39 protein-coding genes and 5 pseudogenes (1 of these 44 running past the window's edge) are annotated in these 57671 nt (G+C 65.2%); 27 read left to right on the top strand and 17 right to left on the bottom strand.

Features of this window, described 5'->3' with window-relative positions; all coding sequences use genetic code 11:
* The 5 genes and pseudogenes from ACLJWH_RS37645 to ACLJWH_RS37625 form a co-directional block, all read left to right on the top strand.
* Positions 1-41, top strand: a pseudogene (locus tag ACLJWH_RS37645) (transposase) (its annotated part extends 521 nt beyond the left edge of the window); the annotation flags it as partial.
* A 217-nt stretch (positions 42-258) separates the two neighbouring features.
* A pseudogene (locus ACLJWH_RS37640) lies at positions 259-840 on the top strand (ISAzo13 family transposase); the annotation flags it as partial.
* A gap of 669 nt (positions 841-1509) precedes the next feature.
* A complete protein-coding gene (ltrA, locus tag ACLJWH_RS37635; protein ID WP_411146302.1) occupies positions 1510-3312 on the top strand; it encodes a group II intron reverse transcriptase/maturase in 1803 nt (600 codons plus the stop codon).
* A gap of 71 nt (positions 3313-3383) precedes the next feature.
* Positions 3384-4436: pseudogene (locus ACLJWH_RS37630) on the top strand (ISAzo13 family transposase); the annotation flags it as partial.
* 71 nt (positions 4437-4507) lie between these two features.
* The gene (locus ACLJWH_RS37625) at positions 4508-6187 is read left to right on the top strand and encodes an ISAzo13 family transposase (RefSeq protein WP_411146301.1); all 1680 of its coding nucleotides are present in this window, start codon (positions 4508-4510) and stop codon (positions 6185-6187) included.
* Between the two features lie 180 nt (positions 6188-6367).
* Here ACLJWH_RS37625 and ACLJWH_RS37620 read toward each other — a convergent pair whose 3' ends face one another.
* Complete coding sequence (locus ACLJWH_RS37620; RefSeq protein WP_411146300.1) at positions 6368-7672, bottom strand: glycerophosphodiester phosphodiesterase family protein; 1305 nt, start codon at positions 7670-7672, stop codon at positions 6368-6370.
* Between the two features lie 74 nt (positions 7673-7746).
* On the opposite strand from ACLJWH_RS37620, the gene ACLJWH_RS37615 reads away from it, so the two are divergent.
* The gene (locus tag ACLJWH_RS37615) at positions 7747-8508 is read left to right on the top strand and encodes a response regulator transcription factor (RefSeq protein ID WP_411146299.1); all 762 of its coding nucleotides are present in this window, start codon (positions 7747-7749) and stop codon (positions 8506-8508) included.
* Positions 8509-8525: 17 nt separating this feature from the next.
* On the opposite strand, the gene ACLJWH_RS37610 is transcribed toward ACLJWH_RS37615, so the two are convergent.
* On the bottom strand, positions 8526-9761 hold the full coding sequence (locus ACLJWH_RS37610; RefSeq protein ID WP_411146298.1) for a histidine kinase: 1236 nt from the start codon (positions 9759-9761) through the stop codon (positions 8526-8528).
* Between the two features lie 307 nt (positions 9762-10068).
* Positions 10069-11196 (bottom strand): UDP-N-acetylglucosamine 2-epimerase, encoded by a 1128-nt coding sequence (locus ACLJWH_RS37605; RefSeq protein ID WP_411146297.1) that lies wholly within the window; start codon positions 11194-11196, stop codon positions 10069-10071.
* Between the two features lie 599 nt (positions 11197-11795).
* On the opposite strand from ACLJWH_RS37605, the gene ACLJWH_RS37600 reads away from it, so the two are divergent.
* From ACLJWH_RS37600 to ACLJWH_RS37590, 3 genes are all read left to right on the top strand, one after another.
* Complete coding sequence (locus tag ACLJWH_RS37600) at positions 11796-12212, top strand: SsgA family sporulation/cell division regulator (RefSeq protein ID WP_411146296.1); 417 nt, start codon at positions 11796-11798, stop codon at positions 12210-12212.
* A gap of 641 nt (positions 12213-12853) precedes the next feature.
* Positions 12854-13645 carry a transposase gene (locus tag ACLJWH_RS37595; RefSeq protein WP_411146295.1) on the top strand — a complete coding sequence of 264 codons (792 nt, stop codon included), beginning with the start codon at positions 12854-12856 and terminating at the stop codon, positions 13643-13645.
* A 24-nt stretch (positions 13646-13669) separates the two neighbouring features.
* Positions 13670-14962, top strand: coding sequence for an IS256 family transposase (locus ACLJWH_RS37590; protein WP_411146294.1), 1293 nt, complete (start codon positions 13670-13672; stop codon positions 14960-14962).
* 635 nt (positions 14963-15597) lie between these two features.
* Here the strand turns inward: ACLJWH_RS37590 and ACLJWH_RS37585 are convergent.
* A complete protein-coding gene (locus ACLJWH_RS37585; protein WP_411146293.1) occupies positions 15598-16653 on the bottom strand; it encodes a GDSL-type esterase/lipase family protein in 1056 nt (351 codons plus the stop codon).
* A gap of 189 nt (positions 16654-16842) precedes the next feature.
* Between ACLJWH_RS37585 and ACLJWH_RS37580 the strand changes: the two genes are divergently transcribed.
* From ACLJWH_RS37580 to ACLJWH_RS37565, 4 genes are all read left to right on the top strand, one after another.
* Complete coding sequence (locus tag ACLJWH_RS37580; protein ID WP_411146319.1) at positions 16843-17730, top strand: IS110 family transposase; 888 nt, start codon at positions 16843-16845, stop codon at positions 17728-17730.
* Positions 17731-18540: 810 nt separating this feature from the next.
* Positions 18541-20115 carry an alanine/glycine:cation symporter family protein gene (locus ACLJWH_RS37575; RefSeq protein WP_411146292.1) on the top strand — a complete coding sequence of 525 codons (1575 nt, stop codon included), beginning with the start codon at positions 18541-18543 and terminating at the stop codon, positions 20113-20115.
* Positions 20116-20560: 445 nt separating this feature from the next.
* Positions 20561-20983 carry a WhiB family transcriptional regulator gene (locus ACLJWH_RS37570; RefSeq protein WP_411146291.1) on the top strand — a complete coding sequence of 141 codons (423 nt, stop codon included), beginning with the start codon at positions 20561-20563 and terminating at the stop codon, positions 20981-20983.
* Positions 20984-21513: 530 nt separating this feature from the next.
* Positions 21514-22182, top strand: coding sequence for a response regulator (locus ACLJWH_RS37565; RefSeq protein ID WP_411146290.1), 669 nt, complete (start codon positions 21514-21516; stop codon positions 22180-22182).
* A 38-nt stretch (positions 22183-22220) separates the two neighbouring features.
* On the opposite strand, the gene ACLJWH_RS37560 is transcribed toward ACLJWH_RS37565, so the two are convergent.
* The 3 genes from ACLJWH_RS37560 to ACLJWH_RS37550 form a co-directional block, all read right to left on the bottom strand.
* Positions 22221-23432, bottom strand: coding sequence for a sensor histidine kinase (locus ACLJWH_RS37560; RefSeq protein WP_411146289.1), 1212 nt, complete (start codon positions 23430-23432; stop codon positions 22221-22223).
* Positions 23433-24493: 1061 nt separating this feature from the next.
* Positions 24494-24733, bottom strand: coding sequence for a hypothetical protein (locus ACLJWH_RS37555; RefSeq protein ID WP_411146288.1), 240 nt, complete (start codon positions 24731-24733; stop codon positions 24494-24496).
* A gap of 163 nt (positions 24734-24896) precedes the next feature.
* The gene (locus tag ACLJWH_RS37550; protein WP_411146287.1) at positions 24897-25121 is read right to left on the bottom strand and encodes a hypothetical protein; all 225 of its coding nucleotides are present in this window, start codon (positions 25119-25121) and stop codon (positions 24897-24899) included.
* 187 nt (positions 25122-25308) lie between these two features.
* Here ACLJWH_RS37550 and ACLJWH_RS37545 point away from each other — a divergent pair, with 187 nt between their 5' ends.
* Genes ACLJWH_RS37545 through ACLJWH_RS37535 form a run of 3 tightly spaced genes read left to right on the top strand, consistent with a single transcriptional unit; the run spans position 25309 to position 27991 of the window.
* Positions 25309-25950, top strand: coding sequence for a winged helix-turn-helix domain-containing protein (locus ACLJWH_RS37545; protein WP_411146318.1), 642 nt, complete (start codon positions 25309-25311; stop codon positions 25948-25950).
* A gap of 8 nt (positions 25951-25958) precedes the next feature.
* Entirely contained in the window at positions 25959-27488 is a 1530-nt protein-coding gene (locus ACLJWH_RS37540) for an ATP-binding protein (protein ID WP_411146286.1), read from the top strand.
* Complete coding sequence (locus tag ACLJWH_RS37535) at positions 27485-27991, top strand: hypothetical protein (protein WP_411146285.1); 507 nt, start codon at positions 27485-27487, stop codon at positions 27989-27991. Before ACLJWH_RS37540 ends, ACLJWH_RS37535 begins: the two co-directional genes overlap by 4 nt.
* Positions 27992-28104: 113 nt before the next feature.
* Here the strand turns inward: ACLJWH_RS37535 and galU are convergent, their stop codons facing one another.
* Both galU and ACLJWH_RS37525 read right to left on the bottom strand, forming a co-directional pair.
* Positions 28105-29007, bottom strand: coding sequence for a UTP--glucose-1-phosphate uridylyltransferase GalU (galU, locus tag ACLJWH_RS37530; RefSeq protein WP_411146284.1), 903 nt, complete (start codon positions 29005-29007; stop codon positions 28105-28107).
* Positions 29008-29525: 518 nt separating this feature from the next.
* Positions 29526-30545, bottom strand: coding sequence for a transglycosylase family protein (locus ACLJWH_RS37525; RefSeq protein ID WP_411146283.1), 1020 nt, complete (start codon positions 30543-30545; stop codon positions 29526-29528).
* 654 nt (positions 30546-31199) lie between these two features.
* Here ACLJWH_RS37525 and ACLJWH_RS37520 point away from each other — a divergent pair.
* Positions 31200-32513, top strand: coding sequence for a glycosyltransferase family 2 protein (locus ACLJWH_RS37520; protein ID WP_411146282.1), 1314 nt, complete (start codon positions 31200-31202; stop codon positions 32511-32513).
* Between the two features lie 71 nt (positions 32514-32584).
* Positions 32585-34591 carry a hypothetical protein gene (locus ACLJWH_RS37515; protein ID WP_411146281.1) on the top strand — a complete coding sequence of 669 codons (2007 nt, stop codon included), beginning with the start codon at positions 32585-32587 and terminating at the stop codon, positions 34589-34591.
* 229 nt (positions 34592-34820) lie between these two features.
* Here ACLJWH_RS37515 and ACLJWH_RS37510 read toward each other — a convergent pair whose 3' ends face one another.
* Positions 34821-35360 carry a GlcG/HbpS family heme-binding protein gene (locus tag ACLJWH_RS37510; protein WP_411146280.1) on the bottom strand — a complete coding sequence of 180 codons (540 nt, stop codon included), beginning with the start codon at positions 35358-35360 and terminating at the stop codon, positions 34821-34823.
* Between the two features lie 96 nt (positions 35361-35456).
* Here ACLJWH_RS37510 and ACLJWH_RS37505 point away from each other — a divergent pair.
* Both ACLJWH_RS37505 and ACLJWH_RS37500 read left to right on the top strand, forming a co-directional pair.
* Positions 35457-35864 (top strand): annotated as a pseudogene (locus ACLJWH_RS37505) (sensor histidine kinase); the annotation flags it as partial.
* 112 nt (positions 35865-35976) lie between these two features.
* A pseudogene (locus ACLJWH_RS37500) lies at positions 35977-37162 on the top strand (IS30 family transposase).
* A 57-nt stretch (positions 37163-37219) separates the two neighbouring features.
* On the opposite strand, the gene ACLJWH_RS37495 reads toward ACLJWH_RS37500, so the two are convergent.
* The 3 genes from ACLJWH_RS37495 to ACLJWH_RS37485 form a co-directional block, all read right to left on the bottom strand.
* Entirely contained in the window at positions 37220-38269 is a 1050-nt protein-coding gene (locus ACLJWH_RS37495) for an LCP family protein (RefSeq protein WP_411146279.1), read from the bottom strand.
* Positions 38270-38271: 2 nt separating this feature from the next.
* Positions 38272-39846 carry a D-ribitol-5-phosphate cytidylyltransferase gene (locus ACLJWH_RS37490; RefSeq protein ID WP_411146278.1) on the bottom strand — a complete coding sequence of 525 codons (1575 nt, stop codon included), beginning with the start codon at positions 39844-39846 and terminating at the stop codon, positions 38272-38274.
* 238 nt (positions 39847-40084) lie between these two features.
* Positions 40085-40486, bottom strand: coding sequence for a WhiB family transcriptional regulator (locus tag ACLJWH_RS37485; RefSeq protein ID WP_411146277.1), 402 nt, complete (start codon positions 40484-40486; stop codon positions 40085-40087).
* 973 nt (positions 40487-41459) lie between these two features.
* On the opposite strand from ACLJWH_RS37485, the gene ACLJWH_RS37480 reads away from it, so the two are divergent.
* Positions 41460-43781 (top strand): Ig-like domain-containing protein, encoded by a 2322-nt coding sequence (locus ACLJWH_RS37480; protein WP_411146276.1) that lies wholly within the window; start codon positions 41460-41462, stop codon positions 43779-43781.
* A 1256-nt stretch (positions 43782-45037) separates the two neighbouring features.
* Here the strand turns inward: ACLJWH_RS37480 and ACLJWH_RS37475 are convergent.
* On the bottom strand, positions 45038-46441 hold the full coding sequence (locus ACLJWH_RS37475) for a glycosyl hydrolase family 28-related protein (RefSeq protein ID WP_411146275.1): 1404 nt from the start codon (positions 46439-46441) through the stop codon (positions 45038-45040).
* A 924-nt stretch (positions 46442-47365) separates the two neighbouring features.
* Between ACLJWH_RS37475 and ACLJWH_RS37470 the strand changes: the two genes are divergently transcribed.
* Together ACLJWH_RS37470 and ACLJWH_RS37465 are read left to right on the top strand one after the other, a co-directional pair.
* A complete protein-coding gene (locus ACLJWH_RS37470; protein WP_411146274.1) occupies positions 47366-48289 on the top strand; it encodes an ABC transporter ATP-binding protein in 924 nt (307 codons plus the stop codon).
* Positions 48290-48294: 5 nt separating this feature from the next.
* Complete coding sequence (locus ACLJWH_RS37465) at positions 48295-49131, top strand: ABC transporter permease (protein ID WP_411146317.1); 837 nt, start codon at positions 48295-48297, stop codon at positions 49129-49131.
* A gap of 836 nt (positions 49132-49967) precedes the next feature.
* On the opposite strand, the gene ACLJWH_RS37460 is transcribed toward ACLJWH_RS37465, so the two are convergent.
* Both ACLJWH_RS37460 and ACLJWH_RS37455 read right to left on the bottom strand, forming a co-directional pair.
* Positions 49968-50324, bottom strand: coding sequence for a Type 1 glutamine amidotransferase-like domain-containing protein (locus tag ACLJWH_RS37460; protein WP_411146316.1), 357 nt, complete (start codon positions 50322-50324; stop codon positions 49968-49970).
* Positions 50325-50529: 205 nt separating this feature from the next.
* Positions 50530-51345 (bottom strand): IclR family transcriptional regulator, encoded by an 816-nt coding sequence (locus tag ACLJWH_RS37455; protein ID WP_411146273.1) that lies wholly within the window; start codon positions 51343-51345, stop codon positions 50530-50532.
* 191 nt (positions 51346-51536) lie between these two features.
* On the opposite strand from ACLJWH_RS37455, the gene ACLJWH_RS37450 reads away from it, so the two are divergent.
* Genes ACLJWH_RS37450 through ACLJWH_RS37440 form a run of 3 tightly spaced genes read left to right on the top strand, consistent with a single transcriptional unit; the run spans position 51537 to position 55170 of the window.
* Positions 51537-52490, top strand: coding sequence for a DUF1177 domain-containing protein (locus tag ACLJWH_RS37450; protein ID WP_411146272.1), 954 nt, complete (start codon positions 51537-51539; stop codon positions 52488-52490).
* The gene (locus tag ACLJWH_RS37445; RefSeq protein WP_411146271.1) at positions 52490-53851 is read left to right on the top strand and encodes a cytosine permease; all 1362 of its coding nucleotides are present in this window, start codon (positions 52490-52492) and stop codon (positions 53849-53851) included. Before ACLJWH_RS37450 ends, ACLJWH_RS37445 begins: the two co-directional genes overlap by 1 nt.
* The gene (locus tag ACLJWH_RS37440) at positions 53848-55170 is read left to right on the top strand and encodes a M20/M25/M40 family metallo-hydrolase (RefSeq protein ID WP_411146270.1); all 1323 of its coding nucleotides are present in this window, start codon (positions 53848-53850) and stop codon (positions 55168-55170) included. Before ACLJWH_RS37445 ends, ACLJWH_RS37440 begins: the two co-directional genes overlap by 4 nt.
* Positions 55171-55761: 591 nt before the next feature.
* On the opposite strand, the gene ACLJWH_RS37435 is transcribed toward ACLJWH_RS37440, so the two are convergent.
* Positions 55762-56274, bottom strand: coding sequence for a YbjN domain-containing protein (locus ACLJWH_RS37435; protein ID WP_411146269.1), 513 nt, complete (start codon positions 56272-56274; stop codon positions 55762-55764).
* Between the two features lie 535 nt (positions 56275-56809).
* On the opposite strand from ACLJWH_RS37435, the gene ACLJWH_RS37430 reads away from it, so the two are divergent.
* A partial coding sequence (locus ACLJWH_RS37430; protein WP_411146268.1) for a fibronectin type III domain-containing protein occupies positions 56810-57671 on the top strand: 862 nt, incomplete at its 3' end.

Below are 57671 nucleotides of genomic sequence, written 5' to 3'. Positions count from 1 at the left end.
ATGCCCTGGACCGGCTCCACGCTCTCCCGAACCCCGGCTGACCAGTACCTTCCCATCCCCACGAGCAGCACCAACCCACCGGAGCCGTGGAACCGGCGCCCACCCGACGCGACAGCCGGGCAGTTGACCTGCCCACCATCAGACACAGAACACGAAACGGTCTGCCAACTCCGTCCGCAGACCGTCACGAAAGATCGAGGTTAAGGGCTTGCAGGGGATCAAGGTGTTGCTTCCCGTTGTGTGGCTCGTTGGTGTGGTATGCGCATCCCGATTGAGGCTCGTACCCAACTCTCCGTGAAGTTCGAGGTGTTGTTCCCTCATCTGGACGAGCGGCAGCGTCGGCTGTTGATGGCCGCGGAGGCCCGTGTCCTGGGGCACGGTGGGGTCCGGGCCGTCGCGCTGGCGGCCGAGGTGAGCGAGACGACGGTCCGCAAGGGGGTGTTCGAGCTGGAGGCCGGCGAGGAGCCCCTGGGCCGAGTGCGGCGTCCGGGCGGGGGCCGCAAGCGGGTCGCGGAACTCGATCCGGGGCTGCGACCGGCCCTGCTGGCGCTGGTCGAGCCGGATGTGCGGGGTGATCCGATGTCGCCTCTGAGATGGACGGTGAAGTCGACCCGCGCCCTGGCGAGGGAGCTGACCCGGACCGGGCACCGGGTCAGCGCGGACACCGTCGCAGATCTGCTGCGGGAGGAAGGCTTCAGCCTGCAGGCCAACGCCAAGACCCTTGAGGGCAACCAGCACGTCGACCGGGACGCACAGTTCCGCTACCTCAACGAGCAAGCCCGCGACCACCGGGACGCCGGCCAGCCGGTGATCAGTGTGGACACCAAGAAGAAGGAGGTGCGACACGATGCTGCACGAGCTGAGTGAATGCGCTGGTCAGAGGCCCGACGACTGACGTCGGCAGCGTGTTCCTGGCCAGTGCTCAAGGCCAGTCCCCGCCCCGACGTGCGTTGCCGGTAACGGCTCGGTGCGGAGCTCGGGGGAGAAGCCCAAGGGCCTGCGTTCCATCCGCAGGCCACAGGCAAGGGGAAGACCGGACGGGTGAAGGCGACTGAACCCCTGATGATGCTTCGTGATCTTTGGCCCCGCAGATGGGATGTTCCAGCGGGGTGCAGGACTGGCCGTTGAGAAGCGGCAGGCGCCGGTTGGGGATTCTTTGTCAGCCGGGAGAGCATCGCCGTCCCGGAGTTAAGGGGGCACCCATCCCGGTCGTATCTCGCTCGCGTGGAACGTGGTAACCCCGATGGGGTCCGGAGGCAGTTTCTTCGGTAAGCCGACCGTAAGGAAGGCCCAACTCCCCAGTGGGCACAGGATGATCCAAATAGCCAAGGCCGGCAGCCGAAAGGCAGCAGGAAACCGGGACTGGTGGCCAGCGCCTCCGCTGGTCGTCTCGCATAACTGGCCGGATACGGGCACTGCCCGGACCCGAAAGGGTGCTGACGTGGATCAGGTGGGCCTGTGAGGACCCGATGACCATCAACGCTCGAACCGAAGGACAAGTTGGACACCATGGCGACACCGAAAGGCACGGCGGGCTCCGCCGTAGTTGACCGGGCTGCGGTGAACGGACCGGAGGGCGACCCCACCGACTGGCTGTCGATCGACTGGCAGGCGACGGAGGGAGAAGTAAGGCGGCTGAGGCAGAGGATCTTCACGGCGTCGCAGGCAGGGGACCTCAAGCGGGTCCGCAATCTGCAGAAGTTGATGCTTCGTTCCCGCGCCAACACGCTGGTGAGCGTGCGGCGGGTCACGGAGGTCAATGCTGGCCGCAGGACGGCGGGCGTCGACGGGATGGTTGTACTGCTGCCCCGGGGAAAGGCCGAGTTGGCCGACTGGTTGCAGCACAAGGCCGCTCCGTGGAAGCCCAAGCCCGTCAGGCGGGTGTTCGTACCGAAGGCGAACGGGCGTCGAAGGCCGCTCGGGATTCCCGTGATCTTGGACCGGTGTCTCCAGGCCCTGGTTCTCGGTGCACTCGAACCCGAGTGGGAGGCACGGTTCGAGCCGCGATCCTACGGATTTCGGCCTGGCCGTGGCTGTCACGACGCGATCCAGGCCATCTTCCAGGCCGCGAAGGGCAAGGACCCCAAGCGGCAGTGGGTGCTGGACGCCGACCTGACGGCGGCATTCGACCGAATCAATCATGATCGGCTTCTGACCCTGCTCGGGCAGTTCCCCGCCCGGGGTCTGATTGAGCAGTGGCTCAAGGCCGGGGTGGTCGACCAAGGGAGATTTGCCCCGACGGTAGAGGGGACCCCACAAGGCGGGATCGTCTCTCCCCTCTTGATGAACGTGGCCCTTCATGGGTTGGAGGGGGCGGCTGGGGTCCGCTATCGGCAAACCGGTGCTCACGCCGGGGAGACCGAGGCGGGGTCGCCGATTTTGATCAGGTACGCCGACGATCTTGTGGCCCTGTGTCACAGCCGTGAGGAGGCGGAATTGGTCAAGGCTTGGCTGGCCGAGTGGCTGGCGCCCGGGGGCTTGGTCTTCAACGAGGACAAGACGCGCATAGCGCACCTCGATGACGGCTATGACTTTCTGGGGTTCAACGTCCGTCGTTATCGCGGCACGCTGTTGATCAAGCCGAGCAGGGCTGCCCTGCAACGGATTCGGGACCGGCTCTCCGCCGAGGTGGTGAACCTGAGAGGGGTCAACGCCGCGGCGGTGATTGCCAAGCTCAACCCGATCATCCGGGGCTGGGCCGCCTACTACCGGGGCGTGGTGTCCAGCGAGGCGTTCGCCTCCTTGGACTTCCACATGTGGAAGCTCACCTACAAGTGGGCCAAGCACAGCCACCCGAAGAAGTCGAAGCACTGGGTGGCGTCCCGATATTTCGGACGGTTCAACCGGTCCAGGCAGGACCGGTGGGTGTTCGGTGACCGGGAATCCGGGGCCTATCTCACCAAGTTCGCCTGGACCAAGATTGTCCGGCACCAGATGGTTCCGGGCCGGGCGTCGGTCGACGACCCGGCCCTGAGCGAGTACTGGGCTGCACGACGGAGCAAGCGGAAACCCCCGCTGAGTACGACAGGGCTGCGACTGCTGCAGAAGCAGCACGGCCGCTGTCCGCTCTGCGACGGGCTCCTCCTGCACGTCGACCACGAGCCGCAAAGCCCATCGGAATGGGAACAGTGGCTCAAGGTGACCCGACAGGCGGTCCGCAAGAACGCGATCACCGCCGAGCCGGGCCGCAGCACACCGGACAGCGCCGCCTATCTCCGCCTGATCCACACCCACTGCCACCGCTGGCGCGTTGCCAGCACCGGCAGTCGGACAGCACTGCAACCTGCCAGCAGCCCTCCGGGGCCTGCTTGAGCCGTGTGCTCGGACGACGGGCATGCACGGTTCTGAGGGGGCGGGAGCACAGCAATGTGCTCCCGCTACCCGACCTCGTCGGCGAGTTCAAGAACGACGGCCGCCAGTGGCGCCCGGCCGGCGGTCCGGTGCCGGTGAACATGCACGACTTCGCCGACCCGAAGCTGGGCAAAGCGATCCCTTACGGGGTCTACGACCCGGCGGCGAACACCGGCTGGGTCAACGTCGGCACCGATCACGACACCGCCGCGTTCGCGGTGGAATCGATCCGCCGCTGGTGGCACGGCCAGGGCCAAGCCGCCTACCCGCAGGCGACACGGCTGCTGATCACCGCGGACGCGGGCGGCTCCAACGGCTACCGAACCCGAACCTGGAAGCTTGAGCTCGCCCGCCTCGCCGCTGAAACGGGGCTGACGGTCACCGTCTGCCACCTGCCGCCAGGCACATCGAAGTGGAACAAGATCGAGCACCGCCTCTTCTCCCACATCACCATGAACTGGCGGGGCCGTCCGCTGACCAGCCACGAAGTCATCGTCCAGTCCATCGCTGCAACGACCACCCGCACCGGACTGCGGGTGCATGCCGAACTCGACACCGGCACCTACCCGACCGGAGTGCAGATCGGTGACGCGGAGATGGCGGCTCTGCCGCTGACCCGCCATGGCTTCCACGGCGACTGGAACTACGTCCTGCATCCCCAGCCGGCCCCGGCCGTCCCGGCGGTCCGGGCTTCGCGGACGCCAGCGCAGCAGTGGAACCAGACTCTGCTGACCGACCCCGCTCTGACCGGCATGTCTCCGCAGCAACTGAATGACCTCACACAGACTCTGACCCCGGACGGGGGCGACCGGCGTGGCCGCCCGCCAAGGCTCGCCTTCCCCGATCAGGTCCTGGCCACCGTGCTCCACCTGCACCTCGCCCTGGCCGCGGAACCCCTCGCCGTACTCTTCGGCAGCAGCCGCACAGCCATGCACCGCACCCTGCTGAAGATCAGGAAACTGCTGGAAGCACACGACATCGTCATCCCACCCGCGACCACCCCACCCGCTGCCCTCCTGCCCCTCCAGACTCGGATCCTCGCCCAGACCAGCGACCTCGAAAACAAGATCAAGACAACGCGTTAATGATCTGCAAGCCCTTAGGGCTTGTAAAGAATCAACGCGTTGCTTCGTGGTCTCTGTGTCGTTGGTGTGGTATGCGCATATCGAGCGATGTGCGTGACCAACTTGCCCTGAGGTTTGGGGTGTTGTTCCCGCATCTGAATGAGCGGCAGCAGCGGCTGGCGCTGGCTGCCGAGGCCAGGCTGTTGGGACACGGCGGGGTGAGGGCCGTCGCGCGTGCCGCGGGGGTGAGTGAGACAACGGTGCGCAAGGGCGTCTTCGAGCTGGAGGGTGGTGAGGATCCACTGCCCGGTGGCCGGGTCCGCCGGGACGGCGGCGGCCGCAAGAGCGCCGAGGACCTTGACCCGCTGCTCGTTCCGGCGCTGCTGGCCCTGGTCGAGCCGGATGAGCGGGGCGATCCGATGTCGCCGCTGCGGTGGACGACCAAGTCGCTGCGGTCTCTGGCCGGGGAGCTGGCACGGCAGGGCCATGCCGCTTCGGCGCCAACAGTGGGCCGGCTGCTGCGGGAGAACGGCTTCAGTCTGCAGGCCAGTGCCAAGACCCTCGAGGGTGCTCAGCACCCCGACCGCGACGCCCAGTTCCGGTACATCAACGACCAGGCCAAGGGCCATCAGACGGACGGCGAGCCGGTGGTCAGCGTGGACACGAAAAAGAAGGAGGTCGTCGGGGAGTTCAAGAACGCGGGACGTCAATGGCGGCCGGCTGGCGAACCCGTGCGGGTCGACGTCCATGACTTCCCCGGTGACGCGCTGGGCAAGGCCCTGCCCTACGGCATCTACGACCTGGCGGCGGACACCGGCTGGGTGAACGTCGGTACCGATCACGACACCGCGGCCTTCGCGGTCGAATCGATCCGCCGCTGGTGGAACGGGCAGGGACGGCACGACTACTCCGGCGCCACCCGCCTGCTGATCACCGCCGACGCGGGCGGCTCCAACGGCTACCGCACCCGCGCCTGGAAAACCGAACTCGCCGGTTTTGCCGCCGAGACGGGCCTGACCGTCACGGTCTGTCATATGCCTCCAGGCACATCGAAATGGAATCGGATCGAGCACCGACTGTTCTCCGCGATCACGATGAACTGGCGCGGCCGCCCGCTGACCAGCTACGAGGTCATCGTGCAGTCCATCGCCGCGACCACCACCCGCACCGGGCTCACCGTCCACGCCGAGCTGGACCCCGGCAGCTACCCCACCGGGGTGAAGATCAGCGACGCTGACCTGAACGCGGTGCCGCTGACTGGCCACGCCTTCCACGGGGAATGGAACTACACCGTGCACCCCCGGCCCACCGAGCCGACGACCCCCGGCACACCAACCGCCCGCCTTGACCGCGAGACCCTGGCGCACCCCGCCCTGACCGGCATGACCAGCACCGAACTCACCGAGCTGACCACAGCCCTGGCCCCGCCCTGGCAGGCGCTGCACACCCCGGATCGCACTACCCGATGCGACGGCGGCACCCGACGCCGAGCCCCGGGCGGCGGCCGCAAAGCCAAACTCGACCTGACCGATCGCGTCCTGGCCACCGTGCTGCACCAGCACCTCGCCCTACCGCCCACCGTGCTCGCCCGCCTGTTCACGGTCAGCAAGGACACCATCCGCGAGGCCACCGGCGAGATCCGACGACTGATGGACCAACACGGACACACCCCTGCCCCCGCGGTAGCACACCTGACCACCCTCACCGGCCTCCACGTCTACGCAACCGCACACGGCGCAGCCCCCGCGACAGAGACCGAAGCAACGCGTTGATTCTTACAAGCCCTTAGCGTGAGGGATCACGCACGCTGGGGAACGCACCGGCGCTTGGTGTGGGCGGTAGGGATCTTCCGCGGAATCCGCCGCAGAACAAGCCGGACCGGAAGGACCAGGGGTGCCGTTCATGTCCTGGAGGCCACCTGGCATTCGGGATGAGAACTCCTCAGTGTGAGATCACCGGATCCGATGCCGCCGGGCGTGGCGGACAACGGCGAAGCCGAGGGCGGCGAGGGCGGCGGCCACGGCAGAGGAGAGGAGCAGGGCGCCTGCCGTGCCGGTATTGGCGAGTGCTGAACGAGGTGAAGGGGGACCGGTGGGCTCCGCGGACGAGAGCGGCACCGGTGGCGAGGTTTGCCCGATGGGTTTGGGGGCCGCTGAGTCCTGAGTGGCAGCCCCGGCATGCGGGCCAGGGACGCGGCTGTCCGGGGCCGCTGTGGCGGGAGAGTCCGAATGGACAGAGCCGTGGGATGCTGTGGACGGAGAAGGCCGGGCGGACGAGAGGGAGTTCTTGATCGCCATCATGCCCCGGGGCGAGTCGGCAAGAATCGCGTAGGCCCCGAGGTTCATCGCCGTCTCGTAGCCGTCTCGGTTGTTGATGCCGAAGAAGACAGTCTTGACACCGGGGTGAGTGTGAAAGCAATCGGAAGCCCTCTGGTCCCACATCACGGCCTTCGGAACGGGGCTGATACCCCTGCCGAGGGTGTATTCCTCGGTCAGTTCGACATCGCGCCGTAGCTCGAAGCCGGACCAGCTCTTCGCGGCCGGCGGGGACTGACAGGCACCGGTGAGACGGGAGATCGCAAGTCGAGTGCGGGTGGTGTCGCGGTCTTCGAAGAGCTGCGCCTGCGGATATCGAGCGAGGGCGGTGAGGTTGTCGCGCTCTGTGGAGTAGAAGCGGACGTGGGACCAGGCGCCTGCCTTGCCGATCGTCTTGGCCACTGCGGCTGCAGCGTCCGGGAGGGGGGAGAATTTCAAATCCAGAAGCACTGGCATGGATGGCGGGATGGCATCCAGGGCGTCGGCCAGGGTGGGGATCGGGGTCGGGGACTTCCGGTACGGGTAGGTGGCGTCGCCCTTCCGGGTGCCGATGGAGAAACTCCAACCGGCATTCAGACGGCTGAGTTCGGCTGCGGTGTGGTTCGCGACGGCTCCTTTGCCATCGGTCAAGGCGGACAGGTCAGCGGGGCGGTACAGGACAGGAATACCGTCGGAACTTACCTGGACGCTCAACCACATCATGTCGACCTTCTGCGCCAACGCACTCTTGATGGCGGTGATGGTGTTCTCGGGTCGGTCACTCGTACCCCCTCGGTGGGCGATCACCAAAGGTGGCATGGCATTCTTGTCAGACATGTTCCCCGAAACACGTGCAGCGGCAGGAGTCTTACCCAGTGCGGCGGTGGTGAGCGCGAACACTTGACTACCCGTCAGGACAAGCGTGATTGCTCCGGCGGCGGCAATCGTTCGTCTTCCGTGCATGGGGACCTCCTGCTCAGGTGGAGTTACGATTCCACCAACGGAGCGGAACAGGCGGTAGAGTAGGAAGTCCTGGAATGAGTGTCGCGCAACTGTCGAGTGTCGGTCCGTCGAATTCCAGTGATGCTTGTCGAGTTGGCCGGGAGATCGGCCGGTGGGGAGAGCACAGCATGATGCCTTCTGATGCGAACAGAATAACCCGTGTCCTTGTGGTGGATGATCAGGAACTGATCAGGCAGGGCATAACGTCGCTGCTAAATGTTGCTCCGGACATGGAAGTTGTCGGGTATGCAGGTGATGGCGCCGAGGCAGTTTCCCAGGCACGTACGCTGCGCCCGGATATCGTCCTGATGGACATTGAGCTGCCGCGCCTGAACGGAGTGGAGGCTGCCGGCAGGCTTCTGTCCATGCATCCGGCTCCGAAGGTCCTTATGCTGACGGCATTCAACAGCGACGAGCACATCCTGGCGGCGTTGGAACTCGGTGTATCAGGTTTTCTCCTGAAGCAGCTCACGCCGGATGAGTTGCGTAATTCGGTCCGTACCGCCGTATCCGGAGGCACGGCCCTTGGTCCTGAGGTGGCCGCTTTGGTGGCAAGCAGACTGGGCCGCGCGTACATGGGTTCCCCGAAGGTGGTGGCGCGTCTGCAGCTGCTCAATAAAGGGGAGTTGGAAGTACTCAAACTGATACGAGAGGGTCTGCCCAATGGAGCCATCGCCGTGCGGCTCCATATGAGCGAGCACAGCGTGAAGACCTATGTGTCGCGCATCTTGAAGAAGCTCAGCCTCGACAACCGTACACAGGCTGCGATTGTTGCCTACGAGGCCGGTCTGCGCTGATCGCAGTTGATGGCGACCTATGCCTCCGAGGAATCGGACATCGGAATACATGCCTCGACGCGATAGCCGTTGTCTGCCGTTGGCCGAGCCGTGAACGTGCCTCCCGCCTGCTCGATGTCACGTTTGAGTAGAGAGAGTCCATGGCCTGTTCCGCGAAACCAGGGTGGCGTGCGCTTCGGCTCCGTGTTCTCGATAGTGACCAGCAGTGTGTCGTTGTTCTGCCGCAGCCAGTACATGACCTGGGAGCTGCTCGCGTACCTGGTTACATTGCTTAGTGCTTCGGCTGTTACGCGGTAAACGAGCTGCAGGGAGGCGCACATCCTATGTGTCTCTCCGCTGAGGTTGACCTCTGTATGGATGGAGAGCCCGTATTCCTGATACTTCCTCACAAGGTCGGCGAGATCGGCCATGGACTGACCTGGCTCCTCGTCAGGGCCGCAACTGTTACGGGACTGTGTGCTCAGTACATCGAGGATCTGCCTCATGTGCTGTGATGTGGCCTTCCCTGTGTCGATGATGGACTGGCACAGGGTCCGGATCTCGTCCGTCGCGTCCGGGTGATCGGCGATCGCCCCAGCCCGCAAGGTCATCAAGCTGACGTCATGTCCGATTCCGTCATGGATCTTTCTCGCCAACCGTGCGCGGCTGGCTAGCCGCTCTTGTGCGCGATGGCTCCGCTCCAGCCTGACGCCCTGCAGAAAGCTTCTGCTTTCCAACTCGGCCGTCCCTTCCAGAGCGTTGAGGAGCTGGCCAAGCAGAAATGGTAGTGCCACGGCCGTCGCCCCCTCGTAGATATTCAACCTGGCGTTGGGGGCGTACCCGAGAAGATGCGTGGGGTCGATCAGGATCAGCGCCATCGGTACGGCGATCAACATGAGAGACGGGCGATGCCGATGGATTCGCGCTGCTGTGTACGCGGCCAGGCTGAGCACCAGTTCCTGCGAAGTGATCGCGTAAGCGGCCACCGCACCGACGGAGAAGATGAATGGGACCCGGCGTCTGAAGAAGACCAGTACGGAGACAGCGAGAACTGCGGTGATTTTGACCCAGAGGTTCTGTACTCCGCCCAGTGCGTCGCGGTTCACCACCACGAGGGCCGAAGCGAGGACAGCGCATCCGATGGCGAGGAAGAAGTCCTTGCGTTTTGGCGGGAGTCGCACAAGTGTGGTTACTACTATCGGCGCGAAGAACCTCTCGCCTGGGCGGCGGGTTCCCTTGTCGGAGTCGCGGTTCGATGCGCTGCGTACCACCACGTCCCTCTTCCTTGGCCTGCCCGGACGTATCGGTCACCCATGTCGGCCGGCATAGAACGAAGGAGCACGACCCCGATCGGAGTCGAGGAACAGGGCCGAACTCCGAAGGCCGGTGGGGTGATGGTGCCCCAGTGGTCTACCCCCCACCGCAAGGCGCGCGTCGTCACCAGGGTCTGTGTTTATGGCATGGATGGCACCGGATGGACGTGCCAGACATGTTCGGGCTAGGCCTGACGTTTCGTTTCCGGGCCACACCACAGAATTTAGTTGTGCGCCACGTCGACTCTTCTCCTCGTCGGTGGACTGTTCAGTACGCTTTTGTCGCATTCTGTATGAAACATGTGGATGGAGTGGCCTCGAAGTAAGCCTTGATGGCCTGGTAGCACTGCATGGCTACGGACGGACTAGTGGCGAGGGCGGCGGCCCTGCTCCCGCAGTCTTGCCCGGCGTGCAAGTAGGTCTCGATCGACCGGGCCGTGGCCGGGACGGGGCAGCCCATAGGCGGTATGGAAATGATGGGTACTCCGAGGAAGCTGGCTTCTTCATACGGGCCGGTGGAGCGTATGAGTGCCACAGCGGAGCGCCGGAGGAGATGTGCGACTTGTGCATACGACTGTGCTCCGCAGACATGAAGATTGTGTAGATGAGCCGTTCTCCTCAGGACGGAGCGCCGCAGGCCGATGCTCATGTGGGCGGAGATCGCAAAGTTAACTTCAGGATTTCGTTGCGCCAGGTGCCGAATCAGCCCCTCGGCATACCGGAACGACTCGCTGTGCGCGTCACGCGCCGTGGTGTAGGCCACCACCAGAAGGTTAGGTGCGGCGTAAAACCTCGCGAGCGTCTCGTCCTTGAAAGCGGCCTCACTGGTGTAGATGAGCCTCAACGTGTCGGCGATCAGATCGCCGGTGATGGAGACTGCGGGTGGTATCTGGCACTCTTCTCCCAAAAGGCGTGCCCTGGCAGTGGACGGGGCGATGTGAAGTGAGGTCAGCAGGCTGTTGATGCCTCGCAAGACGGCCTGTGGGACCGTTTGCCTGCCCCCCGCGCTACAGAGCTGTGACTCCAGGTGGATAACCGGAATCCTTTTGATGTAGGCAGCCGCTGCCACTACATATGAGGCGGGAGCGTCACCGTAGAAAGCGACGAAGTCAGGTCTGATGCGCCCGAACAGCTCCACACAGTATGCGCGAAGTTGGGCATATGCATCCGCGACGGGAGGGGACTTCGCGTGCTCCGATGGGAGAATCCGGTGGAAGGAGCGCTGGTTGAACAGACGAAGAATTTCTGTGCACTCCTCGTATTCATCATTTCCGATGAATACCAACGGCCTGCCCCAGCCCGATGACTTGAGGTGTGCAGCCAGCGGTACCAGCCTAATGGCATCGGCTCTTGAGCCTATGTACAGGAATGCTCTGCGCAAAGGGGACAGCTCCATCCTCGTCCTTGCCTAGAGGCGGACTGTGATGCTCAGATGACGGATATGAGTGGAACCGCCGCCCCATCTCGCGTAGTCCGGCCGTGGCCGGGGGCGCTTCCTCATGCCTGGGAGGCGAACAGGCAGAGTTCATAAGGCGTGTGGCGCCATGAACTCGTGGAAGCGGCGCCATACGCCTCGCATCTCCGCAGGCCCCCGGATGTGCGCCAGGAGAAGAGACTGCGATTTCACGGCCGGATGCGCACACGCTCCAGTCAGGCCTTTGTGCCCACGTGAGGCACCGCTGATTCGTGTGCTGAGCCGTGTCGCACTTCCGCGGACCATGGGGGCCGGGAGTGCTTGGGTGGGACGCTAGCGCACTCACGGCCGACAGCACGCGGATCTTTCGATTGCTCATGAAGTCCGAAAGTTTCCCGAGGCGCGCCGATGGAGTACAGAACGGAAATACGAGAAAGGAGTGTCACCCGTAGGGTGCAATCGATAGCCGTATGGGGGACTTCCGTCCTCGTTGGCATACGTCGGGTTCCAGCGTGACGCCATAACCTGTTGCCGCTTCGGCTCATGATCCGGAGCCAGGTCAGCGTGAGGGGTGCTTTTTGATGTTGCGGCTGCTGAGTTCATCCGAGATGGTGTTGAGCCTTCCCGATGAGCCTGCTATCTGGGTGACCGGAGAGCTGGAATACCGGTCGGACCGGCCCTATGAGGTGTGCCTGGATATCTGCTTTTTGGAACGTACCTATTCGACTTGGAGGTTTTCCAGAGACCTGCTCTTCGAGGGAATCAAGCGAAGCACCGGAACCGGGGACGTCCGGGTCTCACCGGGGTGTGGACGATACCGTGCTCCGGGTAGAGAAATCGATATAGAACTGCATGGCGCACACGGTAAGCAGTGTCTGCTCACTGCGAATGCCACGGTGCTCCGAATGTGGTGTGAACAGGTCCTGAACTGCGTTCCGCAAGGAACCGAGGAAGAGCACCTGGACATAGGGAAGGAAATCGCGGCGCTGATGACGTGAGTCTCCAGGGCATAAGACGCTCGGACGGAGGCGGTGAACTGTCGGGTCGTTCGGGAAGTACTCGGATTGACCCGCGCTGACGCCCCGTTCCTACGCTGGCCGGCGGTCGCGTCGAGATTCCGCATTCGAGGAAGCATGCAGCACCAGGATGATCGTGATCGATGCTCGCTGCGGGACAATGCCACTCAGATAGGCAACTGTCGGCGTATGGGCTCATCTGGCTCTGGCAAGATTTTCGTAGTCGGAGATCATCTCAGTGCGGGGGTCGGCTGGTTCGCATAGCGGCGGAGGTGGGCGATCAGGACGACACAGTGACGGAGGAGCGGGACGCCGGCGCGTCCGGCCATCAGGCGTTTCTGCAGCTTGACGTCGGTGATATGGCCTTCGTTGACCCCGGAGTTGTAGGGGGGTGATTCCCTGGGCGACAGCGCGCTGGCCTTCGTGCAGAGCTCCGGCGAGGCCGGCGAGAGGGGCCAGTCCGCTGTTTGCGAGGTCGTCGAGCTACCGGTAGTTCGTTAGATCCGGCGGTGGCGTGGGTTGACGGCAGTTCGGGTTGGTCGTAGGCCGGTGGGAGGAGTCAACTGTCTTGTTGGGGGCTGAAGATGACCGCTCGCCGTCCGTGTCCGCCTGCGCCGGGGCCGTTGGAGGACTACGCGGCCCGGTTCGACGACCTCTTCTTCAGTCTGGCCCAGCGGCGAGGGTTTCGCGAGTATCTGACCGGGCTGTTGGCGCCGCGGGGGCGGAACAAGACGATCACATGTCTGGCAGGGGCGGAGCCGGTGGCGGGTGCGGGGATGCCGGGGGTGCAGCGGCTGCAGTTCTTCCTGTCCGAGTCGCCCTGGGAGGTCGAGTTGGTCAACGACCGGAGGCTTGAGCTGCTGCGCGAGCAGTCGGCGACGGCTCCGCGCGACGTCGGAGTCATCGTGATCGACGACTCCGGTGACCGCAAAGACGGCACCGCCACCGCGCATGTCGGCAGGCAGTGGCTGGGCCGGTTGGGAAAGACGGACAACGGCATCGTCACGGTGACCACGGTGTGGACGGACGGCCGTGTGTACTACCCGCTGCACGCGACTCCCTACACCCCCGCCCACCACTTCACCCGCGGCCGTTCCGACCCGGCCTTCCGCACCAAACCGCAGCTGGCCGCAGACCTCGCGGCCCGTGGGAAGGAGGTGGGCTTCGGCTGCCGAGCGGTGGTCGCCGACTGCGCCTACTCCGTGAGCGACGACTGGTATCTCGCACTGCGCGAGGCCGGCCTGGCCTACGTGGTCGCGCTCAAGCCGCACCGCGGCACCTGGGCTCCGGCCGACCAACCACACGCCCCCATCGAAGCGGCCCACGCCCTGGTCTGGAAGGATGCCAGGCGTCCCGGCGACTGGACACCCGTGGAGCGTCACTTCGTGACGGGGACTGTAAAACGTTCGGTGTAACTCCCGATCATGGAAGATGCATCGATGACCAGCAAAAACGTGACCGAGGTCGAGACTGCCGAGCCCTCTGAGGCGGTGCCGTCGAAGTCTGTGGACGACCGGCTGATTGACGAGCTGGTGGGCCGGGCTCAGGCCGAGGGTCTGCAGCTGACCGGCGAGGGCGGGCTGCTCCAGCAGCTGACCAAGCGGCTCCTGGAGTCGGCCCTCGAGGGCGAGATCACCGACCACCTCGGCTATGACAAGCACGATCCCGCCGGGAAGAACGGTGGCAACTCACGCAACGGCACCCGCACCAAGACGGTACTGACCGATGTCGGCCCGGTGGAGATAACCGTGCCCCGCGACCGTGAGGGTTCCTTCGAGCCGAGGATCGTCAAGAAGCGGCAGAAGCGTCTGTCGGGCGTGGACGAGATGGTGATCTCGCTCGCGGCGAAGGGCCTGACCACCGGCGAGGTCCAGGCCCACCTCGCCGAGGTCTACGGCGTCGACGTATCCCGCCAGACCATCTCCACGATCACCGACAAAGTCCTCGACGGCATGGCCGAATGGCAGAACCGGCCCCTCGACGCCGTCTACCCGGTGGTCTTCATCGACGCCATCCACGTGAAGGTCCGCGACGGGGCGGTTGCCAACCGGCCCATATATGTCGCCCTCGCGGTCACGACCGAGGGCCGGCGGGACATCCTCGGGCTGTGGGCCGGCGACGGCGGCGAGGGCGCCAAGCACTGGATGCACATCCTCACCGAGATCAAGAACCGCGGCGTGAACGACGTCCTCATGCTCGTCTGCGACGGGCTCAAGGGCCTGCCCGACGCGGTCGAGACGGTCTGGCCCCGCACCACCGTCCAGACCTGCGTGGTCCACCTGCTGCGGAACTCCTTCCACTATGCCGCCCGCCAGGACTGGGACAAGATCGCGAAAGTCCTCAAGCCTGTCTACACCGCGGCGACCGAGGAGGCGGCACTCGAGCGGTTCGCCGAGTTCGCCGACGCCTGGGGCCGGAAGTATCCGGCGATCGTGCGGCTCTGGGAGAACGCGTGGGAGGAGTTCACCCCATTCCTGCGCTTCGACACTGAGATCCGCCGCATCGTCTGCACGACCAACGCGATTGAGTCCGTCAACGCCAGGATCCGGCGGGCGGTCAAGGCCCGCGGCCACTTCCCCAACGAACAGGCCGCGTTGAAGTGCGTCTACATGGCGATCATGTCGCTCGACCCCACCGGCAAGGGCCAAGCTCGCTGGACCATGTGCTGGAAGACCGCCCTGAACGCCTTCGACATCACCTTCGACGGCCGGCTCTCCGCCGCCCGTCAGTAACCGCAACAACCACAGTTACACCGTTCGTTTGACAGACCCCCCGGCACGACAGCCAGGTTCTTTCTACGTGGCGTGGTGCCGGTTGCTCGTCGTTTCAGTGCGGGACTGATGCTGCTGTCGGCTGTGGCCGGAGCGCGTGAGCCGGCCGAGTCTGAGTTCCGCGCGCTGGAGAGGGAGCGGGAGAAGACGGGTGTGCGTCGATGGGCGACGTATGCGGCCGCCCGACCTCGCAGGACCGCCCGCGACGGAGGTGCACGGCCTGTTGGCGCAGCTACCGGGCCGGGCAGGAACCTGTGGCGGTTCACGGGGTTGGCCGGGTGAACCATTCCGTTACCGCCTCGAGGGTCTGTGTGGTGATCACGGAGGCGGTCTTCTTCGTGGTCGTCGCTCTGTACACCTCGGCCGGGTGAGCGGTGATCTCGCCCGAGGTGAGACCCATCACGGTCAAGGCAGCACCATTTCATCAGCACACCTGCCCGTGGGCGTACTTCGGCGGCAACCGGGAGGTGGAGGCGCCCTTGCAGGTCCCCGTCAGCCTGCATCGGTGCTGGGCCGACGAGGGCAGGATTCCGCCCTTGTTCCTCAGCCGCAGTCCGCGTCTTGCGCCACACTGCCGAGTTCCGGAAAGCGGTCCACTACTGCCCCCGGAGTGGCTCAAGGTGCATGCCGGAGGCGTCTGTGTCAGGGGTGTTGTGGCAGGCGAAGTCGCCCTTGGGGCGGTGGTGGAGGAGGGTCAGGCATTGGCCGAGGGCTTTCTGGCCGAAGTAGTTGGGGTGGATGGATTCCTGCTGGTCGCCCTGAGAGCCGAGGGCGACCAGGAATCGGATCCATTCGGCGCTCTCGGGCGGCTGGGGTGTGCTGAAACTGTTGTGGTTAGTGGCCTGGCGTGCGGTCTTGGCGCAGACCTCGTGGCCGTTGAGGGCATTTTGGAGGTCGAGGAACTGCACATGCTTCTCGGTGGCCGCGGTGTACAGCATGGCGGAGATCCGGGGGACTACGGAGTCGCGGGCCCAGGTGGAGTCATCGTTGTAGAGGGGGCATCCGCCGGAGTGGTGGCGCTCGTAGGTCTGGGGGTAGCGGTTGTCGCTGCCGCGGGGGATCGGTGAGGGGTAGGACTGGAGGATGAGGCGGTAGTCGTCGTCCTGGTAGCCCTTGTTCTGCATGACGGCACGGATCTCGTCGATGGCCTTGGCGACCTTGGGCTTGGCGTCGGTGATCCCTTGGGCGATCGTGGGATCCTGTTCGTCCTTGCAGTGCTTGGAGAAGGTGTAGTTCATGACGCAGGAGGTGATGATGCCGCTGAAGCCCAGGTCGTTGCCGCCGATGGATAGCACGATGAGCTTGATCTTCCCGTCCAGGTGGGCGAGTTGGTCGGCTTGGGGGGCTTCGCCTTTGAAGGGCTGCCCGCCGTGGGAGGTGCGGAAGATGTTGTCGCTGCCCGCACCGGAGCAGGCGAGGTTGACAGGGCGGGCCGGAATGCTGGTGCTGCTGACCTCAGCACTGTCGGAACGGTTGCAGCCGTTCTTGTATGAGTCGGCGTACACCCGTGCGGCGTCGTGGTTGCACCAGGACCATGATTCCCAGCAGTTGTAGGCGGCCCGGTCGGTGCCGTACCGGTCACCGGCCGGCGCGACGGGGACGCCGTTGCCCCGCCAGCGGCCGCCCTCGCCGGAGATGAAACTGTCCCCCATCGACACGATGACATGCGCGTCTGCGTCGAGAGCGTGGGCGGGTGACGCCGCTACGGCGGGGGCTGTCGCGAGGAGGAAGGCCAGCCCGATTGCCAGGGACGTTGACCGGGGCCATATGCGCTGCCGTACAGGCTGCTGGGTAGGGGGATGCATTGATGATTTCCTTCGGTAGCTGGGACTTCACCCGCACTGTGGGGCGGTACGGACGCGGGCAAGGCCGAGCATCACTGCGTGGTGATCGACACCGACTGCAAGCGAAACTGTCGCGGAGGGGCCGACGGCGAGACCACACTGCTCACACTGATCGCTGCTGTCCTCGCACTGAGCGAGGGCGAACCCGTGACCTGGGCAGTCGACCTCAACGCCGGCAGAGCCGCGCTGATGGCCGCCCTGCTGACCGACAACGGACAGCAGGCCTTTCTATGTCCCCGGACGCACTGTCCACCTCGCCTCCGACTCCCACCGAGGCGACGGCAAGATCGACGCAAAGGACGGCTTCGTCATCTTGTGCCAGTGGCGGCTGGCGCCTGCGAACTGCTTTGCCTCCGCTGCCAGTTCCCCCGGACGGAGTTCGTAGCGAAGGGCAGTGAGACGCTATCGTTCTTGAGGCCCTCGGGTAGTACGGATAGACGAGATCTGCCAGGTCAGACGTTACGTCCATCTCTAAAACCCTTGCACCGGCCGGCAAGTCCCCCCCGTCATGATGTCGACAGTGCGCCCGGTGGCGTTTTCCAGTGCGGCGATCCGTTTCTTGCGATCTTTATCCTGGGTCGCGCATCGGATCCCTTTCTCTTCACAGGTGTTAAGTGCTGTCTACTGGCGTGGGGTGATGCCTGCTGGTTCGGCTGCGTGGTCGAGGCTCGGGGGCCGGTGCCCAAGGCTCCCGGCGCTCCGTTCCTCGTGATGGGGGCTCCGACGCAGCCTGGTGAGAGAAAACGTTTCCTGAAGTCGCTGATTTCCGGGCATGACTGCACCTGTTTTTTGGGTGCAGCAGGCGAATTGGTGATGCGTTACGGGCGTATGCCACCAAGAGCCTTGAACGGCAACTCTCTGGCGGAAAGACCTCCGGGGCAATAGTTACTCAATCGAGACGCTGCTCGAAAGGTCGTCTCCCCGCGTTCACCTCAACACCTTTCGTGAGCCAGTAAGTTGTCGTTGGTGAAGGCGCCGACACCCATCGTTGCCGCGGTGTAGGAGTCCACAGGTGCGATGCGCCAGCTGTCCGGACCGTACTCCAGGATGGCGAGGGCCGGAAGCGACCGTTACGGCGGAGAGGTCCGCCGGGTCACGGGCCTTGCGGGGAGGGGCGGGCCGCAGCGGTGCCTCGCGTACTGCGATCAGGACACGACGGCGGCACCCGGCCGAGTTGGGCACTCACGGCGACGATGGTTCGGCCACTCGGACTGCAGGAAGGGCTGGGCCGCGTCCGTGCGCTTGCTGCATGGGGCGACCCTGGCGGCGTCGCGGCGTCAGGAGCCTTTGCCGTCGGTGGCGCCTCGGCGATGCTCGCGCGGCCGACAATGAACACCCGGTGTGATGTGAGTCACGCGACTGCTCGTCTGGGGTTGCGTACCTTCGAATGGAAGGCGCGCGCGCCATTGGGATGATGGTGTCCCTTGGTGAAGGGTGGCCGTAGTGGCGGAATCCGCTTCCGGTGCGCATGTGTCATTCGGGCGAGCTTGACCGTGAACTGCCCAACGTCAGTGGGCCGGGACTTTGGTCCCTGGATTCTATCTTGGTAGTCGCTTGACCATTCCTTGGGTAACGAGGAGCGGTGCTGTCGGCCTGTCGGTCGGCCGCCGTGCCTGGACGTCTTGGCGGCGTGGGAGTCTCAGCCGCCCGAGCCGGGAGCCGATGCCCCCTATGCAGTACCAGCTCACACCTGCCATGCCTCACCTCGCTTCCGGGGGTGTGGGTGGTATCGAGGAATCGGTCAACAGCTTTTTCAGCCCCCTCACGGAGGCCGTCTCGGGCGTGATCTTCGCCGAACTCACGGTGTTCGGCGTCACGTTCCCGTGGATCGTGGCCTGGCTCGTCATCGCGGGCACGGCCTTCTCGTTGTATTTCGGCGCCATCCAGATCCGTGGCTTCAGGCATGCGGTCGGGTTGGTGAGGGCCAGCCGCCGCCGCAGCGGCGACGCCGGCGACCCGGGCGAGGTGACCCCCTTCCGGGCCCTGACCGCAGCGGTCTCCGGCACGGTCGGGCTCGGCAACATCGCCGGTGTCGCGGTCGCTGTCACTGTCGGCGGCCCCGGCGCCACCTTCTGGATGATCCTGTGCGGCGTCCTCGGCATGGCCATCAAGTTCGTCGAGTGCACCCTCGGTGTGAAGTACCGGGAGGTCGACGAGGACGGCACCGTCCGCGGCGGGCCCATGCAGTACCTGCGCCGGGGCCTGGCCGACCGCGGCATGCCCCGCCTGGGCAGGACCCTCGCACCCCTCTTCGCCGTCATCATCGTGACCTTCGCCGTCCTGGGCGGCAACATGTTCCAGATCAACCAGACGCTCGCGCAGCTGCGCAGCGTCACCGGTGGCGTGGACGGCTGGATGGCGGGCCCCGGCGCCGGCCTCGTCTTCGGCATCGTGGCCGCGGTGCTGATCGCCGCGGTGCTGCTCGGCGGTATGAAGGTCATCGGCGCGGTCACCGCCCGCCTGGTCCCGGCCATGGCTGCCATCTACATCGGGGCCTGCTTCGTCGTCATCGGCGTCAACATCGGGTCCGTGCCCGCTGCCGTGGCCTCCATCGTCGAAGGCGCCTTCAACCCCTCCGGTATCGCGGGCGGGTTCATCGGCGTCATGATCATCGGTTTCCAGCGGGCCGCGTTCTCCAACGAGGCAGGGCTGGGCTCCTCCCCGATGGCGCACGCCGCCGTGAAGACCAAGCACCCGGTCACCGAGGGGTTCGTGGCCATGCTCGGCCCGTTCATCGACACCGTCATCGTCTGCACGATCACCGCGCTGACCATCATCATCGCCAGGCCCCAGAGCTGGCTCACGGCCCGCGAGGCGATGGCGAACGGCGAGGGGGCGCCCGGCGGCGTGACCCTCACCTCGGACGCGTTCGCCACCGTCCTGCCCTGGTTCCCCTACGTACTGACCGTCGCGGTCATCCTCTTCGCCTTCTCCACCGTCATCACCTGGACCTACTACGGCGAGCAGGGCTGGGCCGACCTCTTCGGACGCAGCAGGAAAAGCCTGACGGCGTACAAGCTCCTCGTCTCCGCCTGCGCCATCGTCGGCGCGATGCTGACCCTGGGCTCAGTCCTCGACCTCGCCGACGCCCTCGTCTTCGCCCTCGCACTGTTCAACGTCATCGGCCTCTACCTCATGGCACCCATCGTGAAGAAGGAACTCGCCTCCTACCGCGACCACTTGCGCGCCAAAGCCGCCACAGGCCAAACCCACGACCAGCCACACGAACACACAGGCCAGCCCCGCGATTCCGGAACGAAGACACCGTGAGCGGCCCTGGCAGGCATGACGTCCAGCACCTGCTCGCGAGGAGCCGCCACACGCCACAACCGCCGGCAGACAGGTGGCGAACGGCGCGCCATGGCCCGAACACTCCGTGCCGGATACGAAAGCGGAGATTCCCAGGCCGGAGCGCCGTCAGTGCCGGACATGCGTACAGCACTGTCCGTCTCCTCCTCGCAGAGGCAGAAGCCCCCTTTCACCAGCATCAGCGGCAATCCTGGACCTATCAAGATCCATTGTCGGGTGTCCAGGCTCAAGGGGCCTCCTCACTGCTCGATACCCCACGAAAGTGGACAGAACGCTGCCGAAGGGTGGCGATAGGGGAGTTTGGTCCGGAGCGCAGCGCGGAGGAGGTGAGGATGGTACGGAATGGTCCGATGCGAGTGTTCCGCGGTGGAAGCTGTGGGGTCGCCTTGCTCCAACGGCCCGTTCGATGAGAAAGACGATCAACAACGCGCCGATGGCTATCCGTTGGCACGTGCGTATCCCATGGATGGAATCAGGCATGACACGGCCCATTCGGTCCGACGGAATCGACCCCATCAGCCGGCGTCGACTCCCGGTCTATCTCACGGGCCTGGATTCGCTGGCGGACTGGCACGGCGACGCGGCCTGTGCCGGGGTGGACGCGGAGCAGTTCTTCCCCACAGGACGGGGGCAGGCGCGGCAGGCTCTGCTGGCGCAGCGCATTTGCGCAGAGTGTCCTGTCGCCGACCAGTGCAGAGAACATGCGCTGACCCTGCCCGAGCCTTTCGGCGTGTGGGGCGGTATGACCGCGCGCGAACGCGGTTGGGATGCGTGGGGGAAGCGGTTGCGCGACAACGCATCTGATGAGGTGCTGCCCGCAGCATCGTGACCGGCCTGGTGCGATCGGTGCTGGAGCTGTCAGGCGTACCCATCATTGGTTTCGAGGTCTCTCTTCGCATGGCAGGGCGGTATCAAATCGCGGGTCAGTGACGTCAGTTGGCGTTGCCTCCTGCTGTCAGTAGGAGCATCCGGAACCCTCGTTCTCCTGGGGTGGCAGGCATTCCGGCTTGATGCCGGTGTCGTTCCGGCAGCCATGAATGTCTAGCGGTGGCGCCCGGCGATGCAGTCGGCCGGTGCGCCACGATGGTGGCCCGGCGGCACGGACTTTCGCAAACAAATACCTCGACGAATAGCGCTCCGAAGAAGTGAATCTTCGGTGGTAGCGACAGCGTGGTCTTCCGCGTCAAGGTGCAGATCGACCTCTTGGTGCTGCGTTCGGATAATACCACCGAGTAATGATTCGCCCCAGCTGTGGATGCCTTCCGAGGTGGGGTGTGGCGCGTTGGGGAAACTTGCGGATGGGATGCCTGAGAGTGATCCAGTTACCCGCATTACGCTCTCCTAATATACGATGCGGGCATGAGTGAACAGACCGCCACAAAGGCCATCGGGCTTCTCGTTGCCGATGATCACAGGCTTATCAGGGAAGGGGTTATCGGAATGGTTTCCGGTGCCCCGGACATCAGTGTCATCGGCGAGGCGTGCGATGGTGCGGAAGTGGTGACGAAGGCGCGTGAACTCAAGCCTGACGTCGTCCTTCTCGACATATCCATGCCCAAGATCGACGGCCTACAGGCAGCATCCCGCCTGCTCAGCATGGAGGGGGCACCGAAGGTGCTCATGCTGGCAGGCTTCGACGCCAGGACGAATGTCCCCAAGGCTATTTCGATGGGAGCTTCGGGGTTCCTCCTGAAGGAAGTCGGACCGGAGGAACTCGTGGATTCCATCCGGGTTGTCGCGAGAGGCGGGACAGTATTGGGGGAGGAGGCTGCACGCATTGTTGGCGAGCGTCTGAATAGCGCGCGATCGGAGTTTTCCGAAGTGGCGGAGAATCTTGACTCGCTCACCTCGGGTGAGCGGGATGTGCTGCGGGGAGTGCGCGCCGGAATGCCTAACAGTGCGATCGCGGAAGAGCTCTTTATGAGTGAATACAGCGTCAAGACGTATGTCTCGCGTATTCTGAAGAAATTGGGCCTGGATAATCGGACTCAGGCCGCCATCGTCGCCTACGAGGCTGGGTTGCGCTGAACCGGGGTACCGACGCCCGCTCGGGGCGTCGGTAGGGACTACGCCGACGTGGGTGATAGGTCCTGGTCCGTCACTAGAGGGATGAGGGCAGAAACCAGAAAACCGCGATCGGGAGTAGCCAGCGCTTTGAAGGTCCCACCACAATTGCGGATGCTCCGTTCGAGCAGGCCGAGCCCGTGTCCGGCTCCCTGCCGTGAACCTACGGCGGATTCCCGCGGCTGGGGGGGATCGTTGAGAACGCTCACCGTGAGGGAATAGGCGTTCTGACACAGTGTGATGCGGACAGGTGCTCCCGAGGCGTGTCGGACCACGTTGCACAGTGCCTCGTTGAGGAGGGTGTGCACGAGTCGGAGTGCGTGCGAGGGTTCAGGCACGTTGTGCATTGAAGACTCCGACTGGATGCTAAGTCCGCGCTTCCGGTACCCACTCAAGAGGTCAGCCACATCGGTGAGGGTGCCGCCCGGCTCGTCACCGGCGTCCAGCGGATCTGCCCCGGAGTCTGCACTCAAGAGGTCCAACGTGCTGCGCAGCTGGTCGAACGCCGAGCGTCCCGCGCGGTTGATCTTGGCGCAGGCGCTCTTAGTGCTTTCGGAGCTGTCAGGGCTTGCCGCTACGGCACCTGACTGCATCAGCATGACACTAATCTCATGACCGATGCCGTCGTGGATCTTCCGCGCCAGCGCCGCGCGCTGGCGCAAGTCCTGCTCACGTCGCTCACTCGCGTGCAGCTTCGCCCGCTGCCGGAGGGCGTGCATCTCCAGGCCGGAACGAGCCTCGGCGGAGTTCATCAGGAAGCCGACCAGGATCGGCAGCACGATCGCTACGTATGTCTGATAGGCGTGGATCACCAGGTGGCCCGAAGTTCCCACCAGCCGGTCGGGAGCCACGACTAGGAGGACGCCTGGGGCTAGGGCGATCGCCGACATGAGGGCGTATCTGTGCGCACGCACAGCCGTATAGGCGGCTACGCCAAACGGCAGCATCTGTCCGGTCATCAAACATACGGCGACCGTCGTCACCAAATGCGCCACCGGGTGGCTACGACGCACCAGCGTCACCAGCGACAGGGCCAGCGCGGCGATGACACAGAGTCCTCTGCTGTGCACCCATCCGGCTCCGGGCACCGCGGCGGCCAGCGACGTGAAGGCGACGGCGCAGGCGAGGGCCAGCAACTTGTCCCGGTGTTTATAGGCAACCTGGAGCACGGCGGGGGCAGCGGCCGACGAGTTCCCGAACGCGCGACCGGCCACCCTCATCGCCCCGGTGGCTGATGACGGCAGCGGTGTGCTTGGGCCGGAGCCGTTGACCGCTTGCGGTCGGCGGCTCCGGAGGGAGTGGGCATCGGGGGCCGGCTGCAGCAGAGTGGTTCTGGCGGATGAGGCTCCTGCCAGGAACCACCCGCGGATCGCCGCGCGTACCGAAGCTGCCAGACGCATTATGTGACTCACTATCCGTGGTGAAAACTGTGCTGCGGGCTTCTGCCCGTCATAAAGATGGCGAGGGCTTCAAGGAGCACTGAGGGCCTTGGTGGGCTGCAGGCGCGAGGCACGTACCGCTGGGTACAAGCCGACCAGGACTCCGATGAACATGGTGGCGCCCAGCCCACCGGCCGCCGCCTACGCGGGACCGCCGTGGTCCAGCCCTGCATCTGGGAGAAGGTGAAGGCGGCCAGCGACACGTCTGCCGCGTCCAGCTGGGCGCGGATCACCGGCTGGGCGGAGCCGACGGTGAGGACCGTCTTGTCCGGGCCGGTCCGATCGGCGAGGGCCGTGTCGGCCTCCACCGCCTTGACCACGTCCGGCTGGAAGACCGCGTCGCCCTTGCCGGTGGTCTCGCGGCTGAGGGCCTTCTGCCACTGCTTGACCGCGGCCTAGGTGGCTTCGTCGAAGTACGGACCCACTATCAGGCGGGATCCGTGTCCCAGGGCACACAGATTCCCGCTCCAGCTGGAGTACCTCCGAGCCGCGGTCGCCCGTCTTCATCTCGCGGAACATCGGGACCGGGCCGTACAGCAGCGTGACCGGCGTGTCGTTCAGCGCGTACAGCGTCTCGCCCCGGCGGAGGGTGGCGCCCTCCTCTGAGGCCACCGTCACGGTGCCCTCGACAGCGGACTTCACCGGACGCCGCTGAGAGAAGCCCAGCCTGCCCTCGACGGTCTTGCTCAGCGTCCGATTGGTGCGGGTGATCTCGGCGGTGGCGGCCGGCAACTTGTTGAGCGTACCGGCCTCAGCGTCGTCGACGACCAGCACACCGGCGGTAGCGGCACCCGCCGCAGCCACCGTGCCCACGCTCACAAGGGTCATATGACGCTTCACTGACCGTCCAGACCGTTGAGGAGCTTGTCCTTGCACGCCTCACGGGCCTGCTTGAAGGCGGGTACGTCCTGGTCGAAGGACGGGCTCGCGGGGTTGGGCTCACCGCCCGGCATCACCTTGCCGCCCGACATGGCCGGGTTGGTGAACTTGGAAACTCCGTGCTCCCTCATACACGTGGCGTGGGCAAGCATCGACTCGTACTCCTTCTGCGGGTCGCGCTTTGGATCCTTGGCCACGGCTGCCTGCAGCTCAGGACCGCGGACGCCGTTCTTGCCGTCCTTGGCCGCCTCCGGCTAGCGCTCGCTGATCCCGTTGACCTTGTCCCCGTCGAGGTAGTCGGAGAGCTTCGGGTCCGGGAAGTCGCTGACGCAGCCTCGGTGCGCATGCGTCGGACATACATCATACGCGCGCCGTAGAACTCGCTCTGCCGCCGGCCTGCTCCCCGGAGCCCCGGTCGGTGCCCTGGTACTCCGTGAAGGGGGAGGAGCCGTCCGACTCCGAGGCGACCTGGACGCCGCTGCTGCCCGAGGAGCCGCCCCACGCCGCAGTGAGGACGAGCACCGCAACGGCCACCAGCGCAGCCAGACGCAGACGAGAGAGACGAGAGGCGGAGTCCGTGGTCATACGGACCACTGTCTCCGCCGAACTTGATGGGTACTGCATGGCTACATGATGAGTACGTAATAAAAAAGACGCCGGAGATCACCGGCAGACCGGCGGGAACGGGCAGCTCAGCTGCTCGCCACGCATAATCGACAGCGTGTCGCACCACCTGCTGATCGTCGAAGACGACCGCTCCGTACACGAGGGAATGGCCCTCGTGCAGCGCCGCCACGGCCATGAAGTGGACGCCGTCCCCACCGGCGAGGAGGGCCTGGCCCTGCTCGGCCGGCCCGGCCCCCGGATAGAACTGGTCGTCTTGGACCTGATGCTGCCCGACATGGACGGCTTCGAGGTGTGCCGTCGTATCCGCACCATGTCCACTACGCCGGTCATCATGCTCACCGCCCGTGGCGACGACATCGACGTGGTCAGCGGCCTGGCGGTCGGAGCCGACGACTATGTGGTCAAACTTGTCACCGCGGTCGTCCTGGAGGCGCGCATCCGCGCCGCGCCGCGCCGCGTCGAACCGGCCCCGCGCACGCCCCTGCCCCGTGGCATGCACGGCGGCCTCACCATCGACCGCGCCGGACTGACCGTCTGCGTCAATGGCGCCCCGGTGCAATTGCCCCCCACCGAGCTCCGTCTGCTCCTGGAACTGTCCGCCTTGCCCGATCAGGTCTTCAGCCGCGAGCAGTATCTCCAGTTGGTGTGGGAACAAGGCTTCCGTGGCGACTCCCGCCTCGTCGATGCCGCCGTCGGCGCACTGAGGGCCAAGATCGAGGATCAGGCGGCCAAGCCCCGCTGCATCCAGACGGTGCGTGGTTTCGGCTACCGGTTCGGGCGGCTGTGAGCCGCCGCGTGAGGCGCGCGGAGCCGGAGCGCCACAGACCGGGGGCACAAAGCGCCAAGCGCCTGTTCGGTGCGCTCGGCGGGCTGCGCGGGAGGCTCACCGCCGCCTTCGTCCTGGGCTGCCTGCTCATCACGGTCACCGCCACCGCCCTGGCCTACCGGCAGGCGCGTACCGCCATCGTGGAACGGGTGCAGGCCCACGCCATGCAGGAACTGCGCTCCAGCGTCGCCGATGCCGCTGCCGATTTCGATGTGCCGCCCGATCAAAGGAGCCTGACCCGCTTCGCTATGCAGGTCGCTGAGCACCTCGGCGACACCAGCAAGATCATGGCCCGGTACGGGACGCTCACCGGCGTCTCCGACGAAACCGCCGACTACTCCCTGATCAGCAACGAGCTGCGCGACGCCATCAGCCGCGAGGGCCGCCTCGTCTTCCAGCGGATCAACCGGGACGACGGCCCCTATCTCGCGGTCGGAACCCCGGTGCTGTACACCGACAACAAGCAGCCCTCCGGCGTGGCCGTCCTCTCCGTCTCCAGCCTCGACAAGGAGGCCACCGACTCGCAGGCACTGCTCGCTGCCGTCCGGGACGGCACTCTGCCCGTTCTCGGGGTCGCCGCCCTGATCGCGCTGCTCTCCGCCGGTGCGGTACTCCGGCCGGTGCGGCGCCTGGAACGCGCCGCCGGCCGGCTTGCCGACGGTGGCCTCGACGCCCGCGTCGAGGTGCGCGGCCGGGACGAGCTGGCTTCCCTGGCCCGCACCTTCAACACCATGGCCGACGCCCTGGAGACGTCCGTCGCTGATCTGCGCGAACAGGAGGAGCGCGCCCGCCACTTCGTCGCCGACGTCTCACACGAACTGCGTACCCCGCTGGCCGCGATGACCATAGTCTCTGCCGTACTGGACGAGGACGAGGGCACCTTGCCGCCGGACACCGCGTACGCGGCCCGAACCATCAGTGCCGAAACCGCGCGCCTGACCCGGCTGGTCGACGACCTGATCGAGATCTCCCGGTTCGACGCGGGCGCCGCAACCCTTAGCCTCACGGAGACCGACCTTGGCGAGACTGTCCGGGCGACCTTGTCGCTACGTGGCTGGACCGACCGGGTCGAAGCCGAACTGCCCCAGGACGTACGCCTGGTGTGTGACCGGCGCCGCGTCGACGTGATCGTCGCCAACCTGATCGGCAACGCGTTGCGGCATGGCGCCGCACCCGTCGAGGTCGCCCTGACCGACACGCCCGAAGAGGTGACGGTGACCGTCACCGATCACGGCAAGGGGCTGCCGGCGGATGTAGCCCGCCATGTCTTCGACCGCTTCTACAAGGCCGACGCCTCACGGGCCCGCCTGGAGAGCGCCGATGGCTCTGACAAGGCGGTGGGCGTCGGCAGCGGCCTCGGCCTGGCCATCGCCTTGGAGAACGCCCGGCTGCACGGCGGCACCCTCACCGCCGCCAACCGCCCAGGCGCCGGCGCCTGTTTCACCCTGCGGCTGCCGCGCTGGTCCATGCCGCCGCACGGCCCAGGAGAGCCCGTATGAAATCCGCGACGATACGCCGGAGTGCCGCGCTCGCCCCGCTGCTCGTAGGACTCCTCGGGGGATGCGGCATCCCGTCCACCGGCGTCCTCAACTCCGGTGCCCCCGCCACCGGTCTCATCCGGGGGATGCGGGTCTACTTCGCCACCGACGCCGGCCTGCGCGCGGTCTCTCGCCCCTCCCAGGCGGTCGAGGACTTGCAGGACGCCCTCAAACTCCTCAGCGTTGGCCCGTCCAAGAGCGAGCGAGCCTCGGGAATGACCAACCTTCTGGAGTCCATCGGCGGCATCACCGCTTCCGGCACCGGGGAGAAGATCACAGTGGTTCTCTCGGAGGCTGAACTCCCCGCCGATGACAACCTCCGCCTAGGGCAACTCGTCTGCACCCTGGCACGCGCCCAATCGGTTCTCCACAAAGAGGTCCGCCCGGACACGGTCCAGGTCACGGTCCGTACCCCGCGCTCATCGCTGGGGCCGTATCAGTGCCCGTTCTTCATAGAGCAGTAGGTCCGCGTGGAGACGTGATGGAATTTCCCGGTAGGTGCGCTGCCGCCGTATCCGGCCCACGCCAGTCGCCAGAAAGCCCTTTGGGCATCTGGGGCGGTGGTGCCGTTCAACGTCTACATCTCCTCGGTGACATAACTGCGCAGCCAGGCCCGGAAGTCCGGGCCCAGGTCCTCACGTTCGCATGCCAGTCTGACAATGGCGCGGAGGTAGTCACCGCGGTCGCCGGTGTCATAGCGGCGGCCCTTGAAGACGACGCCGTGCACCGGCCCGCCGAGCGCCGGTTCCGCGGCCAGTATCTGGAGGGCGTCGGTCAGCTGGATCTCGCCGCCGCGGCCCGGGGCGGTCTTGCGCAGCACCTCGAAGACGGACGCGTTCAGGACGTATCGGCCGATGATGGCGAGGTTGCTGGGGGCCTCGTCGGGGGTGGGCTTCTCCACCAGGCCGGCGACCCGGACCACGTCGTCCTCGCCGGTGGGGGTGACGGCCGCGCAGCCGTAGAGGTGGATCTGCGCCGGATCGACCTCCATCAGCGCGATGACGGAGCCGCCGTGCTCCTCCTGGACCTCTATCATCCGCCGCAGCAGGGGGTCGCGGGGGTCGATGAGGTCGTCGCCGAGGAGGACGGCGAAGGGCTGGTCGCCGACGTGGGGGGCGGCGCACAGCACGGCGTGGCCCAGGCCCTTGGGGTTGCCCTGGCGGACGTAGTGCATGGTCGCCAGGTCGCTGGACTCCTGGACCCTGGCCAGCCGGGACTCGTCGCCCTTGCGCTGCAGCGCCTCTTCGAGCTCGTAGTTGCGGTCGAAGTGGTCCTCGAGCGGGCGTTTGTTGCGGCCGGTGATCATCAGGATGTCCGAGAGGCCGGCGGTGGCCGCCTCCTCGACCACGTATTGGATGGCGGGCTTGTCGACGACCGGGAGCATCTCCTTGGGCGTGGCCTTGGTCGCGGGGAGAAACCGGGTGCCGAGGCCGGCTGCCGGGATGACAGCCTTGACGATCGGAGCGTTTGATTTGGGCATCAGGAGAACCATGAAAACTTTCTGAGGATGAATGATTTATCCCCTCGCTTACAGGCACGCTATCCGTGTATTCCAGGTGGCCATGTACAGGGTTGTTGGCTACCGGAATTTTCTCGGTCTAGAGTGCCCCGCGCAGATTACCTGGCTGAGTGAACTCTTCCATTTCGCCTGCTGTAAGTTCATCAGGAAGGGGCTGCCCGGCGCTTCGGAGTGCTCAAGTCGGCTCAAGCCCAACATTTGCGGGCGTATCTGGAAGATCTCAGCTCATTGCTGAGTACCGTGACTCCGCGCCGTGATGTAGTTCCGATCTGACCTGTCGTCGGGCACCGCGATGACCAGCGGATTTGGGGATCCGTCCGGACGACTTGTCGGCGGATTCGTCCGGTTGATCTGTCAGATCCTCCGACCGGGGCGGACCGTTGAGGTGCGATCGATAGCCGACCTGCGGATTTCCGTTCCGTGCCGAAACATTGCCGAAAGGCGCGTCGGATACGACAGAATGAATCGGAACCTACACGTTAGTCAGCGATGCGACGGATGTCCCAGGCGAAGCGCTCCCAGTATCCGGGAAGATCGGTAATCTCGATGTTCTTTCCGGTCCGGGGAGCGTGGATCATGCGGTCGTCTCCGATGTAGATACCGACATGGCCCCAATTGCCGTCGTTGTTGAAGACGATGAGATCGCCGGGGCGCATCTGGTCACGGGGCACGCTTTTGCCGACGTGGCGCTGCTGCTGCGAAGTGCGAGGCAGCGTGACCGAACCGTCGGTGCCCTGGTATGCGGCGTACACGGTGAGGCCGGAGCAGTCGAAACCGCCGCCCGACGGACCGTCGATGTAGCCGCCGCCCCACACATAGGGCAGGCCGATCTTGGTGCGTGCCGCATCCACGATTCGGCTGGCCGTGTTGCTGCCGACGGTCGCCTCGTCCGTGGCGGAGGCGCTCTCGGGAGCTCCGTAGAGAAGCTTCTGGCCGGCGAATATGAGATTCGGATTGTCGCCGATGACACTCTTGTTGCGCTCATAAAGCCGCTGCCAGGACACCCCCAGGTGCTCAGCCGCCTGGCGGAGAGTGTCCCCTGCCCCGACCGTGTAGACCCGCTGCGGCGCACTCGACGCGGCCTGGCCGGTGACGGTGTCTCCGGTGTTCAGCTGAGGAGCCGGTCCGCCCTTGGCGAGGCCGGCTTGTGGCGAGCACTGTGGCCAGGCCCCGGGCCCCTGCTTGGCAAGCACTTTCTCCGCTACGGCTATCTGCTGGTCCTTGGTCGCCAGATCTGCGCGAGGAGCGTACTGCCTGCCGCCAAATGCGTCCCAGGTCCCCTGGGCGAACTGCAGTCCGCCGAAATACCCATTCACGGTATTGGTCGCCCAGTTTCCGCTGCTTTCGCACTGGGCGACTCGGTCCCAGACCGAGACCGGAGCCGCGGTCGCCGGTGCACTCATAAGCACGGCGGAGAGGGGGGCGGCCACCGACACTGCGACCACGGATGCCAAGCCCGGACGGCGACGACGTACAGATGTCTTGCGGTGGGAGGGCATGTGTGGATTCCTTTGGTACGGGCGGAGATGACGCCTGTCACGGCGGCCTGAAGCAGCCCCGAGGCGTTGGCGTGTCGACTTACAGGCGAGGCCTGGCCCCATCTCCAAGCCGGCCGAGGCTTGCGACGTGAGGAGTGCCATGCAGTGAGCGAAGGAGCCACTTCACGACATCCGGTCCTTCGATTTTGCGGACCGGAAAACTCGCCCAGCGGCGACTAAAGTGGATGACTTTCCGCTGAAAGGTGAGCGATTCTGTCGGCATTCGAGCGGGCACCTCGTTGCCCCGGCGGGGGCTGGCAGTCATCCATATGTGACATGCTCATGGTCGGCCCCGGGGTCGGCCGGAACCTCGGAAGGGAGACCTGGAAAGTTGACCAATGGAATAAAATCGGACGGGAAAGTCGCGGTAAGCAGCCACACCGTTGACCCCGGACAGTGCCATCGGGCGCCTCTGGGCAGCAGTGCGGATGGTGCGAAGGTTCGCAGCCAGAAGTATTACTTTGACGCCCCGCATGTCACCTTTGTCTTGTCGTCGATGGTTCCCAATGCCGTAGCGTCGATCGACGAGACCGGGATCGACCCCGTCGCACACTTGAGGCACGCCCGGTCCGAGGTCGTTAGATGCGAGTGCCTAACAGAGGAACAGGCAAGAGCATGACTGAAGTGACCACCGCCGCTGTCGGCGCCGATTCTGCGCCGCATAGTGAGCCCGATGTCTCCGTGGTCCTGGCTGTTTACGACGGCATGCCCTACCTGAGGCGCTGTCTGGAGTCGATCGAGGCCCAGACCCTGGCCGCGGACCGCATAGAGATCATCGCCGTCGATGACGGCTCCACGGACGCCGGCCCGGGCTTCCTGGACCACTTCGCGCAGTACAGCCGTATTCCCACCCGTGTCCTGCACCAGGAAAATTCGGGCGGTGCCAGTCGCCCCCGGAATGCAGGCCTGACGCTGGCACGCGGCCGCTACGTGTTCTTCATGGACGCAGATGACTACCTGGGCGAGGAAGCGCTGGAGCGCATGGTGGCGATGGCCGATCGGAACGAAACGGATGTCGTCCTCGGCAAGGTCATCGGCGTGAACCGCGGAGCCCCGAGATCCATGTGGGGCCGCAACCTCAATCGCGCGGACGTCTTCTCGTCCAACATCAAGTTCACGCTGAGCGCGCAGAAGCTGTTCCGCCGAGAACTGCTCATGCGGCACGAGATGCGTTTCGACGAGAGCCTCAAGACCGGCGAGGACGCGTTGTTCACCATGGAAGCGTATTTGCGGGGCAACGGAGTCTCGGTGGTGGCCGACTACACCTGCTATTACTTGGTGGGCCGCGAAGACGGCAAGCACCTCACCAAGAGCGGGAGTTACACCCTGCGCTTTGACTCGGCGCAGGCACTGATGCATTTGATCGCGCAGTTCGTCCCCGCGGGACCGCACAGGGACCAGCTCATGATCCGCCCGTTCCTGATCACACTTCTACCACAATTCGGACCCGGTCTCCTGACACAGAATGAGGAGATCCAGGAGCACAAGCTGGCCCTCGCCCGACCGCTCACCGACGCCTACTGGACCCCAGGCGTGGCCGCGCTGCTCAAAGTCGACGAACGGCTGCGCCTGCACTGCGTCGCCACTGAACGGATGGATCTGCTACGGGACGTGCTGGCCTTCATCAAGGACAAGAAACGCCCTGCCGCCCTCCTGGACAGCCGCCGACGGACACTGTTCCTCGCATACCCGCATTTTCGCGACCGGTCTGCGGGAATACCCGACACAATGTACGAAGTCACCGCCCGTGAGGCCCTGACCTCCGACACACTCCGATGGGCTCCACGCCACCCCCAGTGGAACCGACTGTGCCGTACGGCGTTCAGCACCGGGCGCCGGGCCGTTCGCCGATACCCCATTCTGCGCCGTGCCATACACAGGATTCCGCTCGCTCACCGACTGCCCAGCGCCCCGTCCGCCCGCCGGTGACCCCCGCACCCTCGAATCGCCCCGCTGTCTCGCCTCCCGGCGAGGATCTCCGCAATGAAGCAGGTCTCCCGATGCCAGCCACCCGCCAAGTACTCCATGGAATTACACGCCGCGAATACGAAGCCCTGGCCCTGCTGCTGATCGGGTACATCGGCATGGCCGCCGCTGCCCTCACCCCATCGCCGTGGCTCTTCGCGGCGGCCTGTGTATCGGCTTATGTGGCGGACGGCTATCTGCATCTGCATACCAGCTCGCTGCTGCGGAAGCTGGGCAAGGCCCGTACCGGCCTCACGGTGCGGTTCCTCGTACGGACGCTGTTTCTCCTCGTCCTGCTCGCTCGCGAAGGCCACAGTGGTACGACGCTGTTCACTTGCGCCGTTGCGGGCATGGCCCTCTGGTACGGCCTGCAGGCTCCGCACAGTGCCCTCGTGCAGTTGATCACATGGCGCCGACGGCTGCCGGTAGTGACCCGGAACATCGATCTGAGCGACGCATGCATCCCCGACGCTCCGCCGGCCGCCCTGAGGCACAGGGCCGCGCTGAAAATGCTGCACACCGACGTCTTCGCCACGGCAGGGCTCGTGGCCGCCGTGTGCACCGGCTCAACCGTCCCAGGCATCATCGGTGTCGCACTGACCCTGATTACAGCCATGCTGTACACGCTCGCTCTGCTCCCGTATGCCGTCGGCCGCCACGCCGCACCGGACAGCGAAGCCGTGGTCTGCGCGGTCAACGACTGGCTGCGCCGCTACCGGCCGAGCACGGCGCTGTATTTCTCGGGTGCCAAAGACTCCCTTTACCAGGTTGAGATGTGGCTGAACACGATGGAACGCCTCGAGGTCCCCGCGGTGGTCCTGCTGCGAGAGCGCCATCTGGCCAACAAGCTCCCGCCCACGAACCTTCCAGTGCTGTGTGTCCCCAGTGCCACGCTCTTGATGGCGCTGGATCTTTCCCCGATCCGGGTGGCACTGTACTCGGCCAATGTCGGGAAGAACATTCACCTGCTGCGGGTACCGACAATCAAGCATGTCTTCATCGGCCACGGTGACAGCGACAAAGCAGCCAGCATCAATCCCTACACCAAGGTCTACGACGAAATCTGGACGGCCGGACGCGCCGGCCGGGACCGTTACGCACTCGCCGAAGTGGGAGTGCGCGACGACAGCATCGTCGAAGTCGGGCGTCCCCAACTCGACGCCCTGCGGCCGTGGTCGGGGCCGCCACGGGGCCGGATTCCCACCGTGCTGTACGCGCCGACCTGGGAGGGCTGGGACGGCGACCCCGGCAGCACCTCGCTCCTCGCCGCCGGCGAGAACGTCGTCAGGGAACTGCTGGAGGCCGACGCCCCGGTACGTGTGCTCTACCGGCCGCACCCCTTCACGGGTATCCGTGACCCCAGGGCAAAGGCAGCTCATCTGCGTATCGTCACCGCTATCGAGGCCGCAGCGGCCAGACGGGCCGCCGACCCACGGTGGATGAGCCACCGATCGGGCGGCATCGAGGCACAGCGCAAACTCGCCTTGACCGAAACCTGCTTGAAGGGGCTCCGCCCAGCCGAACGCACCATGGATGAGGCGCAACTCTCCCGCGATGCGGCAAAGGACCCTGCCCGAGCCTGGACGGTCGCCGAGCTTCGCGAGCGCTGGGAAACGCTCTACTGGCAGGCCGCGCCGGACTGGGAACACCGCGTCATTCCCCAGGACGGCCCCCGACTGTACAGCTGCTTCAACGCCGCGGACGCATTGGTGTCCGACATCTCCAGCGTAGTGTCCGACTTCATCGCCACGCTGAAGCCGTACGCCGTAGTGGACGCCGCCGGTGTGGGAGCCGGTGTGATGAAGCGCCAAAACACCGCTTGCCGCGCCGGGACCATCGTCGGACCGCGAGCGGAGGGAATGAGCGAACTGCTCGCTGCCCTGCGGGACCCGAAGGCCGACATCCATGCCGCAGAGCGTCAGGCACTCCGCGACTACCTGCTGGGCCCCGACGAGGACGCCTTCGAGAGGTTTCAGGCCGAGGTACGTCGGCTGACCGATACCAGCAGGGTCCGGGCGTCGGCTGTGCTCAGCAACCTCTGAGAACAGCCGGCCCCGGGAATCCTTGACCAACAGAGCCACTGTCAAGCCCCGTGGCCCCTGGCTGAGTACTGCTGCCGGAGGCGAGTTCGCGTGGTCATGAAACCGTGTCGATCCAGGTCACCACGGACGCCATACCGGACGGAAAGCGCGGGCTGAGCGACATCGATCGCCTCCCCCGTCCACCTCGGTGAGGACTTCACGCCCCAACAAGCTTGACAGCGGCGCCAGTTCAACGACCGAGGGCTGCCACGCCCTCCTGAGCGAACTTCTCGTCCTGATCACCGGAGGAGGCACCACCGACACCGATGCCTGCGACGGGTGCGCCCGTGGACTGTATCGGGGCGCCGCCTGCGAGGAAGAGGGTGCCGGGGATGTCCTTGAGGTTCGGTGTCTTGTCGAGGCTCTTCACCAGTCGTGAGGTGGGGGCGTTCCAGGACACTGCGGTGTAGGCCTTCTTCACCGCGGACTCGTACGACTGCGGCCCCGCGCCGTCGCCGCGCATCGTCACGATGGTGTTGCCGTTGCGGTCGACGACCGCGACGGAGAGCTTCTGGCCGTCCTTTCTTGCGGCGTCCAGTACGGCCTGGGCGGCCTTGGCCGCGGCGGTGATGGACAGGTGGCTGGAGGCGGTGAGGTTACTGTGCGAAGTGCTTACCTTCGGGGCCGCGGCGGACGCGGTGGCGGAGACAGCACTGAAAGTTCCGGCGGCGATCACAGCGGCCGCAGCTGAGCAGGTGAGGACCTTGACATGGTGGGACATCTTCTTCATGACAGGCTCCTTGGGATGGTGAGCTGACGGGTTCGTCGTTTGCTGCGTCCCATCCTCGGCCTGCGGCACGGGCGCGGAGGCCGACCTTCTGGCTGGTCCCGGACGATGCTGCTCCAGGCCGCCGAGCGCACCTGAGACGGCGATCCTGATGTCTCGCGCGGCCATGTCCGTACCGCCGCGTCTATCGCCGAGGCGAACCTCCCCGAGGCGCGGCACTCCGTCCCCGACCTCGCGCCGGCCGGGCTCGCCGACGGCGGGGGCTTTGAAGCCGCGTTGCAGGCGCTGGCCTCCCGGGAGCCCGAGGACATATCCGTTCGGGGCGTCGTGGACGGTCTTCCCGTCCCGCTGCCGGAGACGGCACAGGCCGCGCTGCGGATCGCTCAGGGGGCGCTCGCCAACGTCCGTGAGCACGCCGAGGCCCGTACGGCCGCGCTGACCCTGTCCTACCTCGACGATCAGGTCGTGCTCGACATCGCCGATGACGGGCGGGGCTTCGATCTGGAATCTGCCGGGCTTCCGTTCTAGTGGTCGTCGCAACACCCCAGCTCAGGGGATGCGATGGACTTCAAGATCAGGGAGAACCGAGGCCGATCTCAGGGCCGCAAGCCCCTGGTCCGTGAGCGGGAGGAATACTTCCGGCTCATGGACCAGGGGCTGGGCAGTCGGGAAGCATGCCGAGCGGTCGCCATCAGCCTGCGGACCGGTAAGCGGTGGTGGAACGGCCGTGCGGCGCCCACCGGGGAGAAGGCCAGGCCCAGCGTGCGGTGGCCGATCTCGCCGGACGGTCCGTCGCGGTACTTGCGCCAGGCCGACCGCCTTCACATCGCCGACCGGCTGAGGGAGAAGGCTTCCACCCAGCAGATCGCCGCCGAGCTCGGCCGCAGCCACTCCACGATCAGCCGGGAGATACGCAGCAACGGCATGCCGCTGCGTGGTGACGCATCCCAGTGGGCCTACCGCCCTCACGCCGCACAGAGCCGAGCAGAGGTCCGTCGGCCCCGCCCGAAGGCCGGGAAGACAGGACAGAACCCCGAACTGCAAGAGTTCATCCAGAGCCACCTCGAACAACGGTGGAGCCCTGAGCAGATCAGCCAGGTTCTGCGGACACGCTTCCCCGACCGGCCGGAGAGGCACGTGACCCACGAGACGATCTACCAGGCCCTCTACGTCCAGGGCCGCGGAGAAGTCCGCCGCGAACTCACCAGCGCCCTGCGGACCGGACGGGTCCGCCGGCGCCCCCGCCGCCAGGCATACAAGCGGCAACCCCGGTTCACCGCCCCCATGGTGATGATCAGCGACCGGCCGCCGAAGCCGCCGACCGTGCCGTTCCCGGCCACTGGGAACGCGACTGCATCGTCGGCGCCGGCCACCGCTCCGCGATCGGCACATTCGTCGAGCGCACGACCCGCTTCACCATGCTGGTGCACCTGCCCGACGGACACCGGGCAGAGCACTTCCACCAGGCCCTCACCGCCACCATCAGCCAGCTGCCGCCCCCCTGCGACGGTCACTGACCGGGGACCAGGGCAACGAGATGGCGGGGCAGGCACCAGCTCTTCTCCACCGTGGCGAACATGCAGGTCCACTTCTGCAGTCCCGCCGGCCCATGGCAGCGCGGATCGAACGAGAACACGAACGGCTTGCTCCGGCAGTACTTCCCCAAGGGCACCGACCTGTCCCTGCACAGCCGCGAGCACCTCGACACCGTGACCGCCGAACTCAACAGCCGACCACGCAAAAGGCTCGGCTGGGAAACCCCAGCCGAGCGTCTGTCTGAGCTGCTCGCCACCACACGTCAGTGATCACGTGCTGCGACGATCCCTGGAATCCGCCGATCAAGGGTCAAGGCCCAGGCGTGGTCATCCCCGTTTCTTGGTCTTCGCCGACGCAGGGATGGGCTGGTCGGCCTTGAGCGCCTTCCAGAGCTCTTCGGCTTGGGGCAGGGCCGGAACGACACGGTTCGGGTCCGCGGTGTCGGCCACCACCGGTAGAGTGATCAACTCCGTCGTGGCCGGGCCCAGGTGCTTGAGGCTTTTCCCGAAGTTCATGAGGGAGACCAGAGAAGACAGCTGGGAGTCGGTCGTCAGAGACCTGGTTGCGGAATCCGCCAAGAGAAAGAGCTTGGCGGGGCTGGTCAGCAGATTCTGCCGCTCGACCTCGCTCAGCAACGCCAGGATGAACTTCTGCTGCAGTTCGATGCGGCCGAGGTCGCTCCCGTCGCCGATGCCGTGCCGGGTCCGGACGAATGCGAGGGACTGGGAACCGTCCAGTCTGTGCGTGCCGGCTTGCAACTCCAGGCCACTGCTCTTATCATGTATCGGTTTATCGATGCTGATTGTGATGCCACCCAGAGCATCTATCAGCCTCTTGAACCCGGCGAAGTCGATTTCGATGAAATGATCCATCCGAATTCCGGTGTGCTGCTCTATCGTTTTGACGACGCAAGCAGGGCCACCGGTCCCATAAATCGAGTTGAACATCACTCGGTTCGCGGCGGGTACCTGCTTCCCGCTCTTGGTCGTACATTCGGGGCGTGTGACAAGCGTGTCACGGGGGATACTGACGACGCTGGCTTTCTTCTGACCCGCCGGAACATGTACCACCATCGCGGTGTCGGCACGCGCTGTCCCCCCGGTATCACCTCCCGCGAGGTCCTTGTTGGCTCCGGACCTGGAATCGGAGCCGAGGACGAGAATATCCTGCGAACCGTTGTTGTAATCCTTCGGACGGTCCTTTCCAAGCGCATCGCCAATATCGATGGACTTCAGATTTGAATCGAGGCGCATGTAGGCGAAGGCGCCGAGCCCACCAACAGCGACAACCGCTCCAGCTACGGCCCAGCACGCCACCCTGCGGATACGCTTTCCGAGCGATCGGTGGTTTTCCAGCGGCTCTTTCATGCTGCCCATTTCTAGAGATTACCGACCAGGTGCGGAGACTGCTGCTTGGTGTGGGGGGAGGAGAACCGAGGAGAAGCCTCTTCTTGCCGGCCATTCTGGCGGCTCACGTCAGGAAGTGTTGCCTTGCCGGGACGTGCCGGAAGGCTGGCAGGCCCTGTGGCAGGAGAATCTCGCAGTTCCTGTCTGCGTACATCGATGACATGGCCGGTGATAGGGGAGATGAGAGCGTCCAGGGAAATGCGGGCGACCGCGGTAGAAGTCAGCAGGGAATCAGCTGGTTCGTCGCCGAAGGCTCGCGTACGCATAGGGGTACGAGTGCGCTCCGGATTGATGCAGTTGACGCGGATTCCGTCCATGGCCCACTCATCGGACAGCGCCTGGACGAGGTTCACCGTAGCGGCCTTGGCAGAGGAATAGAGACAGTACTGAGCACGTCCCCGCGTATAACTGCTGGAGGTGAACAGGAGCAACTGCCCACGGCTTTCGGCCAGGTAACGGTGCGCGTAGCGCGCCAGGTACAACGGCGCGAGGTAGTTGACACGAGTGGAATGCTCGATGGTTTCCGCATCACTGTCGGCGAGGTCACCGATGCGCAGCACGCCCGCCGTATTGACGACGCAGTCGATGGCCCCGGCCTTCGCGTATGTCTCGGCCAGGGCCTTCTCGATGTGATGCGGGTTGGAGACATCGGTTCCCGTTCCGGAGCGGCTGTGGGAGAACACCCTGGCTCCGTATCCCTCGGCCAGGGCGGCGATCTCCGCGCCGATACCGTAACTTCCACCGAAAACGACTAGGACTTTCCCTGACAGCAGCGTGCGGTACGTGGCGTCGTCGGACGATTCGGGCGCTTCCTGTGAAGCGAGCTGAAAAAGCTTGTCGGCCAGCGAGATATCTACCGGGTAGGTCACCTTCATATTGCGTTCTTCGCCTCGAACCACGTGAATGGGTACGTCGGGGAGATAGCGCAGGACGACCGAACAGTCATCGGTAGTCTGGAAGTGCGGGTCACCAGCGGCGCGTTCGTACGCCCGGCGGATCGTCGACAGCCTGAAGCCCTGCGGCGTCTGGCCGCGGAACAGGCGATTGCGGTCGGGTATTTCGGTGATGAAATCGCCGTCGGTGCCATGCGTCCGGGTGACCACAACGGTGTCTGCCGACGGAATGGCCACATCTACCGCACTGAACTTTTCCAGTGCCCGGACGCAGTCGGTGATGATGCGCTGGGACACCAGCGGCCGTACGGCGTCGTGCATCAGGACATTGATGTCCTCACCGGGAGCGAGATCTTCGCTCAGGGCATCGATGGCCCGCCGGGTCGTGTCGCTGCGGTCCGCCCCGCCGGGAAGCACCATCCGCACCTTGGCCAATCCGGCGGCCGTAACGATCTCCTGGACAGCAGACACATGATCACGGGCCATGAACACCACGACGTCGTCAACATCGCCGGATTCCTCGAACACCTGAAGGGTGTGCTCGATGATCGCCTTTCCCGCGATTTTCACCAATTGCTTGGGAAGCGCGAGGCCCATACGCTGCCCCGTACCGCCGGCAAGAACCACGGCAGTGGTCCGGAGCCTCGCATTCATTCCTGCATCCCCTTTTCTCGGCGCCACTCGACATCTCTCTCGTCGCGTCTGGCTGGCGAAGCAAGTACGCCCTTGCCTGGACCACGAAACATGCATTCAATGTATGAGAGGAAGGGGACCCAAGGGTTGCGCGAACGGATACTTCCATGTCCACTTCTGCAGAAATGAGAAAGAGGAAAGCGGACTGAATCCGCCTGGAGCCAGCGTTCGGTGACCTTCTTGCGTGCAGTTCCGTGGGTCACGCCGCCCTAGGAGCGCGCCGGAGCGTCCTGAGACGACGCTCGTGCGCGAGATGCTCCTCGTGAGCCACTGTGCACGGGGCGCATGGCTCCTCTCCCGCTCGCCTGTGGCGTATCCACGCGGTCTGTGTGCCGCACGGCTGAGGGGGCGGGCCGAACCGGCCCGGAACGCGCTGGGCCCGCCGCCAGCCCCTGGGTTCGCGGCCCACCTTTGCGCGCTCTGCCTCACCCTCTCCACCCCAGATTCCGTACTCGCGGCCCTCTCTGCCCGCTTCCCTGCAAGGCAGGATGAACGGACAGTAACCACAGCGCTGCCTCGCCTGCTCCCGCTCCGCGGAGCCGGGCGAATGCCACAAGTCCGGTTCCTGAGAACATGGGAAAGCGTCCGGGGCAGTACTCACAAAAGCTGGGAGCTCCCCCAGCTCGGGCGGGGTGACGGCACGAATGGTGATGGGGCCGGCGGATCCGGGGACTTCAGGCACTACTATGCAACTTTCTCTTCCCGTAGATTTTCCATTCACCAACCCTAGGCTGCCCCCCAGCGCATCCAGTGCACTTTAGTCTGTTTCTGGCTGCCGTCGGTTGACACCTACGGGAACCCGCGCGGACCCACCGGCTTCTACCGCCCGCTCTCCCTGGTAAGCCCAATCGTGAGATGGATGCAGACCCCTCCGTTAGCCAAACGAACAGGAATACGCAGAGCCGCGCCCGGCAGCAGAGCGAACAGGACGCTGCGTGGGGGCATGGGGCGTCCTTGCTTTTCCGTCGATGGATTCGGGTTGTGGCGTGGGGTAGTGGGTGGTTGCTCTTGGAAGTGTCAGGGTTGGTGGTGTGCTTCGGGTTGGAGTGTTTGAGGGAGTGGGGTGGGGGGGCTGTGGGTTTTGTTTGTGGCTTGGTGCTGATCTGGTGTTGCTGTTGTGGGGGTGTTGGGTGGGGTCGGCTCTCGGTGGTTGCTTGGAGGTGGTCGTGCCTGTGGAGGCGTTGGTTGTTGCCGGCCGTCGGCAGTGATTTTGCTTCCGTTGCCTGCTCACCTCTGGTTGGACGCCCTGTACTCCTCGCTGAGTGTGGCTGAAGTGGGTGTTTGTCTGGCTGGTTTTGGATTGCTTAGCCTTCTGTTGTGGGGGTGTCTACTTTCGGGGCTCTGGTGTGGGTTCTTGTGTGAGGGAGGGTGTTGGTGACGCCCCGGTCGGCAGGCCGGAGCCTGCTGGACCGTGACCTGGTCAGTGCCGGTGGCAGTGGTTCTGCCTGGCTTGTGCCTGTCGCGTGTGAGTTCACGGGGTTGAGGGGCGTCACATTGAACTGGGCTTTTCCACGTTTCGTGGAGAGGTGGCCTGTCTGTTTACTCGCTCTTCTGGAGAACGGGACCGATCTGTCATGAATTCCACGATTTTGACTCGCAAGCGCCGTCTCGCTGCGGCCTGTGCCTTCACGGTTATGGCCGCTGTGGGCGTTGCCGAGGCCGCCCCCGTTTTCGCTGCAGATAAGGCTCCGGTCGCTGCTGTGCAGGATGCCGGGGACAACGGCGGGAGCGTCGAGAAGCCTGCCGGCAAGAAGTCCGGCGACAAGCGGGCCGTGGCCCCGGAAGCGGGCAAGAAGGAGGATGGCGGGAAGGGAGATAAGGCACAGGAGAAGCCTGCGGCTTCGAAGCCAGGTGCCCCTAGCGCACCGGGCGGCGGTATCGACCTGCGCTCCGCACCCACCTCCCGAACCGTCAGCACTCCGGTGATCACGTCGCCGTCTGAGGGGGCGCAGGTGGGTCTGCGACCCACGTTTACCGGCACGGGTACGCCGGGGGCGAAGGTCGAGCTCGCCAAGGCAAACACTGCGGTCCGGTACGGCACAGCCACGGTCGGTACAGACGGCAAGTGGACGATCACTGTCGACAAGGCCCTGGACGTCGGGGACAACTGGATCCAGGCTCAGCAGAATGTGAGCGGGGAGCTGTCCGAGTGGGGTCCGGGGCGGAACGTCAAGGCGGCTGCGATCACAGCTCCGGTGGTCACGTCGCCGTCTGAGGGGGCGCAGGTGGGTCTGCGACCCGCGGTCACTGGCACGGGTATCCCGGGCGCCAAGATCGAGCTGTACTCAAACAACAATGACAACGTTCCCTTGGTCACGGTCACGGTCGGTAGTGACGGCAAGTGGACGGGGACGATGGCCCTGACGCCCGGGGATAACTGGCTTGTGGCTAAGCAGACGGTGAGCGGGGAGACGTCTGCCCTGAGTAGCGGGCGGAAGGTCAAGGCGGCTGCGATCACAGCTCCGGTGGTCACGTCGCCGTCTGAGGGGGCGCAGGTGGGTCTGCGACCCGCGGTCACTGGCACGGGTATCCCGGGCGCCAAGATCGAGCTGTACTCAAACAACAATGACAACGTTCCCTTGGTCACGGTCACGGTCGGTAGTGACGGCAAGTGGACGGGGACGATGGCCCTGACGCCCGGGGATAACTGGCTTGTGGCTAAGCAGACGGTGAGCGGGGAGACGTCTGCCCTGAGTAGCGGGCGGAAGGTCAAGGCGGCTGCGATCACAGCTCCGGTGGTCACGTCGCCGTCTGAGGGGGCGCAGGTGGGTCTGCGACCCGCGGTCACTGGCACGGGTATCCCGGGCGCCAAGATCGAGCTCGCCAAGGCCAACAGCTCGGTCCGGTACGGCACAGCCACGGTCGGTACGGACGGCAAGTGGACGATCACTGTCGACAAGGACCTGGACGTCGGGGACAACTGGCTCACGACTCAACAGAATGTGAGCGGGGAGCTGTCCAGTTGGAGTTCAAGGCGGAACGTTAAGGCCGCTGCGATCACAGCCCCGAAGATCATCAAGCCGGAGGCGGATTCGACGCAGCCTTCCAAGGTGAAGTTCGAGGGCACCGCTGATGCGGAGAACGGGGTCACCAAGGTCAAGCTGGTCGACAAGGGCTCTGGTAAGGAGATCGGCACTTACGGCGTCAATGCTGCTGGTAAGTGGTGGATCTCCAACAAGGACCTGCCGACGCTGGCTTCGGGCAGGCACACGGTGGAGGCGTTCGCGCTGACCGCGGACGGTGTGCAGTCCAAGGCTGCGACCGTCAGCTTCACGGTGAGGGCGCAGGCCGGCGCTCCGGTGATCGTCAAGCCGGCGGCGGATTCGACGCAGCCTTCCAAGGTGAAGTTTGAGGGCACCGCTGACCGTGTGAAGGGTGGTGTCACCAAGGTCAGGCTGGCCGACAAGGCCACCGGTAAGGAGATCGGCACCTACAGTGTCGGCTCCACCGGTAACACCGCCGGTCAGTGGTGGATTTCCAACTCGGCGCTGCCGACCTTCAAGCCGGGTCAGCACACGGTGACTGCTACCGGTATCACCGCCGATGGTGGCGAGACCGCGGCAAGCGAGGTGACCTTCAAGGTCCTGGCTGACGCTCCGGCTCCGGTCATCACCAAGCCCACCGCGGGCAGCACGGTGACCGGTCCCCTGGTGAAGTTCGAGGGCACCGCCGACAGTGAGAAGGGCATCCGTAAGGTCAGGCTGGCCGACAAGGACACCGGTAAGGAGATCGGCACCTACACCGTCGGCTCCACCGGTGACATTGTCGACAAGTGGTGGATCTCCAACCCGGTGCTGCCGACCTTCAAGGCGGGTAAGCACACGGTGACTGCTACCGGTATCACCGCCGACGGTGGTGATACCGCGGCGAGCGAGGTGACCTTCACCGTCAAGTAATCTCCCTGCCCCATCGCTGGTGCTCTCGTGGTTTCCTTCCGCGGGAGCACCAGCCGTTGGAGCACCGCCGCCCCGCGGCCACAGAGCACCGTGTCTTCTCCACGGGCCGCGGCACGGCAGGCGTGTGCGCCCTGTCGCGCAAGTGCCAGCGCTCAGGTGCATAGGGCATTGCCGGCGGGATCCATCCGCCACAAAGGCAGGATCACGTGACACAGGCTCAGGCACCCAGGACGAAGCACGGCAGGGCAGGCTGCCGCAGGTGCCCGAGCTCTTCTGCAAAGACACCCGCAGACCGAGACAACCGGGTCCACGCGGTCCTCAAAAGCGAGGGCACCCTCGTCGGCCAAAAGCGGGGCGGGCGACTGATGCGCGAGACCCAGCTCGCCGGCGTCAGCCCGCGCCGCAAGGGCTTCACACGTCGCGATCCGAAGGCCACCCTCGCCCCCGATCTCATGAGCAGGGACTTCACCGTGCTTGCCCCCAACCGGCCGTGGGTCACCGATCTGATGATGATCCCATCGGCGAGGGATCGCCGTGGCTCTCCGCGATCCGCGACGCGTTCTCGCGACGGGTGGTGTGGGAGACCCCCGCCCACGCGGATACGGATTCCTTCGCGCGGTCGCGAAGCGCTGCGGGGCCGGGAGACATCTTCCGCTGCGCCGCGGCAACCACAAAGAGGTGGTGGGAAGTTCCAACTTCACTGGTGGGCAGGGTAGTTGGCCCGTGCTCCGCGTCCGTCTCTCCGATGAGCAGGCCCGAGCCTGGGGCAGACGGACTCGCTCTGCACAAGGATGCTCGACGTCGCACTGAGGCAGGGGCTGGGAATGAGGTAGGTCAACTCGCCCATGCCGGACTCCGCTGGGGCTTCCGTGCTGTCGTCGGCCGCAGAGTTCGGGCTGAGCGCAGGACGCCGCGCATGGGCTGATGTCTCCGAGAAGGCTTCTGTTCGGCGCTGTCGGTCTTCTCCGGCGCCCGGGTCCGTGTCCCGCACTTCCTGGGCGAGAACTCTCTCAACACCGTCACCGCCTCCGAGGGATGGCCGCCCGCCCACCGAGACCAGGTGCCCGACCTCCCGCTTGCGATGTGTCTCCTGCCCGGGATCCCTGGCTGCTGGGCACAGCTGGGGGCCTTCGAGGGGATGCCATGCCGACATGCCCGGGTGCCAGATCCGCCGACGGCGGACCTGGCACCCGGGTAGGGCTTCGTTCCTCATGCGGGACGGCTGATGGGCGTGATCGGCGAGTGTTCGAGGTGTTTCAGAAGAGAGGCGAGGAGTAACTGGGAACGGACAGGCCGGGGGCTGGGCTGGTGGAACACCGGCCCACCTGGGAGGCTGAAGGCTCGGCGCCACTCATGCCTATGACCGGGACGGTGGAGCCGTCCGCGTAGGTGTTGTTGTGGGCGCTGAAGGCATTGCTGTCGCCGCGACTTTGGGAGATGTCGGGGCGATCAGGCTGCCCCTTCTGATCGTCCAGGAAGCGGTTGTTGAAGATTGCGATGGCTTCTTCCACGCCGGTCTGGGAGAAGTTCTTCCAGTACATGAAGCCGTTGTGGCTCGGTGCCGGGTCCTCGCCACGGATGTCGTACACGTTGTCGCAGATGACGATGTCTCGGAAGGATCGTGGCGCGTTGCTGACGTCATAGGTGTACAGAAGCAGAGCTGTTCCGCTCAGGTAATTCCCCGTGACGGTGGCGTGTTCCCCATTGCGTATCTTCAGGCCGCCGCGTGCGTCCTGAGGCCAGCCACGCACCCAGTTGTCCTTGACGAGGGCCCCGTTGAACCCCCAGACGTAGAGGGCGTGATCGCTCTTGGCCTGGCTGCGTGGGTCACGGTTGATGATGTTTTCGGAGACCGCCAGATCCTCATCCAGCTTCAGAGACATCCCCCGCTGCAAGTGCCCCAGAGCATCGGGGAGTTGTACCTTGTCGTGCACTGCACGCAGCCGTACGGCCGGGTTCTGGCTCCAGGAGGCGCCGCCGGCCCACTGGCCCAGCCATTCGAGGCGGCCGAGGTCGGCGCCGAGCAGGTTTCCGGAAACCCTGAGTTGTCTGGTGCGGTAACTGGAAATGGGAACCCCGCCGTCAGCCGGCCTGGCCGACAGGAAGACGGAGTTCGTGAGCTGAGCGCCGCGGACATTCTGCAGCCCGACCGAGACCTGCTGGTCCGTGGAGGTCTGCTGCGTACCACCGGAAGGATCCTCGTCGGGCGCCATCCGATTGATGAAGATACTGCGAGTGATGGTCAGGCCGTGCTTGTGCGGGCCGTTCAGGTTGATCCGGAGCCCGTCGAACACCAGGTTGTCGACGGTGGGGGAACGGTCCCACTTGTTGCTGTAGGCGAGGTCGGCAAGTTGTTTATTCCCGGGGCTGGTGAGAATTGCGGGCGAATCCGGGTCGCCGGCGAAGGATGCGGGCTTTGACCAGTCGAGATCGCCGTCGATCCGGTATGTACCACCGGGGAAATACACCTTGCGGTGGCTGTGGTAGGCGGCGTCGATCGCCCGCTGCACAGCGGCCGTGTCATCGGCTGTTCCGTCGCCCTTCGCCCCCGCCTCGGCGACGACATCGATTTGACCGGGAACCGTATCGGCCGCGGCGTACGCCGCAGCGGCGGCCAGTACCGATGCGGTGCTGACGGCCAGTGCTGCGGCTGCAGCCATGGCGCTCCTGCGCCAGCAGGTCCGTGTCTCTTTGATGGTTCCGCTCCTCGTTCGGGGAATGCGTGAGCAGCCCCAATGCCAGATATTTTGATGGTGGACGTGCTCCGGGGCCCGAGCGAGCCGCGTCATCTGCGAACGCAGTGTCCATGAGCGTGACAGGGTCTGCCTTCCGACTGGTTGCACCGCAGGTGGCGCTGATTGCGCTCGGGCGCCCGTGCGCTCCTCCGACGGAGGGCGAGGTGGGCGGTACACGTGGAGGCAGCCGGAAGGACAAGCCAGCAGGCAACAGCCGCCATGACGACGAGAGAGCATGTGCGGGACGCTTGAGGTTGACACTCCATGACTTCCGGGGCGTTGCCGCCTGACCACCGTGGTCGAATAATTCCTCACCCGTCGGGTATTCACGCCGCTACGAAATGGTAATCGAGGCCGACGAAAGTAGACACGCGTTGGCCTCTGCGAGCCGCTGAAGTGCTGGGCGAGAACCCTGCGGTGCTATCCGCTGGAACTTTGCGGATCGGCGTGACATCCGGCGGAGGAGTGGGGGTGACCTCGACGGTCCTTCCTGTTCGCCACAAACCGTGCCCTCGAAGGGTCTGAGGAACTGACTCGTGTGTCTGCCGCTCTAGTTTGGCGGTCGGACGGAAGCAGCGCTTGAATTTTTGGAAAATCGAATTACGTTCTCCTAGGGAGTGCTGGGGTAAGCGTGCGGAGGTGAACGCTCCTCCTCTGCTTCCGAGGGAGAGAGGCGACAGATGAAAAACATCACCACATCACGCGGATCTCTTTGAGTGTCGCGATGAGCGCGTACACAAAAGAGCACATCCGGGCGCCACAAGAGGACAAGTGCCTCGGGAGAATGGGTGATCGGGTGATTCTGGTGCTTAACTTGCGGAACGAGTGAAAGGAAGGGATAGGACACGCATGATTGTTTGCCAGGAGCTGACGAAGAGATACGGCGACAAAACGGTCGTCGACAAGCTGAGCTTCACCGTTCAGCCGGGCCGGGTAACCGGCTTCCTGGGGCCGAACGGCGCGGGCAAGTCCACGACGATGCGTATGATCCTCGGTCTCGATGCGCCGGACTCCGGATCGGCGACCGTCAATGGGCATCCGTACGTTCAGCTGCCGGCGCCACTGCGCACGGTCGGGGCACTACTGAATGCCGGAGCGGTGCTCAAGTCACGTTCCGCGTACGGTCATCTGCGAGGGCTGGCGGCTTCCAACGGGCTGCCGGCGAGTCGCGTCGACGAGGTCCTTGAGATCGTCGGTCTGACGGATGCCGCGAAAAAGAGGGCGGGCGGATTCTCGCTGGGTATGGGACAGCGGCTGGGCATCGCCGCCGCGCTGCTCGGCGACCCCGAAGTCGTCATCCTGGACGAACCGGTCAACGGGCTCGACCCGGAAGGTATCCGCTGGATACGCGGGTTTATGCGTTACCTGGCCGCGGAGGGCCGTACGGTCTTCCTGTCCTCCCACCTCATGAGCGAGATGCAGGATACGGCTGACCATCTCGTGGTCATCGGCAAGGGGCGACTCGTGGCCGACTGCTCGATGGAGGAACTTCTGGAGCGGAGCGGGCCGGACAAGGTTCTGGTGGGCAGCGCCGATGCGTCAGAACTCGCCGCGCGGATTGCGCACGCGGGTTACCAGGTCACTCAGGGCAAGAAGCCGGACACGTTCTATGTCGCCGGTGCCACGGCCGAGTTCATCGGAAAAATGGCCAGCACTCATGGCCTTGGAGTATATGAACTGACCCCGCAGCGTGCGGCGTTGGAGGATGTGTTCCGGGAGCTCACATCCGATTCCGTCGAATACCGTACCAAGTCGTCAGGAAAGGCCACGTGAGCGCAATGCATTCCATCACTTTCGGCTCCGGTCCCGTCGGTGAACGTGGAGCGGCGGTACCGGGAGAGCCTCGCGAAAGTGCCCTCGGTCCGGTCAAGCCCGCCGGGTTCTCCGACGCGGTCCGCTTCGAGTGGCTCAAGCTCCGCTCGATGAAGTCGACGATGTACTCGCTGCTCGGTGCCGCCATCCTGATCATCGGCCCCGGAATCCTGAGCGCCATGATGATGAAGCCGACCGTCAGCAAGGCGATGGCCTTCACCATCGTGTTCGGTGGCATGTTCGTGGGCCAGATCGTCCTGTGCGTCAGCGGTGCGCTGGCAGTTACCGCCGAGTATGGCTCGGGGACGATTCAGAGCACCTTCCTTGCTGTTCCCCGGCGCGGCAGGCTGCTGGCCGCCAAGGTCCTCACGGTCTTCACACTGTGGACAGTTGCCGGGCTGGCCATCACCGCGGTGACCTATGTGCTCGGCAGGGCGCTGCTGCCAAGAGAAATCCTCCTGCCTGGCCTGTGGGACGCCACCGTTCTGCGTACGGTCATCGGAGGTGCCGTCTTTATCGGCTTCCAAGCCGTCTTTTGCCTGGCGCTTGGGATGCTCATCCGCACCAGCGCGGGTGCTATCACCGCGGGCGTCTGCTTCGTGCTCGTCCTGCCGACGCTTATGGGGGTCATGGGAGTCGAGGCCTTCACGAAGGCGTGGCCCACGGAGCGAGGGAAGGAGATCTTCTCCCCGGCAGCTGTAGACGGAATCATCTCGTCCTTTGGCGGACTGATTTACTTCTGCGTCTTCACGATCGCGCTATTTTCCTGTGCTCTGCTCTGGGTGCGGCATCGGGATGTGTAGTGTGGCGGGCGCGCCACAGCCGACGGACGCTGGCTCGGGAGAATTCCTGTGGGTCAGGATGCCATCGGCTGCGGTCGTTTAGGTCATCGTACGGGAGCGTCAGCACCTGCCTGTATCGATATTTCTCACCATTGTGATACAGGGAGTCGACGAAAGAGCGCGAGGTGCTGCGGCACGCTCGGTTAACGTTGTGCTCAGAACGGTTCGGCAGCGATGTGTGAGCCATCGGGGACGCACTTGCGAACACTGAGTGTTCCGGGCTGCCGGACCGTTCACCCAACCCGCCGTTCCCTGGCATGTGTAGTGCAAGTGGAGCGGCGAAGCGCGCCGGTGCACCCCCCTGATCACCGGCGCGAGGTGGCCTGGACAGTCCGCCGCTGTCCAGGCCACCAACATTTTTACCGCTCCGTACTCCAAGCGGATCCGTGTTGTGGATAGCCAGGTGCTCCGGCCTTGGAGAAACGGAATGCTTGTGCGTCCTGCATCGGATCTTGTGGGCGCCGGAAAAATGTGTCACCTATATCTTGGAGAAGAAAATTCCGTGACTGCTGTCGTCATCATCACGGCGTTCGCCCTCATCGCAGCATTGCTGATGTGGGTCACCCAAGCCGGGGAAGAACGCTCCGAGCGTGGGATACACCGCTGAGGTCCACGTCACGGCCCCAGGATGTGCGCCCACTCACCGCGCCGGCACGTCGAACTTCGATGCAACCGCGAGCAGATGAGAGAGATCGGAGCCGGTCGGCAGCTCCTGAGGGCGGGCGTCGCGGATAAAGAGCTGGGCCGGGCTCTCGCCCTCCAAGCGGGCGCGGCCGCCGGAGGTTCCGCTGTTCCTCCTACGCTTCACCCGCGTGGGTGCTGGCCGGGTCGAGGTCCGGATAGTGCGGGTTGATCGGGAAGGGGACCAGGCCCAGCGCTTCGAACGAGGGTGGCTGCACGATGGGCATGTCGTTACCGCTCCGCAGTGTGGGAGCGGCCGTGTGGTTCCCACACTGGCGCCCGTGCACGGCAGTCCGTCGCGCACCGCGGCCGCCATCGCCTCGCGCAGCCCCGTACGGTACAGGGCAATCAGCAACCTGAAGGAGGCCGCTGCCGATGAACACAGCCTCCGCAGTGCCCAGTTCGGCCACCGGATCGGAGTGCTCGTGCACCCCGCGTACGGTGATCTCGACGGGTTCCAGGGCGTCGCGCACCCGTGCCGGGTACGTGTCGTGGTCGGCTAGGGCGTACGGCGCGAACGCCAGCCGGGCACGGTCGGGCAAAGAAATTCAGAGCGTGTTCCAGGTAACCGCAGCCGTACTGCGTGGAGTTGGAGAGATGAAGCAGATTCGCTGGGATCCTCGCTGATCGGTTGATGGGGGTGGGCGGCGCTTCGTTGCGGCTCTGGGGCGAGGCCGGTCAGCTGCGGGGCTTGCGATCAGTGCGCTGGGGCGGGTGGGTGAGCCGCTTCTCCAGAAGCTGTGCCGCCCGGCGCAAGGTGTCGAGCCTCTTCTCGGGGCCGTCCGGAAAGCGGGCCTCAGCGCCGCCGAGGCTGAGGCTTCCGTAAGGTTCGCGGCCCAGGAAGACCGGGACGGCGAGGGTAGCGATCCCGGTATCGTATTCGCCGATCGTGAACGCGTAACCCCGGCTGCGGATACGCAGAAACTCCTGCTCCAATTGGTCGGGCTCGGTGACCGTGCGGTCGGTGAAGCGCGCCATGGGCCGGCCGTGGAAGAGTCGGTGGCGCTGTTCGTCGGGGAGCAAGGCGTAGTACGCCTTGCTGGTGGCGCCCGCGTGCGCGGGGAACAGTTCGCCAACCAGCGGGTAGTAGCGCAGCGGCCCTGCCTCGCCGTCCTCGGCGGCCACGCAGCGCATATGGAAGCTGTCCGGCAGACAGAAAAGAGCGGTGTCGCCGGTGACCTTGCGCAGTTCTTCCAGGATGGGCCTGGCGAACAGTTCGAGGGAGCCCGAGCGTTCCCACAGCCGGCCGAGGCGCAGTGCTGCGGGGCCGATTCGGTAACGGCGGGTGACCGGGTCGGAGACCAGGAAGCCGCGGCCGGCGAGCGTGGACAGGAGCCGCTGGGCGACCGAGGTGTCCCAGCCGAACTCGGCGGCGGCTTCGGTAACACCCCAGTCGGGGCGGGAGCGTTCGAAGGCCAGCAGGACGAGCAGGGCCCGGTCGACGGTCTGGAGTGCGCCTGCCGGAGTGCGCCGGTCCAAGGGGATCTCAGCCATCTTCGTCTCACCATTCAGGCTCAGATTGCAAATAACGGGAAACACTTGTTGCAAAGGCTATCTGATCCCGACTATTGCGTCAGCGCCTGGCCTGAATCGAACGGCTGGCGATGTGCAGGACCCGGCTCGCCTGAGTGCGCCGCAAGCGCACTCAGAGGCAGGAGCCGGAAAGCGAGAGAGGCGGCCCACCCATGCTGAAGTACGTACTCGATGCTGTGGATCTGCTTGATGGCCCCGAGGCTGACGGCAAGCGCGCCGTGGCCTATCTCGACTCCCTGGCGGGGGCCGAGGGGTCCGGCGCCCAGGTCACCACCGTGACCGGAGACCGGGGCTCCACGGACTTCGTGCTGGTGCGCATCCCCGGCAGCCGCGGCCGCAGCACCGGGGGTCAGGCACGCACCCTCGGCGTGGTCGGCAGACTCGGCGGGGTCGGAGCGCGCCCCGAGGTAACCGGCATGGTCTCGGACGCGGATGGCGCGGCGGCCGCGCTGGCCGCCGCCGCCAAGCTCTTGGACATGCGCCGCCGGGGCGATGTCCTGCCCGGCGACGTGGTGATCGCCACCCATATCTGCCCGTCGGCGCCGACCGAGCCGCACGACCCCGTGCCATTCATGGGCTCGCCCGTGGACATCGCGACCATGAACCGCCACGAGGTGACCGACGAGATGGAGGCGGTGCTCTCCATCGACACGACCAAAGGAAACCGGATCATCAACCATCGAGGGCTGGCCCTGTCTCCCACGGTCAAGGAGGGTTGGGTACTGCGGGTCAGCGAGCAACTGGGCGAGTTGCTCGCCGTCGTGACCGGCGAACCGTTGGTCACTTATCCGGTCACGACCCAGGACATCACGCCGTACGGCAACGGCGTCCACCACATCAACTCGATTCTGCAGCCGGCCACGGCAACCTCCTCCCCGGTCGTCGGCCTGGCGGTCACGTCGGCCGCTGCCGTCCCCGGCTGCCAGACGGGCGCGAGCCACGAGGCGGACATTGCCGCGGCCGCCCGCTATGCCGTCGAGGTCGCCAAGACATATGGCAGCGGCCACCTGGACTTCCACGACGCGGTGGAATTCGACAGCCTCGTCAACCGCTACGGGTCGCTGGCGCATCTGCAGACCCTTGGCCACGAACCCCAGGAGTCCTAATGGCAGCGGGAGTCAAGCAGATCGGCAGCGATGACTACGCGCTGTCCCGAGTCCCCCGCGATCACCGGATGGGCTTCTGGCCGATGCTGCTGCAGTGGCTGGCCCAGTCCGGTTCGATCTCCCAGTTCACGCTCGGCGCCACCATCGGTGTCGGCATGACCTTCGGGGACGCCTTCCTCGCCTTCACACTCGGCGCGGTGATCCTGGAGATCGTCATCTTCGCGATCGGCCTCGCCGGGATGCGCGAAGGGTTGGCCACCCCGCTGCTGACACGCTGGGCGGGCTTCGGCCGCAGCGGCTCTGCCCTGGTCAGCTTTGTGATCGCGGTCAGTCTGGTGGGCTGGTTCGGCGTGCAGAACACCATCTTCGGCAAGAGCGTATCGGCGCTGGTGGGCGGCCCGTCCTGGCTGTGGTGCGTGCTCGCGGGCCTGGCCATCACCGTTCTGGTGATCTTTGGCTTCCGCTACATGACGATCTTCGCGAAGATCGTCACTCCGCTGTTCTTCGCCATGGTCGCCTGGTCGGTGACGACCACGCTGATGGACCACCCCGTCTCCGAACTCGTCAAGTCCCCGCCGCCCGGCGACGCGATCCCGCTGGCCGTGGCCACCACAGCCATCGCGGGCGGCTTCATGACGGGCGCGATCGTCGCCCCCGAGATGACCCGCTACAACAAGAAGGGCTCGCACGTCTTCCTGCAGAGCGCGTCATCGATGATTCTCTCCGAGTACATCGTCGGCATGGTCGGCGTGCTCCTCGGCCACCTGGCCAAGAGCAACGAAGTCTCGCACATCGTGCTCAGCACCTCCGGTGCCTTCGGCGTGCTGGTAGTGCTGATGTCCACCGCGAAGATCAACGACTGGAACCTGTACGGCTCCTCGCTCGGAGTCGTCAACTTCTTCCAGGTCGTCTTCGGCAAGCGGTTGCACCGAGGCGCCGTCACCATCGTCCTCGGCGTCGCCGGCACCGTCCTCTCCGCGATCGGCATCATGACCCACTTCACCAGCTTCTTGTCCCTGCTGGGCGTAGCCATCCCGCCGATCGGCGGGATCATCGTCGCCGAGTACTGGGTAGTGCGCCGGATGCGCAGACCCTTGGACGAGACCCGCGAGGCTGGGATACTGCCTGCCACCTCGCCCACCTGGGTGCCGATGTCCCTGGTGATCTGGATCGCGGCCTTCTGCGTCGGCAAGTTCGTCACCGTCGGTATCCCCGCGCTCAACTCGCTGGCCACCGCCTTGGTGCTGTACTCCGCCCTCGGCCTGATGGGGCTGATCAAGCCGTACGGCACCTCTGCCCTGAACGACGAGGACTCCGAGGTCCCCGCCGCCCGAGCAACAACCCCCGTGGGAGCGGCATGAACACCCGTGACAGTGATGTCGCCCCAGCTTCGGACGAAGCCCAGAACGAGGTCGTCGAGCTGTGCGCCGAACTCATCAGATTCGATACCTCGAACCCGACCCATAACGAGCGGGCCTGCGCCGACTGGGTCGTGGACCGGCTCGCCGAGGCCGGCATCGCATCAGAACTGGTGGAGAGCGCGCCCGGCCGCGCCAATGTCATCGCCCGGATCACGGGCCGGGACTCCGGGCGCGGTGCCCTGCTCGTCCACGGCCATCTGGATGTTGTCCCGGCCGACCCCGCCGAATGGCGGGTGCCGCCGTTCTCCGGCCAGATCCACGACGGCTATCTGTGGGGCCGGGGCGCGATCGACATGAAGGACACGGTAGCCGTGATGCTGGCCACCGCCCGACACTGCGCACGCACCGGCACCCGTCCCTCCCGAGACCTGGTGCTCGCCTTCCTCGCCGACGAGGAAGCGGGCGGCAAGTTCGGCGCGCACTGGCTCGTCGAGCACCGGCCCGAGCTGTTCACCGGTGTGACCGAGGCGATCGGCGAGGGGGGCGGGTTCTCGTTCGCCCTCGACGACACCCGGCGCCTCTACCCGATCGAGAACGCCCAGCGCGGCATGGCCTGGATGGAGTTGACCGCGACGGGACGCGCCGGGCACGGATCGTCGCCCAACGACGAGAACGCCGTCACCGACCTCGCAGAGTCCCTCACTCGCATCGGCCGCCATACCTTTCCCATCCGCCTCATCGAGCCGGTGCGGGCGCTGCTGGAAGAAGCGGCCCGGCTCTACCGTGTCGAGTTCGACGAGGAGGACATCAAGGGCACCCTGGAGCGGCTCGGCCCGGTCTCCGAGTTCATGCAGGTCGTGCTCCGCAACTCCGCCAACCCCACGATGTTCTCGGCGGGCTACCAGACCAACGTCATACCCGGGAAAGCCACCGCCCGGATTGACGGCCGCTTCCTACCCGGCCACGAACAGGAGCTGATCGAGACCATCGACAAGCTGCTGCTGCCATCGGTCAAGCGCGAGTGGATCAACCACGACATCGCCATGGAGACCAGCTTCGAGGGCCCGCTCGTCGATGCCATGTGCGCCGCTGTACGCGCTGAGGACCCCGACGGCCACCCGGTGCCCTACTGCAATCCGGGCGGCACTGACGCCAAGGCATTCACCAAGCTGAACATCCGCTGCTTCGGGTTCAAGGGCCTCAAGCTCCCGCACGACCTCGACTACGGACGCCTCTTCCACGGCGTGGATGAACGGGTGCCACTGGAGGGCCTGCGGTTCGGGGTACGCGTGATGACCAGACTCTGGCAGACCTGCTGACCCCGCCCCGCGCCGGCCCGTGAGTGATTCCTGCCGTGCGGCCCGCATATTGACCGATGGCCGATCCCAGTGTTGGCCGTTTGACACAGCCCGCAGACGAGCGATCCAGGTGGGCACGGGACATGAGGCACGTCCGTCGGGTCCCGTCCCGGATGCGCAGGCGGCCGAGCCGGTGTTGCAACGCGGCTGTTCGCTCTACGATCCACCGCCCGATGCCCAGGCCGGAGCCGTGTTTGACGCCGCCACGGGCGAGCCCGCACTTGCCACCTTCGTCACGCGGCTGTCGTCACGATCGCCGGTCTCCGGATCACCGCCCCAGTAGGGCGCTCTGTACGCCATCGTCGGATAACTCGCCAGGACCGCGCGATAACAGCCAGGGCACCGGCATGACCGGGTCGGCGCCCTGTAGACACACCAGGCGCTGGTGGGCAGTCGGTGATCCATGCCTATGGGGTGGCGGAGCCGACGGCCTCGCCACCCCATCAGGTCTGGGACTACACGAATGTGTGGATATGCCTCTTGGCATGGCACAACAACAACTTGAACCAGTGCTGTGCTGCGGCGAGTTCGTTGCGGAACACAGGCAGGGAGCTACTGCGCCGCGGGGGCGGAGTGCTTGACGGCGCTGAACTCATCGGTAAGCCAGGTGTGGAGTTCGACCGGGGCCGTAACCCAAGAAAGCAGTGACGGCGCGAAGTGGTCCAGAAATACTCCGGAGGCACAGAGCATATGGATTTCCCCGATGACACCGAAGGTACCGTCCTCGTGCGTGTGGACGTAAGCCTTGGGCCACAGAGAGCGGCGATTCCACGCATTGAGGGCGGTGAACAGCTGCTCCCGGTCCTCGGCCGAGTACCGCCGGTCGTAGAACGTGCGGATTGCGAAGAACGGTTGGTCGCCCTCTGTATGGAACATGAAATAGGTGCGGAAACCGTCCCAGCCGGCGACAAGGTCTCCCTCGGAGTCGACCGTGTGCTTGATGCCCATCTGGTCAAGCAGCTGTTCGACCAGACTCTGGTTCAGCACAACGGGATTGGCCTGCTGAGGTGCTGCGGTGTCAGACAGGGGCATGGAAGAAGAACCATTTACCAGTTTGGTGATCAAGAGGAATCCTTTCAGAGGAGAGACCGCCGGAGTGCCGATTGCGTACGCCGCAGCGCCGGTCGCTTGATCGGCAGGCCGGTCCGTACGGAGCTGTTTTGTCCGCACACACTTCCCCGAGACGCCCACAGTGTCGGATGACGGCTCACGGCAATTCGAAACGGGAAGGCCGCGGAGAGCCATCGACCGACTCATCCTGCGGCAGTCCGCCAGATGCGCAGCGGGCTTCGAGGAAAATGCTGTGACACGGCACTGCACTCAGTCTCGTGAACGTTCGACGGCTTACGGCATGTCGAAAGTGGACACAGGGCGGCCGAACGCGGACTCGCTGATTGGCAACCACCTGGGTTATCGGCTTGGAGCACCAGTCTCCGACGGAGCCGGGAAGGACCTCACTGGAACGGCAGATGAGAATTGCCATTCGGATCGGAAAAGTCAACGAATGGCAAAACCTACTGCAGGTGGGACTTCATACGCTCTGGGCCAGAGCGCTCGGACTCGGCGCTGCCACCTAGTTCATCCCAGTCAGAGGAAGCAGATGATCACTCCCTCCTTGAAGAGGCGCCTCTCTGTATCGTGCGCCGCTGTCGTACTCGCCAGTGGGGCCGGTTCGCTGGCATATGCTGCCACCGGAGACCAAGAGGACCGGGCGCTCAAGAGCGCTGTATCCGCAGAACTCAAGATGGACCCGACCAGTAGCCAGTGGTCGGCGGCGGGCCGGTTCATACTGAAGGCACAGGACAAGGAAGTTACCGACTTCAACCTTCAGTTCGACGTCACTAAGGGCACATTCCGGAACAACCGCCCGGACATCGTCGAATCCAAGCAGGAGGGTCGACACGTCACTCTGACCCCCAAGGCCGGCACCGTGATCCCCACTTGGGCGACTGAACTCTCGTTCAACATCAGTGGCGACGGCAGTGACTCCGAAGTTCCCAAGGTCGAGAGCTGCTCCATCGACGGCACGGACGTGGGCGGCTGCTCTTCGGCATCTGCAGCGGACACGGAGAGCCCGACCGCGCCGGCTGATAACCGTTCGTTCGTCATCTCCCACGACACGGTGCACGTTATGTGGACGAAGTCCACCGACAACGTCGGAGTGGACAAGTACGAGATCCACCAGGATGACGAGCTGGTCAAGACGGTCGGCTCCAACGTTCTGATGACGAACATCGAGGGGCTGGAGGCCGACACCACATATAAGTTCAAGGTCCGCGCGCTGGACAAAGCCGGCAACGCGTCCCCGTTCAGCCCGGACATCGAACTGAGGACCAAGTCTGAGGAGGCGAAGCCGGAAGGTCCGGTGATTGTGAAGCCGGAGGCGGGCAGTGATCAGCCGGAGCGGGTGAAGTTTGAGGGGAAGGCTGACTATGCGGGTGGGGTCCGTCAGGTCAAGCTGA

Origin of the sequence: Streptomyces sp. x-80, assembly GCF_046549095.1 — a bacterium.
GTDB classification, from domain to species: Bacteria; Actinomycetota; Actinomycetes; order Streptomycetales; family Streptomycetaceae; genus Streptomyces; species Streptomyces celluloflavus.
The sequence above is the reverse complement of the archived record's forward strand: the minus strand, read 5'-3'. Positions and strand labels throughout refer to the sequence as shown.

Coding starts and splice junctions, on each gene's coding strand:
- ACLJWH_RS37440 (WP_411146270.1), top strand. CDS start 53,848: ATGAACACCCGTGACAGTGATGTCGCCCCAGCTTCGGACGAAGCCCAG.
- ACLJWH_RS37620 (WP_411146300.1), bottom strand. CDS start 7,672: ATGCACGGAAGACGAACGATTGCCGCCGCCGGAGCAATCACGCTTGTC.
- ACLJWH_RS37625 (WP_411146301.1), top strand. CDS start 4,508: ATGCGCATATCGAGCGATGTGCGTGACCAACTTGCCCTGAGGTTTGGG.
- ACLJWH_RS37615 (WP_411146299.1), top strand. CDS start 7,747: ATGAGTGTCGCGCAACTGTCGAGTGTCGGTCCGTCGAATTCCAGTGAT.
- ACLJWH_RS37445 (WP_411146271.1), top strand. CDS start 52,490: ATGGCAGCGGGAGTCAAGCAGATCGGCAGCGATGACTACGCGCTGTCC.
- ACLJWH_RS37475 (WP_411146275.1), bottom strand. CDS start 46,441: ATGGCTGCAGCCGCAGCACTGGCCGTCAGCACCGCATCGGTACTGGCC.
- ACLJWH_RS37450 (WP_411146272.1), top strand. CDS start 51,537: ATGCTGAAGTACGTACTCGATGCTGTGGATCTGCTTGATGGCCCCGAG.
- ACLJWH_RS37465 (WP_411146317.1), top strand. CDS start 48,295: ATGCATTCCATCACTTTCGGCTCCGGTCCCGTCGGTGAACGTGGAGCG.
- ACLJWH_RS37585 (WP_411146293.1), bottom strand. CDS start 16,653: ATGGGGGACAGTTTCATCTCCGGCGAGGGCGGCCGCTGGCGGGGCAAC.
- ACLJWH_RS37565 (WP_411146290.1), top strand. CDS start 21,514: ATGAGTGAACAGACCGCCACAAAGGCCATCGGGCTTCTCGTTGCCGAT.
- ACLJWH_RS37490 (WP_411146278.1), bottom strand. CDS start 39,846: ATGAATGCGAGGCTCCGGACCACTGCCGTGGTTCTTGCCGGCGGTACG.
- ACLJWH_RS37605 (WP_411146297.1), bottom strand. CDS start 11,196: ATGGAGCTGTCCCCTTTGCGCAGAGCATTCCTGTACATAGGCTCAAGA.
- ACLJWH_RS37545 (WP_411146318.1), top strand. CDS start 25,309: ATGGCCCTCGTGCAGCGCCGCCACGGCCATGAAGTGGACGCCGTCCCC.
- galU (WP_411146284.1), bottom strand. CDS start 29,007: ATGCCCAAATCAAACGCTCCGATCGTCAAGGCTGTCATCCCGGCAGCC.
- ACLJWH_RS37535 (WP_411146285.1), top strand. CDS start 27,485: ATGAAATCCGCGACGATACGCCGGAGTGCCGCGCTCGCCCCGCTGCTC.
- ACLJWH_RS37590 (WP_411146294.1), top strand. CDS start 13,670: ATGACCAGCAAAAACGTGACCGAGGTCGAGACTGCCGAGCCCTCTGAG.
- ACLJWH_RS37480 (WP_411146276.1), top strand. CDS start 41,460: ATGAATTCCACGATTTTGACTCGCAAGCGCCGTCTCGCTGCGGCCTGT.
- ACLJWH_RS37495 (WP_411146279.1), bottom strand. CDS start 38,269: ATGGGCAGCATGAAAGAGCCGCTGGAAAACCACCGATCGCTCGGAAAG.
- ACLJWH_RS37510 (WP_411146280.1), bottom strand. CDS start 35,360: ATGAAGAAGATGTCCCACCATGTCAAGGTCCTCACCTGCTCAGCTGCG.
- ACLJWH_RS37520 (WP_411146282.1), top strand. CDS start 31,200: ATGACTGAAGTGACCACCGCCGCTGTCGGCGCCGATTCTGCGCCGCAT.
- ACLJWH_RS37570 (WP_411146291.1), top strand. CDS start 20,561: ATGAGAAAGACGATCAACAACGCGCCGATGGCTATCCGTTGGCACGTG.
- ltrA (WP_411146302.1), top strand. CDS start 1,510: ATGGCGACACCGAAAGGCACGGCGGGCTCCGCCGTAGTTGACCGGGCT.
- ACLJWH_RS37575 (WP_411146292.1), top strand. CDS start 18,541: ATGCCTCACCTCGCTTCCGGGGGTGTGGGTGGTATCGAGGAATCGGTC.
- ACLJWH_RS37525 (WP_411146283.1), bottom strand. CDS start 30,545: ATGCCCTCCCACCGCAAGACATCTGTACGTCGTCGCCGTCCGGGCTTG.
- ACLJWH_RS37470 (WP_411146274.1), top strand. CDS start 47,366: ATGATTGTTTGCCAGGAGCTGACGAAGAGATACGGCGACAAAACGGTC.
- ACLJWH_RS37455 (WP_411146273.1), bottom strand. CDS start 51,345: ATGGCTGAGATCCCCTTGGACCGGCGCACTCCGGCAGGCGCACTCCAG.
- ACLJWH_RS37550 (WP_411146287.1), bottom strand. CDS start 25,121: ATGACCACGGACTCCGCCTCTCGTCTCTCTCGTCTGCGTCTGGCTGCG.
- ACLJWH_RS37600 (WP_411146296.1), top strand. CDS start 11,796: ATGTTGCGGCTGCTGAGTTCATCCGAGATGGTGTTGAGCCTTCCCGAT.
- ACLJWH_RS37515 (WP_411146281.1), top strand. CDS start 32,585: ATGCCAGCCACCCGCCAAGTACTCCATGGAATTACACGCCGCGAATAC.